52 protein-coding genes and 1 pseudogene (1 of these 53 running past the window's edge) are annotated in these 57671 nt (G+C 48.5%); 33 read left to right on the plus strand and 20 right to left on the minus strand.

Translation table 11 applies throughout. The annotated features are described in order from the left end of the window. Nucleotides 1-190 precede the first annotated feature (190 nt). Complete coding sequence (locus J4G07_15270) at nucleotides 191-1297, plus strand: D-TA family PLP-dependent enzyme (protein ID MCE2415351.1); 1107 nt, start codon at nucleotides 191-193, stop codon at nucleotides 1295-1297. A 132-nt stretch (nucleotides 1298-1429) separates the two neighbouring features. Here the strand turns inward: J4G07_15270 and J4G07_15275 are convergent, their stop codons facing one another. Next, nucleotides 1430-3382, minus strand: a complete 1953-nt coding sequence (locus J4G07_15275; protein ID MCE2415352.1) for a hypothetical protein — start codon at nucleotides 3380-3382, stop codon at nucleotides 1430-1432. Between the two features lie 486 nt (nucleotides 3383-3868). Between J4G07_15275 and maf the strand changes: the two genes are divergently transcribed. Together maf and J4G07_15285 are read left to right on the plus strand one after the other, a co-directional pair. After that, a complete protein-coding gene (maf, locus tag J4G07_15280) occupies nucleotides 3869-4474 on the plus strand; it encodes a septum formation inhibitor Maf (protein ID MCE2415353.1) in 606 nt (201 codons plus the stop codon). Between the two features lie 70 nt (nucleotides 4475-4544). Continuing rightward, nucleotides 4545-5240, plus strand: coding sequence for a 5-deoxy-glucuronate isomerase (locus tag J4G07_15285; protein ID MCE2415354.1), 696 nt, complete (start codon nucleotides 4545-4547; stop codon nucleotides 5238-5240). A gap of 38 nt (nucleotides 5241-5278) precedes the next feature. Here J4G07_15285 and yajC read toward each other — a convergent pair whose 3' ends face one another. The 6 genes from yajC to J4G07_15315 form a co-directional block, all read right to left on the minus strand. After that, nucleotides 5279-5581, minus strand: coding sequence for a preprotein translocase subunit YajC (gene yajC, locus J4G07_15290; protein ID MCE2415355.1), 303 nt, complete (start codon nucleotides 5579-5581; stop codon nucleotides 5279-5281). Between the two features lie 56 nt (nucleotides 5582-5637). Then, on the minus strand, nucleotides 5638-6666 hold the full coding sequence (gene queA / locus J4G07_15295) for a tRNA preQ1(34) S-adenosylmethionine ribosyltransferase-isomerase QueA (GenBank protein ID MCE2415356.1): 1029 nt from the start codon (nucleotides 6664-6666) through the stop codon (nucleotides 5638-5640). Between the two features lie 125 nt (nucleotides 6667-6791). After that, a complete protein-coding gene (gene ruvB, locus J4G07_15300; protein MCE2415357.1) occupies nucleotides 6792-7784 on the minus strand; it encodes a Holliday junction branch migration DNA helicase RuvB in 993 nt (330 codons plus the stop codon). Between the two features lie 170 nt (nucleotides 7785-7954). After that, nucleotides 7955-8557, minus strand: a complete 603-nt coding sequence (locus J4G07_15305) for a Holliday junction branch migration protein RuvA (GenBank protein ID MCE2415358.1) — start codon at nucleotides 8555-8557, stop codon at nucleotides 7955-7957. Nucleotides 8558-8560: 3 nt separating this feature from the next. Continuing rightward, complete coding sequence (gene ruvC, locus J4G07_15310; GenBank protein ID MCE2415359.1) at nucleotides 8561-9106, minus strand: crossover junction endodeoxyribonuclease RuvC; 546 nt, start codon at nucleotides 9104-9106, stop codon at nucleotides 8561-8563. A gap of 3 nt (nucleotides 9107-9109) precedes the next feature. Further along, a complete protein-coding gene (locus tag J4G07_15315) occupies nucleotides 9110-9856 on the minus strand; it encodes a YebC/PmpR family DNA-binding transcriptional regulator (protein MCE2415360.1) in 747 nt (248 codons plus the stop codon). 207 nt (nucleotides 9857-10063) lie between these two features. On the opposite strand from J4G07_15315, the gene J4G07_15320 reads away from it, so the two are divergent. After that, on the plus strand, nucleotides 10064-10846 hold the full coding sequence (locus J4G07_15320) for a hypothetical protein (GenBank protein ID MCE2415361.1): 783 nt from the start codon (nucleotides 10064-10066) through the stop codon (nucleotides 10844-10846). A gap of 100 nt (nucleotides 10847-10946) precedes the next feature. Here the strand turns inward: J4G07_15320 and J4G07_15325 are convergent, their stop codons facing one another. The 6 genes and pseudogenes from J4G07_15325 to J4G07_15350 all read right to left on the minus strand — a co-directional run bounded on the left by J4G07_15325 (nucleotide 10947) and on the right by J4G07_15350 (nucleotide 14556). Continuing rightward, on the minus strand, nucleotides 10947-11561 hold the full coding sequence (locus J4G07_15325; protein MCE2415362.1) for a hypothetical protein: 615 nt from the start codon (nucleotides 11559-11561) through the stop codon (nucleotides 10947-10949). A 3-nt stretch (nucleotides 11562-11564) separates the two neighbouring features. Further along, nucleotides 11565-11882: pseudogene (locus J4G07_15330) on the minus strand (redoxin domain-containing protein). Nucleotides 11883-11888: 6 nt separating this feature from the next. After that, entirely contained in the window at nucleotides 11889-12308 is a 420-nt protein-coding gene (locus J4G07_15335) for a redoxin domain-containing protein (protein ID MCE2415363.1), read from the minus strand. A 30-nt stretch (nucleotides 12309-12338) separates the two neighbouring features. After that, nucleotides 12339-12575, minus strand: coding sequence for a redoxin domain-containing protein (locus J4G07_15340; GenBank protein MCE2415364.1), 237 nt, complete (start codon nucleotides 12573-12575; stop codon nucleotides 12339-12341). Nucleotides 12576-12692: 117 nt separating this feature from the next. Beyond that, nucleotides 12693-13556, minus strand: a complete 864-nt coding sequence (locus tag J4G07_15345) for a phytanoyl-CoA dioxygenase family protein (GenBank protein MCE2415365.1) — start codon at nucleotides 13554-13556, stop codon at nucleotides 12693-12695. 46 nt (nucleotides 13557-13602) lie between these two features. Then, nucleotides 13603-14556, minus strand: a complete 954-nt coding sequence (locus tag J4G07_15350) for a Gfo/Idh/MocA family oxidoreductase (GenBank protein ID MCE2415366.1) — start codon at nucleotides 14554-14556, stop codon at nucleotides 13603-13605. Nucleotides 14557-14829: 273 nt separating this feature from the next. Between J4G07_15350 and J4G07_15355 the strand changes: the two genes are divergently transcribed. From J4G07_15355 to J4G07_15390, 8 genes are all read left to right on the plus strand, one after another. Continuing rightward, the gene (locus J4G07_15355) at nucleotides 14830-15648 is read left to right on the plus strand and encodes a phytanoyl-CoA dioxygenase family protein (GenBank protein MCE2415367.1); all 819 of its coding nucleotides are present in this window, start codon (nucleotides 14830-14832) and stop codon (nucleotides 15646-15648) included. A 154-nt stretch (nucleotides 15649-15802) separates the two neighbouring features. After that, on the plus strand, nucleotides 15803-17092 hold the full coding sequence (locus J4G07_15360; protein MCE2415368.1) for a cytochrome ubiquinol oxidase subunit I: 1290 nt from the start codon (nucleotides 15803-15805) through the stop codon (nucleotides 17090-17092). A 53-nt stretch (nucleotides 17093-17145) separates the two neighbouring features. Next, on the plus strand, nucleotides 17146-18162 hold the full coding sequence (locus tag J4G07_15365; protein MCE2415369.1) for a cytochrome d ubiquinol oxidase subunit II: 1017 nt from the start codon (nucleotides 17146-17148) through the stop codon (nucleotides 18160-18162). Nucleotides 18163-18260: 98 nt separating this feature from the next. Beyond that, nucleotides 18261-18701, plus strand: a complete 441-nt coding sequence (locus tag J4G07_15370; GenBank protein MCE2415370.1) for a GNAT family N-acetyltransferase — start codon at nucleotides 18261-18263, stop codon at nucleotides 18699-18701. 152 nt (nucleotides 18702-18853) lie between these two features. Further along, a complete protein-coding gene (locus tag J4G07_15375) occupies nucleotides 18854-20881 on the plus strand; it encodes a TRAP transporter fused permease subunit (GenBank protein MCE2415371.1) in 2028 nt (675 codons plus the stop codon). Nucleotides 20882-20966: 85 nt separating this feature from the next. Then, nucleotides 20967-21167 (plus strand): hypothetical protein, encoded by a 201-nt coding sequence (locus tag J4G07_15380; GenBank protein ID MCE2415372.1) that lies wholly within the window; start codon nucleotides 20967-20969, stop codon nucleotides 21165-21167. Further along, on the plus strand, nucleotides 21164-22612 hold the full coding sequence (locus J4G07_15385; GenBank protein MCE2415373.1) for a sodium:solute symporter family protein: 1449 nt from the start codon (nucleotides 21164-21166) through the stop codon (nucleotides 22610-22612). Before J4G07_15380 ends, J4G07_15385 begins: the two co-directional genes overlap by 4 nt. Nucleotides 22613-22703: 91 nt before the next feature. After that, nucleotides 22704-23483: a hypothetical protein gene (locus J4G07_15390; protein ID MCE2415374.1), complete on the plus strand. Its 780-nt coding sequence runs from the start codon at nucleotides 22704-22706 to the stop codon at nucleotides 23481-23483. 154 nt (nucleotides 23484-23637) lie between these two features. Here J4G07_15390 and rsmA read toward each other — a convergent pair whose 3' ends face one another. The 5 genes from rsmA to J4G07_15415 form a co-directional block, all read right to left on the minus strand. Continuing rightward, nucleotides 23638-24558 (minus strand): ribosomal RNA small subunit methyltransferase A, encoded by a 921-nt coding sequence (rsmA, locus tag J4G07_15395; GenBank protein ID MCE2415375.1) that lies wholly within the window; start codon nucleotides 24556-24558, stop codon nucleotides 23638-23640. 41 nt (nucleotides 24559-24599) lie between these two features. After that, on the minus strand, nucleotides 24600-25835 hold the full coding sequence (gene coaBC / locus J4G07_15400; GenBank protein ID MCE2415376.1) for a bifunctional phosphopantothenoylcysteine decarboxylase/phosphopantothenate--cysteine ligase CoaBC: 1236 nt from the start codon (nucleotides 25833-25835) through the stop codon (nucleotides 24600-24602). 4 nt (nucleotides 25836-25839) lie between these two features. Next, nucleotides 25840-26622: a Uma2 family endonuclease gene (locus J4G07_15405; GenBank protein MCE2415377.1), complete on the minus strand. Its 783-nt coding sequence runs from the start codon at nucleotides 26620-26622 to the stop codon at nucleotides 25840-25842. 39 nt (nucleotides 26623-26661) lie between these two features. Next, nucleotides 26662-27321: a guanylate kinase gene (gene gmk, locus J4G07_15410; protein ID MCE2415378.1), complete on the minus strand. Its 660-nt coding sequence runs from the start codon at nucleotides 27319-27321 to the stop codon at nucleotides 26662-26664. 212 nt (nucleotides 27322-27533) lie between these two features. After that, the gene (locus J4G07_15415) at nucleotides 27534-27992 is read right to left on the minus strand and encodes a 4Fe-4S binding protein (protein MCE2415379.1); all 459 of its coding nucleotides are present in this window, start codon (nucleotides 27990-27992) and stop codon (nucleotides 27534-27536) included. A 386-nt stretch (nucleotides 27993-28378) separates the two neighbouring features. On the opposite strand from J4G07_15415, the gene J4G07_15420 reads away from it, so the two are divergent. Then, on the plus strand, nucleotides 28379-29149 hold the full coding sequence (locus tag J4G07_15420; GenBank protein ID MCE2415380.1) for an SDR family oxidoreductase: 771 nt from the start codon (nucleotides 28379-28381) through the stop codon (nucleotides 29147-29149). 96 nt (nucleotides 29150-29245) lie between these two features. Here J4G07_15420 and J4G07_15425 read toward each other — a convergent pair whose 3' ends face one another. After that, entirely contained in the window at nucleotides 29246-30790 is a 1545-nt protein-coding gene (locus tag J4G07_15425) for a PQQ-like beta-propeller repeat protein (GenBank protein MCE2415381.1), read from the minus strand. A gap of 313 nt (nucleotides 30791-31103) precedes the next feature. Here J4G07_15425 and J4G07_15430 point away from each other — a divergent pair, with 313 nt between their 5' ends. The 5 genes from J4G07_15430 to J4G07_15450 all read left to right on the plus strand — a co-directional run bounded on the left by J4G07_15430 (nucleotide 31104) and on the right by J4G07_15450 (nucleotide 37523). Further along, nucleotides 31104-32414, plus strand: a complete 1311-nt coding sequence (locus J4G07_15430) for a DUF1501 domain-containing protein (GenBank protein MCE2415382.1) — start codon at nucleotides 31104-31106, stop codon at nucleotides 32412-32414. A gap of 245 nt (nucleotides 32415-32659) precedes the next feature. Next, nucleotides 32660-33247, plus strand: coding sequence for a 16S rRNA (guanine(966)-N(2))-methyltransferase RsmD (gene rsmD, locus J4G07_15435; GenBank protein ID MCE2415383.1), 588 nt, complete (start codon nucleotides 32660-32662; stop codon nucleotides 33245-33247). A 48-nt stretch (nucleotides 33248-33295) separates the two neighbouring features. Continuing rightward, nucleotides 33296-34033, plus strand: a complete 738-nt coding sequence (locus tag J4G07_15440) for a cupin domain-containing protein (GenBank protein ID MCE2415384.1) — start codon at nucleotides 33296-33298, stop codon at nucleotides 34031-34033. Nucleotides 34034-34172: 139 nt separating this feature from the next. After that, a complete protein-coding gene (locus tag J4G07_15445; GenBank protein MCE2415385.1) occupies nucleotides 34173-36722 on the plus strand; it encodes an alpha-galactosidase in 2550 nt (849 codons plus the stop codon). A 168-nt stretch (nucleotides 36723-36890) separates the two neighbouring features. Then, nucleotides 36891-37523 (plus strand): uracil-DNA glycosylase, encoded by a 633-nt coding sequence (locus J4G07_15450; protein MCE2415386.1) that lies wholly within the window; start codon nucleotides 36891-36893, stop codon nucleotides 37521-37523. A 93-nt stretch (nucleotides 37524-37616) separates the two neighbouring features. Here the strand turns inward: J4G07_15450 and J4G07_15455 are convergent, their stop codons facing one another. Further along, nucleotides 37617-38405 carry a LamG domain-containing protein gene (locus J4G07_15455; protein MCE2415387.1) on the minus strand — a complete coding sequence of 263 codons (789 nt, stop codon included), beginning with the start codon at nucleotides 38403-38405 and terminating at the stop codon, nucleotides 37617-37619. 500 nt (nucleotides 38406-38905) lie between these two features. Between J4G07_15455 and J4G07_15460 the strand changes: the two genes are divergently transcribed. The 15 genes from J4G07_15460 to J4G07_15530 all read left to right on the plus strand — a co-directional run. Continuing rightward, the gene (locus tag J4G07_15460; protein ID MCE2415388.1) at nucleotides 38906-39394 is read left to right on the plus strand and encodes a Rieske 2Fe-2S domain-containing protein; all 489 of its coding nucleotides are present in this window, start codon (nucleotides 38906-38908) and stop codon (nucleotides 39392-39394) included. 113 nt (nucleotides 39395-39507) lie between these two features. Further along, nucleotides 39508-40278, plus strand: coding sequence for a cytochrome b N-terminal domain-containing protein (locus tag J4G07_15465; GenBank protein MCE2415389.1), 771 nt, complete (start codon nucleotides 39508-39510; stop codon nucleotides 40276-40278). 306 nt (nucleotides 40279-40584) lie between these two features. Then, nucleotides 40585-41244 (plus strand): cytochrome C, encoded by a 660-nt coding sequence (locus tag J4G07_15470; protein MCE2415390.1) that lies wholly within the window; start codon nucleotides 40585-40587, stop codon nucleotides 41242-41244. A gap of 240 nt (nucleotides 41245-41484) precedes the next feature. After that, nucleotides 41485-44595: a c-type cytochrome gene (locus J4G07_15475; GenBank protein ID MCE2415391.1), complete on the plus strand. Its 3111-nt coding sequence runs from the start codon at nucleotides 41485-41487 to the stop codon at nucleotides 44593-44595. Nucleotides 44596-44807: 212 nt separating this feature from the next. Beyond that, nucleotides 44808-45164: a cytochrome c gene (locus tag J4G07_15480; protein ID MCE2415392.1), complete on the plus strand. Its 357-nt coding sequence runs from the start codon at nucleotides 44808-44810 to the stop codon at nucleotides 45162-45164. 122 nt (nucleotides 45165-45286) lie between these two features. Next, complete coding sequence (locus J4G07_15485) at nucleotides 45287-46036, plus strand: hypothetical protein (protein ID MCE2415393.1); 750 nt, start codon at nucleotides 45287-45289, stop codon at nucleotides 46034-46036. Nucleotides 46037-46213: 177 nt separating this feature from the next. Continuing rightward, nucleotides 46214-48115 carry a cytochrome ubiquinol oxidase subunit I gene (locus tag J4G07_15490; protein MCE2415394.1) on the plus strand — a complete coding sequence of 634 codons (1902 nt, stop codon included), beginning with the start codon at nucleotides 46214-46216 and terminating at the stop codon, nucleotides 48113-48115. Nucleotides 48116-48547: 432 nt separating this feature from the next. Further along, nucleotides 48548-50062, plus strand: a complete 1515-nt coding sequence (locus J4G07_15495) for a hypothetical protein (protein ID MCE2415395.1) — start codon at nucleotides 48548-48550, stop codon at nucleotides 50060-50062. 125 nt (nucleotides 50063-50187) lie between these two features. Further along, entirely contained in the window at nucleotides 50188-50964 is a 777-nt protein-coding gene (locus J4G07_15500; GenBank protein MCE2415396.1) for a cytochrome c, read from the plus strand. A gap of 1 nt (nucleotide 50965) precedes the next feature. Continuing rightward, nucleotides 50966-52678 (plus strand): c-type cytochrome, encoded by a 1713-nt coding sequence (locus J4G07_15505; GenBank protein ID MCE2415397.1) that lies wholly within the window; start codon nucleotides 50966-50968, stop codon nucleotides 52676-52678. A 104-nt stretch (nucleotides 52679-52782) separates the two neighbouring features. Further along, nucleotides 52783-53562 (plus strand): hypothetical protein, encoded by a 780-nt coding sequence (locus tag J4G07_15510; protein MCE2415398.1) that lies wholly within the window; start codon nucleotides 52783-52785, stop codon nucleotides 53560-53562. Next, nucleotides 53559-54467 carry an ATP-binding cassette domain-containing protein gene (locus tag J4G07_15515; GenBank protein ID MCE2415399.1) on the plus strand — a complete coding sequence of 303 codons (909 nt, stop codon included), beginning with the start codon at nucleotides 53559-53561 and terminating at the stop codon, nucleotides 54465-54467. Before J4G07_15510 ends, J4G07_15515 begins: the two co-directional genes overlap by 4 nt. Nucleotides 54468-54572: 105 nt before the next feature. Then, on the plus strand, nucleotides 54573-55337 hold the full coding sequence (locus tag J4G07_15520) for an ABC transporter permease (protein MCE2415400.1): 765 nt from the start codon (nucleotides 54573-54575) through the stop codon (nucleotides 55335-55337). A gap of 70 nt (nucleotides 55338-55407) precedes the next feature. Further along, entirely contained in the window at nucleotides 55408-56073 is a 666-nt protein-coding gene (gene coxB, locus J4G07_15525) for a cytochrome c oxidase subunit II (protein MCE2415401.1), read from the plus strand. Between the two features lie 20 nt (nucleotides 56074-56093). Continuing rightward, nucleotides 56094-57671, plus strand: the 5' portion of a protein-coding gene (locus J4G07_15530; protein MCE2415402.1) for a cbb3-type cytochrome c oxidase subunit I. The gene runs 291 nt beyond the window's last position; only the first 1578 of its 1869 coding nucleotides appear in the window; the start codon lies at nucleotides 56094-56096; its stop codon lies off the right edge, out of view.

Genomic DNA, 57671 nt, shown 5'->3' on the forward strand with positions numbered 1-57671 from the left:
TGAAGGGATTTTCCCTGTAGGGGCAGTCCCTTGTGGCTGCCCACATCCATCATTTTAGGAGTGACACAGCACTAGTAGAAGGCGCGGTTAGAAAACCGTTCCTACTTGTAAGTTAGTTTCGTTTATAACAGACTTGCCTTCATAGACGCTTGTAATGGGATTTATAAGAATTCACCAAAGGGGTAAAACCGTGGATAAGAAATACCGTATTCAGAACGTTGAGACGATACCGAGTCCATCGCTGGTCGTCTATCTCACACAGGTTCAATATAACATTGACCATGCGATTGCGACCGTCGGTGGAGATGTCTCGAAGCTCAGACCGCATGCGAAGACGCATAAAACCGCAGAGATTATCGCCATGGAGCGGGATGCCGGTATCCTCAAACACAAATGCGCGACCTTGCGGGAAGCGGAAATGTTGGCACAGAATGGTATAGAGGATATTCTGATTGCCTATCAGATGGTAGGACCCAATGTCAACCGTTTTGTTTCCCTGCAGCTACAGTATCCAGATGCCGATTTCAAGGTTATTGTTGACCATCAAGAATCCGTGGCAGCACTCTCATCATCGGCGGCAAAGAACGGTTTGACCGTCAAGGTTATGCTGGACCTAGATGTAGGCATGAACCGCACGGGGATACCGGTTGGTGATGCCGCTGTGGATGTCTATGCACAGATTGAAGCGGCAGAGCGATTGCAACCGTGGGGATTACACGTCTACGATGGGCATATCCACGATGAAGATGTCGCTGATCGGAAAGCATCCTGTGACAAAAGCCTTGTGCAAGTAGAGGAGATGAAGGATAGGCTTGCTGCTAAAGGGCTTGAAGTGCCATTGGTTGTGATGGGTGGCACACCGACCTTCCCTATCTATGCGGAGACGCCGGGTGTGGAGGTGTCCCCTGGCACTTTCGTTTTTCATGATCACGGCTACACGACTCTCTTTCCCGATCTTGGATTTACCCCTGCCGCACTGCTCCTAAGCCGTGTGATTAGTATTCCGACGCCGCATAGGATTACGCTCGATTTGGGACATAAAGCCATCGCCGCGGATCCTGATGGTGTGCGTGGAATCGTTTTGAATGTTGACGGTGCTGAGGTGGACAAACAGCACGAGGAGCATTGGGCAATTAACGTTCCTGACAGCACACCGATGCACATGGGGCAAGAAATCTACGTCTGTCCGACACATATCTGTCCGTGTGTTGCCTTACATCCTTTTTATTATCTCGTAGATGCCGATGGGTATTGTCGCGGGACATGGGAGGTCACAGCACGCAATCGAACTTTTTAATTTATGGTCTCTTGGACCGCTCTCCATTTCATTACGAGCGGGTTTCTGGTCAGGACGCAGATGAAATAAGGATATGTGCAGCATAGCATTAGAAACCAAATCACTTATCCGCAAGGTATAACTAAAAAACCCTCAGGGCCAAGGGAAGAAGGGTGCGGGGACATTCGCGCCCCAACTGATGAGCGTCCATAGAACCGCCATGCCGAATTCCCCGAAGACCATACCTAAAAAGAAGGGTCGGAGTCGCTGATATTGTCGGATGCCGCTGTAACGGAGGAGCGGCGTTTTAATACCCCACGCGATGAAAACGGGAAACCAGAACACAATCAGGGTCCACGAAGCCGAGAGTGCATATCCAAGCGGATGGAGGGGCCACCACCAATATAGCATCCTCAAGATGACTAAGCCTGTTGTTACGAACGCGCCAATGCCAAAAAAGAATCCGCCTGTTGTGCGGAGGTCGGTTCCTAATCCTTCCATCGCTGCGACATTGTCCTGAAATGCCCAGAGCGGATTGCCGCGATACGTGTAGCTATACATGTAATTTGCACCGTGGGTATAGGGAAGCCATAAATGGATGACTGCTGCACACAGAAATGCGAGTGTGCTTCCTAACACAAATACGCCGACTAACGAACGGTAAGACATTCCCACCCGATCCCTAATTTTCAATCCGTCTAAAAAACCTGTGAGGATGAGTCCGCGCTGATCGCGTGTGAAAATTGCATCGAGGAATGACAACGCAGTGAGACTCTGCGCGCCCAGTACCGCTTTGGTTGAGATGAGTTGATAAAGGTCCAGGGGTCGGAACGATGTTTCTGTCATGAGCAGTCCACCTTCCGCTGTGCTACGTGCCATCACCACAGCAACAATGCAGATGTAAACCAGTATCTCGAACGCCGCGAAGCCTAAATTCAGTCCTGCCGTATAGCACCACCCGATCGCGAGAATCAAACTGATAATGAGTCCCCAAACTGCCGTGCGGTAAGGCAAAAGTTCCGTCGTGTCATCTGGCTTCGTTGCAGTAAAGGCGCGACGAAACACCTGCCGAAAGTGTGGAAATCCCATATAAATAAACGAAATTACGAGTACAATATAGGCTCCAGCAACTTGGTAACCGATATAGAGTCGGGTAGGGTAGAGTGGCATCGTGCTGACTCGCCAACCGAACATTGCGGCGACAACATCTTGGAACCGCGTGAGTAGAAAGAAGAACCATAAACTGAAAAGGAGTTGGGTCGGGAGGAGATAAAAGAACCCGACCGCCGCGAAGGACAGAAAGATGGGTGTGTACACCATAGCGTTGAAGGGGCGTTCTGTGAAGTATTGGTTGAGGATGTACCTTAGCGGTAAGTTCGGGATTTGGGGCCAGATTTCATGAAGTCCGTTCAACGTAAAGATGAGAGCGGGCACCGCGAACCCCAGCCACATCAGGCGATTCCGAAGAAAGCCGCGTCCCTCGTGTACAAACTCAAGCGGCAATGAGACTAACGGAAATGTGAGTTTCTCGTTTTCAATCCACTGTTTCCGGAGGATTGCTGCTAAGCAGAGAAACGCCGTGAACACCAAAAAGACGAGCACACCCCAGACACATAGCGGTTCTATCCATGCGCGCCACGGAATACTATCGCCTGTTTGTATGCCCTCATAGAAACTGATAGCGATAGGGGCTTGTCCTTTTTGTTCGGGTGAAAACGGAATCAACCAAGGCTTGATGTGTGGAAAAAAGAGGGTGTCCCAACTGTTGGTTTCGTTGGTAAAGTAGTTGATGGCAATGAGGGCGGGGATGAGTTTTTCCATGACACCGCGCGATGAAATCATCGATGCGACGAGCATCATGCAGTAAATGCACATCAATTCGCGCGGGGACAACCCAAATCGGTTATTCAGTCTTTCAAGCAACCGATTCCCTAATACCAGAAAAAAGAAAAGTCCAATAACCGCAGGGGGCAGCTGCAGAAACCCGATTTGGATGTAGGTAATTACTAATTCGGCATAGGAGACGATGCAACATATAACGATAACGAAGCAGGTACCGAGCAGGAAAGAACGTCCTGAGAGACGATTTTCGTTTATAGGAAGCAATATTGCACTGTCCCCTGTGAAATTTGATAGAGTTTATCACGATGTCCTGAATTTGTCAAATGCAACTTAACAAGATTGCTGCATCATAATAGGCTACAATACTTGTGTCTTTAAGAAAAAATGCCATAAGTTTATTTTTTTGTAACCAGTTCATGAATAGAAACGTTGTTAAAAACATGACTAATTCTATTTCTTTATGGACTGAAGCAATGCGGAATGGATCACTTCAATCCTTTGCTAAAATTAATCCCCTTGTTGGGTTACCTCCGAAAACTTTGCGTTTGTATAGTGTGTTAGGGGTTATGAAAAAGGAATATTGTTCTGGTGAAGAACCGGGATGGTTCCGTGTCCCAGCATCCGACCAGCGTCTTAAGAATATTGGGTTCTCTAAGCGAGGTCTTAGGAACGCGTTGCAGGAGCTGGTCGAGGTGGATTTGTTACAAATCCGCACAGAACAAGGTAAACGGTTATACCACCTGAAGTAGCATGCAAACGCGCGAATCTGCTTTAAAAATCCCGCGATTGGTTCTTGCATCTGCGTCACCTCGCCGTTCTGCTTTATTATCCCAGATTGGCATCACGTTTGAGGTGCGTCCGAGTGATATTGTGGAACCACCCCCCAACGTCCATTTGAATAATCCAGCCAGTGAAGTAACACAGAAACTTGCCTTGCTGAAGGCAATAGATGTTGCACAGCACTTTAATAACACTCTAATTATCGGCGCGGATACTTTGGTATCGTTGGAGGGGAAACTGCTCGGTAAACCGACCGACGATACAGACGCTTTCGAGATGTTGACACACCTGAGTGGCACATGCCATGAGGTTGTTACAGGTGTAGCCTTGGTGGACGCGCGGACAGGACGCGAAACCGTCTGGGCAGAAACAACACAGGTTTACTTTCGGGAGTTGCATAGTACCGAAATAAACGCCTATATTGCGAGCGGGGAAACATCAGATAAAGCGGGCGCGTATGGAATCCAAGGACGGGGCGCAGCGTTCGTTCGACGCATTGAGGGATGCTACTTTAATGTCGTTGGACTTCCATTAGCGAGCCTCGTTGAACACCTATCCACTTTTCAATTTTTCTAATTATTAGGTTTTTGCCCTACTGCGAGACCGTAATGAAATGGAGGGCGGATTTAAGAAACGCAGGTGAAAGATTCAGATTCATGTTGTTTCTCCGCAAGGTATAATTAAAAAACATTATACGCCTGCTGAGGGCTACACTGAAGTTGTAACCCCCGGCGAAATAGGCATCACGAAACTCCATTTCGGAATTCTTAATCTCACCCCCGAAGCGACCTTTTTTGACCATTCTGATGATACTGAAGTCGCATTGATTGCGTTAGGCGGGCATTGCACCTTGCTGGTCGGACATAACGGAAACAAAGCGTATGGGGTTTTGGGCGAGCGTCCGGACGTTTTTCACGGTGAGGCGTGTGTAGCGCATATTCCGCATCACACCACTTATGAGGTTCTCGCAGGCGAAGCGGGAATAGAAGTCGCAGTTTGCAAAGTTCTATCATACGCCGAATCCGCTGCGATTATTTTGGAGGCAGGGGAGACCGTAGATGAAAGTGAGACGCACCTCAGGATATGGGAAACCGACTTATCGGGGGAGGTAGATGTAGAGACATGGGATGCGAACGTGATGCTTTCGGGAGAGGAAGCAATCTGTCTGCACAGGTTCCGAGATGCCGATGGCGTTGCGACTTTCGATATCACGCGCACCGTAGAGACGGTACGCGTGCGATTGTATCACAATGATATATTAGCGGTTCCAGAGCAGGATACCATTGCGGCATTAGATTCCGAAGGGGTTGGCTACCAGTTGTGGGTGCAGCCAGATTTCTAAGGAGCGCAAATACCTACAGTGCTAAAATAGACGCAGTGCTACTCACCTTCGATGAGTTCACCGCCCTTCTTCAGGAAAGCGACAGCACTCCGTGAGATTTGGACCTTTACCTCTTGGCTATTCATTTCACCAACCGAGATGAGAATAATATTCTTATCATTGCTAAGGCCAAGAATTTTGCCGTGTAACCCGCCATTCGTTACGATTTCATCGCCTTTGGTCAGATTCTCCAGCATATTCTGATGTTTTTTACGTTTGGCTTGTTCCGGACGCCATAACAAAAAGTACATGATAGCACCCATCGCGATGAACGGAACAAGCAAACCTGTTATTTGATCCATGAAGTTTCTCCTTTTCTTTTGACGTAGTTTGCACGTCAAAACTTGCTGTTAAAAAATCAAAGAATTAGCATGGCATCGCCATAGCTATAAAAACGGTAGTTATGTTGGAGTGCCTCTTGGTAAGCCTGCTGAATCAGTTCCGTTCCAGCAAAGGCACTCACGAGCATAAGTAAAGTTGATTTGGGTAGATGGAAGTTCGTGACCAACGCATCTACCGCATTAAATCGGTGCCCGGGATAAATAAAAAGTTCACTGTGTCCGCTATAAGGATGAATGGTGCCTGTCGTGGCTGCGGTTTCCAAGGACCGCACGACTGTGGTGCCGATAGCAACGATTTTCCTTCCCGCCTCCCGCGCTGTGCGGATCCGGTTCGCTTCTATTTCGGAGAGGTGGATATATTCGGCATGCATCTTATGGGTTTGAATATTTTCCACTTTCACCGGTTGGAACGTTCCAGGTCCAACATGTAGCGTTAGCATTGCTGTTTCTATCCCGCTTTTTTTTAATTCCTCCAATAATTCTTGTGTAAAGTGTAAACCTGCCGTAGGAGCTGCGATTGCGCCTTCGGTGGCGGCGTAGACTGACTGATAGCGAACCTTATCTTCAGGAGTCGGTGGACGGCGAATATAAGGTGGCAAAGGCATCATACCCACATCTGTCAGAATAGTCGAGAACTCGCCGATATAGTCGAAACGGACGATACAGTGTCCGTCATCCGGTTTCGCGAGCACCTCTGCTGTTAGGGCAGCGTTACCAAAGACGACCTGTGTGCCGATTCGGAGACTCCGCCGCGGTTTGGCGAGTGCCTCCCATGTGTCCGACTCTTTTTCGCGGATGAGAAGGAGTTCTATCTTTCCGCCGGTTCCGCTTTTTCTACCGATTAACCGTGCCGGAATGACCTTCGTGTCGTTTAGGACTAACAACGCATCGTTGGGTAAGTATTTCCCAATCTGTGAAAACCGAGTATGGTAAAAAGCACAAGTGTTGCGGTCAACTACCAAGAGTCGTGACCCATCCCGCTGTTGAAGTGGACTTTGCGCGATCCGATCAGGCGGTAGATGGTAGTCGAAATCTGTGAGTTTCATATTGCGAATTATGAGTTTCTGGACATCGTTCTGCTCCGTTGAAAAAGCCATCAGCGGTCAGCAATAGGTGCTAACTTCGACAGAAATCTCTTTACTGACGGCTGACAGCTGAAAGCCGATTGCCATTAATAGAACAGTGAGGGTTGGGATGCTACGGGATAGTTGAAATATTCATGAGCGGTATCGGTTGCGATGCGTCCGCCCGGCGTTAGCATCAAAAATCCCTCTTTAATGTAGTAAGGTTCGTAAACCTCTGCGATAGTGCGTTCGTCTTCACTCAGAGCCACAGCGAGTGCCTTCAGTCCCGCACGTCCATTGAATTTTTCAATGAGCGTTTGAAAATAAGCGTAGTCTTGTCTGTTTAATCCGCGTTCATCGATGTCAAAGAATTTGAGTGCCTCTTCCACAACCTCAAGCGACAGAGAGCCGTCTGCTTCGACTTGGGCATAGTCCCTGACGTTAGCAAGCAGTTTATTTGCGATTCGCATCGTGCCACGCGAGCGGCACGCTAATGTGTATTCCGCATTTTCGTCGATATTGATGTTGAGTTTTGCGCTGTTAATCCGAATCGCTTGTTGGATGTCTTCTGGTTCGTAGTAATCGAGATGGATACGGATGCCGAATCTATCGCGAAAGGGTCCCGTCAGCAAGCCTTCACGTGTGGTCGCACCAACGAGTGTGAATTGCTTAAGCGGCATCTGCACGACATCCGATGCGGGACCTTGACCGATGGCTAAATCCAAGTGATAATCTTCCATCGCAGGGTAGAGCAGTTCTTGAACATACCCTTTCATCCGGTGGATTTCATCAATAAACAGAATATCGCCTTGATCAAGGTTCATCAAGGTTGAGGCGAGGTCGAGTTTCTCCATGACGGGACCGATCGCCTGTTTATAGTGAGTCTGAATTTCATTGGCGATGATCCGCGCAAGTGTGGTCTTCCCAAGTCCCGGTGGACCCACAAGCAACACATGCTCAAGTGCGTCCCCGCGCTTTTTGGCGGCTTCAATATGGATACGGAGCTGCTCTTTCGCTTTTTCCTGTCCGATGAACTCGCTGAGTGTTTCCGGACGGAGGCTGTATCCAAAATCGTCGTCTTCTTCTGCCAAATCTTGCATCCGGTCGAAATCTGGTATTTCGTGGTTATCCATTTTTGGGTCCTAACACGGGAGTTTCAATATAAGTAACAATCAACTTTCAGTACAAGGGCGTGAAGGTTGTAAAACAAACGTCCCTACTATAAGATCTACTGACTGCCGACTGCCGACGACTGATAGCCATTAAAAGACTAATTTCGAATATATCGAAGTGCTTGCGCGATGAGATTTTCTCGTTGCGCAGACTCGCCGAGAACTTGTTGTGCCTTCTCGATGGCTTGTTCTGCTTCAAGTTCCGATGCACCAAGGGTATTGACGAGGATTTGGAGTGCCTCTGCCGCTGGAGCACCCACGGGTTTTCCGGGGTCACTATCACCTTCGAGTTTCAATTTCATAATGTTCTTTCTGAGTTTACTGATGATGACTTGGGCGAGGTCTTTGCCTAAACGTGGAACCCGCATGAGGGTCGTCGCATCGCCACGGTGGACGGCGCGTTGGAATTGTGAAGGTGATAGCCGAGCGACGATGTTTTGTGCAAGGGCGGGTCCTACACCGGAGACCGTCAGTGCCAATTCAAAGACTTTGAGCCCGTCCTTTGAGGTGAACCCGAAGAGCGTAATTTTGTTGTCCCGGTTTTGATGATAGTAGGTATAGAGCGTAACAGTATCGCCTATAGGGGGTAAATCCGTTACAATTCTCGCTGGCACATCGATCATATATCCAATGCCGTTTACATCTACAATAACCTGTGTTGTTTCCTTATCTACGAGAACCCCTTTGATATAAGAAATCATATTTTAATTTGCCCTTTGCATATATTTTTCACGGAGTTGAAGGACTTTATAGGAACGGGCATGGCAGAGTGCAAGCGCGAGGGCATCTGCTGCGTGATCAGGACGAGGCGGTTCCTTGAGTTTCAGCAGTGCTTGTGTCATCTTCTCCATCTGCGATTTTGTGGCTTTTCCGTAACCCACAACCGCCTGTTTAACTTGCGTCGGTGTATATACAGTAACGGGGCAGTCCGCGTTCGCGGCTGCGAGTTTCACGATACCTTTAACTTCACCGACGACGAACGCACTGCTTACATTTTTGCTAAAAAAGATATCCTCAAGCACTATACTCTCGATAGCGAATTTGGCAATCAGATCGGTTACGGTATCATAAATTTGTTTCAACCGTAACTCCGATGCTGTTTTTGGGCTGGTGCTAATGTTTCCGAAACCCCGAGAAATTAAACGATTCGCGTGTGCTTCAACCACGCCGTATCCAGTATTCGCAATGCCTGGGTCAATGCCAAGAATTTTTTTAATTTTCCTTTCGGTTCGGTGAGGTGGGTTTTGCATGGGTTATGCTGCAGCTTCTAAAAGGTTATCGGGGATATCGAAATTGGCGTAGACTTTCTGGACATCATCGAGTTCGTCGAGAGCATCCATGAGACGTAGCATCCGTTCCGCTTCTTTTCCATCAAGTTTCACGGTGTTTTGTGGAATCATACTAATTTCAGCGAGTTGAATTTCAGCAGATGTTTCTTGAACTGCCGTTAAAACGCTATCGAACATCTCAAAGGGTGTGACAATTTCCATACCTGTTTCGGAGGCGGTTACATCTTCGGCACCGGCTTCAACCGAGATAAGGAACAGTTCTTCTTCATCAATACTCTCAGGCGTAACAACGATCAATCCACATTTATCAAAGCCCCATGCGACACATCCCCGCTCTCCGATTCTTCCTTCATGTTTGCTGAAAGCGTGTCGAATGTCTGCGACCGCCCGATTGCGGTTGTCGGTCAAGACTTCTATCATGATTGCGACACCCCCGGGTCCGTAACCTTCATAAAGGATTTCCTCGTAGGTTTCACCCTCCAATTCACCGGTGCCTCGAAGGACGGCTTTCTCAATGTTATCGTTAGGGACGTTGCTTGATTTTGCTGCTGCAATTGCGGTGCGGAGCCGTGGATTCATGTCCACATCCCCGCCACCAACGCGCGCTGCTGCGGTAATTTCTTTCACCGACTTTGAGAAGAGTTTGCCGCGTCTGGAATCGTTTGCTGCTTTTTTATGTTTGATTGTTGACCATTTAGAATGTCCTGACATAGCCTATGTCCTTTCTGTTTCTGATTGAATTAGCATAACATAAAATGAAAAAAGATGAAACTAAAATCTGCACTGCGCAAGGCGTTAAAATCGCATCGAACCTACCACGTGATTTAACGCCTTGCGAATCATTAAAAAATTGGACAAAACTCGAAACCTGTGCTAAACTTGTTACATCCTTCGTTTAAGGAGTTTATATAGGTTGCTATGTTACCTTTTATTTTGAAAATCGCGGACCAACCGGTAGAGCGTTTGCAGCGTATCAATGATGAAAACCAGTCTATTGATGTTGATGTGCAAGCCGAGCTTTACTCGCGGGAAATAGACCGTGCCGATAGGGAGCAGACAGCACAACCTCGGCGGTTAAGCCAGTTAATCTTGGACGAAGCCACTGAGAACGCTTATGCAGCGTTTACCGGATTCCTCCGGGATAGTGCGGAGTCGGCAGCGTTTCTGCCGTTTGAACGTCTTTCTCAACATCCGTGTCGGCAATATGCCTTGATTCTTTCCGCGTCCTCTTCTCATGAACTCTTTGAAATCTGCCAGATGCAACCTGATACAAGTCCTTCTATCCTGCACTACGGAGGCTATGAGATAGCAATCAAACCGCGCAGATACATTTTGGATACCGCTGCTTATTTGGTAGCACCGGATAAATATACACTTTTTATTCGACAGGTACGGGAAGACGACACAATTCGGGTCTACCGTAGCGATTTTATCAATCTCACTCGCAATTCACCACCACCGTTTAAACTGGATACCCGCGATATAATTGAAAATGTACAATTGGAACTCGTGGGAGAACAGGGACAGGCTTTGCCGATAGAGCAATTGCTCATGTTTCCACCGAGTACCGAAGAGGCAGACGCTCTGAGCCTTAGAAAGTGTCCAGAATGTGGGGGGCGTGTGCGCCAACTCGGCAGAGAAGGCATTTTTTGCCTTGAGTGTGATTGGGATAACCTACCGCCCCTGAAACATCCACGGTAATGGGACACCGGAGCGTGGACTCAAATTTGCTGGATTTATCGAGGGTAGAGTGGCGCGCCTACCCATTCGCTTCTGCAGTAAAGATGGACGTTCCTGTTTTCTAACTTTGCCCCCCAAGTTTCGCCATATACAAAATGAATACCGTGTTCCCAACAGCGAGCACTGCGCCGACGACGGTTTGGAGAAGTGTGTGTCGTTTTCGGTAAACCCGCGCCCAGGCAATCAGCGGAGTCAACAGAAATAGCCAGCCGAATTGTGGGTGCACGAGCATGACGAGAACAGTAACACATCCCGTAGCAACACTGCTGTGAAAGCTTATTTTCCACATCGGGGTAATTGCGGAAAAAATAAGACTGTTTACAATATAAGCAACGCCTGCCCAGACGATTTCCCGTGCCGCACCGAGCTGATGCAGGAGGACAGTCCCTACAACCATACTCATAACTGTGCAGCATAAAGGGAGGAGTCGTTCTTCCCTGTTATGCAAGTGTAGATTGCTTACTTTAGCATACCGAGCCATCACGGCGATTGATAATACCGGTAGCACGGTAACAAATAGGACAACAATTGCCAACCAGCGGAGTGCGTTTTGGGGAGCCGCATGTTTTTGGATAACACCAACAGCAGTTGCAATTGGAACCAAAAATGGGCTGAAGAGAACAGAAGTACCCCACGCGATGCGCGCCGGAATTGTTGATAAATCGCTACGCTCCATCAATTAATTTGACGTTTCCAAATTTTTGAAGAAATCAATTAAGTCCGCACCGTGTGTGCTTGCGTTGACCTCTTTATCAATTTCAAGAATCTTCCCTGTTTTATCAATGATAACAGCCAACCGTTGAATCTTTCCATCTGGGGCATCCGTCGCACCAAAGAGGAGGGCGAGGTTACGTTCGGTGTCTACCAAAAGTGGGAAATTCAGCTGATTTTCTTCCGAAAATTTTTGGTGGGAATCCGCATCGTTCGACGTAATCCCAAAAATCTGTGCATCGTATTTCTCAAAATGACTCGACTCATCACGGAGTGAGCAAACTTGAGCCGTTCAGCCACGTCCAAAATCGCGTGGATAGAAGGCTAATACGACATTCTTTTCCTGATGCAATTCGCTGAGTTGGTGCGTTTTACCGGTCCCATCGGTTGCAATAAAGTCTGGAGCACGTTGCCCAACCTCTATGCTTGGTAAGACTTCCTTAAGCAGTGCGGCGACATCTGCCCCGTGCGTTTTGACATTGACATCTGTATCAATCGCTCGAATGTATCCCGCTTTATCAATGATGAAAGTTGCCCGTTTTGAGGCATTGAAACTTTCAATGATACCACTATACTGGTTGCTTACCTCAAATTCGGTATCGGCTAAAAGTGAAAATCCGAATTTCTGTTCTGCCCGAAACCGCTTGTGCGATTCAACAGAATCAACACTGACGCCGAAAAGGACACTTCCTGTCGCTTCTATCTCGCTCAAATTATCCCGGAGCGAGCAAAGTTCAGTCGTTCATCCACCTGTAAAATCTTTTGGATAGAAAGCGAGGACGATATTCTTTTTTCCTAAATAGTCGCTGAGACTCCGCTCAACGCCTTCCTCATCTTTCAGTGTGAAATCGGGGGCGACCATGCCCACTTTTAGTGTGTTTGGCGTTGTCACTGCTTCCTCCCCTGAAGCTGCTGGAATTAAAATCGCTGTTATAAGAATAACAGCCCAGACGCTTGCATTCAGCCGCGTGTGAAACATCGCGTTATGCCTCCGTTAAATACATTAGTTAATGAAATTATACGCTATTTTGCTATAGATGTCAAGTAAATTTGCGTTTAGCATGCCACTGATTTTGGCTTCGAGGATGGCTTGATTTCAGTCGGAAATGATACCTTTTTCTTCAAGCCATGTCTTCAGGGGCACGTCCGCATCTTTGGGGGAAAAATGCCCATTTGCGGTGGTGCCACCGCCAAGTAACTGCTGTCGGATCGGATCGTTCCGCTCAAACATTTCTGCAGGTATGGTCATATCGTCCTTACTCCGTAGCCACCGGTAGCCGTATCCGTAAAAGAGTCCCTTTCGGGTGATGTCTGAATCGTTTTCGCTGCGGGCATGCCATATCCGTCGATCGAAGAAAACCGCGTCCCCAGGCTTGCAGCAGACTGGCGTTGCACCGTCCGGCATCGAACCGTCCTCTGGTCGATTGAGTTTATCCCAGAGGTGGCTTCCGGGGATGACATAGAAATTTCCGCGCCCGATTTCGGAGCAGTCCGATAGCCAGTAGACAACCTTTATGGAAAGGCGAGGTCGCGGTGAACTTTCGATCTCAAAGTTGACGCGTCCACTGTCCTGATGCCAACCGAGTGGAGCAGATTTACCACGAACTTTATCGGGACGCGGCGGTGTGATGATGAAATGGCTGTGATAGGAGTAAATATTCCATCCCAAGATTCCCCAGACCTTCGGAAACGTTTTATACCAATCCAAAATATTCACGAAAGCTTGGTCTGTGCCGAGAAAATTCGGGTAGAAGAAGTTGTTATGTGCAGTAAGTTGGCTCTTGCTGTATGGATCGTAACCAGTGTCGAGATGGTTCTGGTAGATGTTGTCTACCTTTGTTTCAAGCCGTTCGACAAGATCCGGTGGAAGCGCGTCTGCAACAGTAAAATATCCGTTTTCGTTCAGTTCGCGAAGTTGCTCGTCAGTAATCTGATGTTGTAGATGGCGTTCGTCAAGCATAGGTTAAGTCTCCAATGTGTGATGTTTATCCAAGGGCACGAATCGGTTAATCCGGTAGGGGACCCTCTATCTGGTCAACAAAACGAATAGAATTTATAACATCACGGAGGTCTGTGAGCGGGACTTGCCGGTTGCGGACGCTATCGACGAAATGGCGATGCATCGTCAACACGCCTTCGTAGTTGGGGGTGTCACGCTCGTCCACACCGTCAACTTCCCAACCTCCCATCACACTTCTATTGTTGTCCTCATAAATTTCGATTTCTTCTGGGATTTTCATGTAACAGCCGATGCCGACGCCGTGCAATTCGGAGCGCAGCACGCGTCCACCGGAGGCACGACTTCCAAAGAGCACACCTGTAACGTTGTTATCGAAACGGACGAAGGCGGTGTAGAAGTTGCGTTGTTCCGCATCAAATGTGTCACGATGTGCCGTAACTTCCACCGGCTCACCACCTGCCATATAACGGAGTAGATCGACGACGTGGCAGACATCGTTCCAAAGTGTTGTCGTGAATTCTCGGTTTCCCCCGAGCATTTGCTTGTTAAAGGTGGTGACGGCTAAGGTAACAGGTCCCTTTTCTGCGACGCGTCGCATCGCTTCGCGCGTAACAGCCGCAAATCTACGCTGGAACCCTACCATGCAGTAGACATCGTTAGCAACTGCCGCCTCAAGAAGTTGTTGCGTTTCATCGCTATTCGCACCCGGTGGTTTCTCAATGAACAAATGCTTGCCGGCATTGAGGCAATCCAGAGCGGGTTGCAAAATCCACTTCTCGTTCATCACGCAATAAACGACATCTAAGTCTAAGGTGTCCAGCATCTTCCGGTGGTCTGTGAAGGTGTGTGGAAACTCATATTTCTGGGCGACCTGTGCGAGTTTCTCCTCGTCCAGTTCACAGGCTCCGAGCATCTCGACATCATCTTCCAACCGATTTACGTTTGGATAATGTGCGCCTTGACTGCGGCCCCCTGCCCCGATAAATCCTGCTTTAAGCATTATGACTACTCCTTCGTCTCCGTGTTCGCTAAATTTTGTATGTGGGAGTATTCGTACTTTAGCACAAGGTTCAATTGATTGCAAGAAAATTTTTTAGACCTGTGCCCCTCAATTGTAAACACAAAATGTGCCGTCTGCGTTTGTAATTCTAACTGGAAATTGCTCATGTATCAATCGAAAAGTTTGATTCTCTCGAGCTTTTGTGGTATTCTTAAACTACATTTCTCTGTTTGCAGAGTAGTTTGAGATGAATCAATTGATAAGGAGAGACTCATGCCAGTTTTTGACGCAGAAGCCTTAGAATTTTGGGAAGAGAATGGTTACGTCGTTGTCCCTAAGGCGGTGCCGCTTGAGAATTGCCGCTCAGCCGAACAAGCCGTCTGGGATTTTCTTGAAATGGACCGCGAGGATCCCGAGAGTTGGTATCCCGATCCACCGCGGCGGAGTATCATGGTGGAAATTTATCAGCACCAAGCGTTGTGGGACAATCGCCAATACCCTCGCGTGCATCAGGCGTTCTCTGAAATTTGGGAAACGGAGAAACTCTGGGTGAGTTTTGATCGGGCGAGTATGAACCCACCTGAACGTCCAGATTATAAGTTCACCGGTCCGTATTTGCATTGGGATATGTCGTTGGACGATATGCCGGTGCGCTTAAAGGTACAAGGCGTTTTGTATCTGGCGGATACTCCTGGAAATCAAGGGGCATTCACCTGTATTCCGGGTTTTCATCGGAAATTAGAAAAATGGTTGAACGACTTACCTGATGACGCGAACCCACGGGAAGTTGTGCGAGACTATCAAGCGGAGGCGGTTCCAATCGCAGGGAAAGCCGGAGATCTGGTGATCTGGCATAGCGCATTGCCGCACGGCAGTAGTCCGAACTCCGCTACGCGTCCCCGAATGGCGCAATACATCACGATGTCCCCGGCACCAACGAACGGTAATCCTGAATCCCGGATTACCGGATGGCGTGAACGTTTAACGGGACTCGGAAGAGAGACAAAAGAGAAGGAGCACTATCACGGTAAAACAGCCGAGTTGACCCCTTTAGGGGAAAAGCTGCTTGGGCTTGAATCGTGGGGGGCTTAAATACAGTAGCGGCCTCTTGCTTCGCTGGCGAGGTTTCCTAACCTCGCCAACTGTAAATGTGTATAGGTAATTAGGGGCTTTACGATAATAGATAGGGTGGGTTTCTGAACCCACCTCACTGGTGTGCAGCTGGTGCATAACGGAGGTTCCGCTCATGACGGATTTGTTAGCAGCACGCGCACAGATGGCGATGTCCCTCGCGTTTCACATTATCTTTGCTGTCATCGGTATAGCGATGCCGTTGCTGATGGTAATTGCCGAGGGGTTCTGGCTCAGAACGCGAGAAGAGGTCTACCTGACGCTTGCGAAGCGGTGGGCAAAGGGTACTGCGATTATGTTCGCTGTTGGAGCAGTCTCTGGCACCGTTTTGTCTTTCGAGCTTGGTTTGTTGTGGCCCAATTTCATGGCTTACGCCGGTCCGATTATCGGCATGCCGTTCTCGTTGGAGGGATTTGCATTTTTCCTTGAAGCAATCTTCTTGGGGCTTTATCTCTACGGTTGGGACCGTATCCCAAAATATGCACACTGGTTTGCCGGTGTGATGGTGCTACTCGGTGGCACCTTGTCCGGTATCTTCGTTGTCACCGCGAACGCATGGATGAACACGCCTACCGGATTTTCGGTTGTCAATGGTGAGGTAACGAATGTCGATCCGATTGCGGCAATGTTGAATCCTTCGTCATTCAGCCAAGCACTTCACATGACCATCGCTGCCTTTCTGGCGGTTGGGTTCGCTGTGGCTGGCATCCACGCCCATTTTCTGCAGCGCGATCCTGACAACCTTTTCCATCGCCGAGCGTTCGCTATTGCCTTGAGTGTTGGCGGTGTATTCGCACTTCTCCAACCGATTTCGGGTGACATCAGTGCCAAGAAACTTGCGAAATACCAACCTGTCAAACTCGCGGCGATGGAAGCGCAGTGGGAAACCGAACGCGGCGCGCCCTTACGCATCGGGGGTATTCCGAACGAAGACACTGAAGAAACTCGGTATGCCATTGAAATCCCAAAGGCACTCAGTTTTCTTGCGCATTCCGACTTCAATGCTGAGATTATGGGACTCAAAGCAGTGCCACGCGAAGATCGTCCGCCAGTGGCAATCGTCCATTTTGCATTTCAGATTATGGTTGCGTGTGGAATCGTTCTGATTATCGTTGGTGTTCTCGGTGGCTGGCTCGCGTGGAAACACAAAAGCCTGCCGGACCAACGCTGGTATCTGCGGTTGGTCACGCTCTGCACACCGCTTGGATTTATTGCGATCGAAGCCGGATGGACGGTCACGGAAGTCGGGCGACAACCGTGGATTATCTATAATTACATGCGCACAGCAGAGGCGGTAACCCCAATGCCGAACCTTGTTGTGCCTTTTATCGCTTTTACAGTACTTTACATTTTCCTCTCAATTATTGTTGTTATCCTATTACGTCGTCAGATATTTTTAAACTAACGCTAAGCGTTAAATAATGTGTTACTGATAGTTGACAGCCGATAGTCAGTACTATGTTAACTCTTGAATTTTGCATCGCATGCGTGATGCTTATCTCCCTGATTATCTATATGCTGACGGGTGGTGCTGACTTTGGCGGTGGCATCTGGGACCTATTTGCGACAGGTCGCCGTGCGAAGGCGCAACGGTCGCTTATCGCACAGGCTATTGCACCGATCTGGGAAGCAAACCACGTCTGGTTGATTGTGATTGTCGTTCTGCTTTTCGTGGCGTTCCCTGTCGCATTCGCAGCAATTAGCACGGCTTTGCATATTCCGCTGACGTTAATGCTTATCGGTATTGTGCTTCGCGGCACGGCGTTTGTGTTTCGCACCTATGATGTTCAATCGGATACAACACATCGCCGTTGGAGTCGGGTATTTGCCGTTGCGAGTGTCATCACTCCTGTGATGTTAGGGGTTACGTTAGGCGCGGTTGCGTCCGGCACGATTCACGTTGATGTGGAAAGTGGACAGGTAGAGACCGATTTCATCTCGGCGTGGTTTGCGCCCTTCCCCTTTGCGATCGGTTTTTTCGCCTTGACGCTGTGTGCTTTGCTTGCATCGGTGTATCTCACCCTTGAGACCGAAGATCCGGCGTTACGGGAAGATTTTCGGCGACGCGCCCTCATCGCGGCAGTGAGTGTTGGCGCGATGGCCGGACTAAGTTTTCTCTTATCTGCTGACGGAGCACCCGCCATTCGACGTGGACTCGGTAGCGCGCCATGGTCAATCCCTTTTCAAATTTTGACGGGCGCGGTTGCATTGTGGGCGATCTGGACAATTTGGAAACGTCAATTTCGACGTGCGTGTATCCTCGTTCCGATACAGGTTACACTCATCGTTTCCGGTTGGGGATTGGCACAGTATCCGTATCTCGTCACGCCGGACTTAACCTTTTCAAATACAGCCGCTCCGGATGCCGTGCTGCGTCCATTGCTGATTGTGCTGGTTGCAGGTGGGGTCTTGTTGGTGCCTGCGTTCTGGTATCTCTACGCCGTATTTAAGGGCACTACGCGGAAGACAACATGAGGGCAACGCAGGTTGATACCTCTCCAAAAACCTAAGATCAGTAGTAGATTCATGCAAAGGGACTCTGGTTCATCTCCTCTCTTGCGAAAGGAGAGCTTATGCACAATACAATCATTTATAGGTACTGGCAACCCGGCGATGATGACGCGATCTTGGCGTTTCGACCGAATATCAACGAAAATTGGTTCCGGCATAAGTTTGACGATGAGGACCTTGAACCTGAAGGGATTCGTTTGGCATTTCTCGGTGAAAGACTTGTTGGACATGTAATGGGTGAACGCACGACACTCTGTATAGAAGGAAAGGTCCAGAAATTCGGAGAGGTTACGGATGTCTTTGTTGCTCCAGACATGCGCCGACAAGGTATTGCAACCCGCCTGATGCAAGAGGGGCACGCCTACTTTGAAAGGAAAGGTTATCGCGGAAGTATCCTTGACCCAGATACGGAGGCCTCTCGTCAGTTATATCAAAAACTCGGATATCAGGAGGTTACCGGAAGCGACTTACTTTTCCTTGACTTCTCCCTTATTTCCTGCTAAACTTAAAGCAATTATGGGATGTTCGTTATTGCCTATATAACTCAGGTTGCCATCTTTGTAGCATAACCTGTTAGGTTGTGCCTTTAAGCGCGCAGACTCTCACTGCGAAGCAAGTCTACGCTACTAAATCCACGCAGATTTCGATCGATGCATTGAAACAACACTCAAAAAATTATATCTTTCTTACAGTTTCGGTGCTGTTGTGCCTCTTTATCTTAGCCGAGGTCAACTATCCGCAGCTGACACCGCAATCAGAGTTAGCACTCTTTGCGATGCTGGGGTTAATAGTGGTATTTCTGAGATACCCTGTTCATCCACGTTTTGCGAACAATCGTGCTTTCCGGCTTTTGGATGTGGTGTTAATAGGCAGTGTGATTGTCTGTTTCGGCTACGTTCTGGGTCAGACAGAACCGATTTTTCAGGCGTTCTGGTTAGACGGCAAGTCCCTCGGGGACCGGGCGGGAGCAGAATTGACACTGGATTACATCATCGGCGGGCTCGGACTTCTCTTAATCTTAGAGGCGACCCGCCGTTCTATTGGGATAACGCTTCCACTCCTCTCTCTCGCATTTCTTCTCTATGCCGGCTTTGGACAGTTTATGCCGGATTGGCTGTTCCCGCATCGCGGATACTCTGTGCAGCGCATCGTCAGCCAGACATTTTTACACAGTCAAGGCGCGTTTGGCATCGCACTTCGGGTGATGTTCACCTATGTTTTTCTGTTTGTGTTGTTTGGTGCATTGTTGGAGCGAACAGGAGCAATTAATTATGTCTTGGATTTGGCAAGACGCGTATTCGGTTCGAGTACGGGGGCACCAGCGAAGGTCGCTGTCCTGAGTAGCGGCATGATGGGATCACTATCGGGTTCGGCTGTAGCGAACACGGCAACGACCGGCACATTCACGATTCCGTTGATGCAGCGCGCTGGGTTTCAACCCGCGATAGCAGGCGGAATTGAAGCCGCGGCGAGTTCTGGGGGCGCGTTGGTTCCGCCTATTATGGGTGCAGCGGCGTATATGATGCTGGAAATCGTAGAGCCTGCTGTTACGTATCTGGAGATTATTAAGGCGGCACTCCTCCCAGCGGTTCTTTACTATACCGGAATGCTGTGTATGGTACACTTCGCCGCGAAAAGTCGTAGGTATGCGCCGGGTGCAGTTCACAGTTCTGAAGAAGCGTTTTCGGGGTTGGAAACCACTCCTACGCAGGAAGAGAAGCACGGGAAATTTCTGACACTACAAGGGGGTATCTTTCTCGCTGCGTTTATTACGCTCATCGGGGTGCTGCTGATGGGGGCTACGGCGTTCCGCGCAGTGAGTTGGAGCCTGTTGATAGTTACCGCGATAAGCCTATTGGATTTCTTAGTCCGCCGGATTCGTGGACAGGACGCTGTCGCTGAAACTGGCGTTTCGGATTTATTGAAAGGGGTAAACTTCTTAATATCGCCGTGTGAGCGAGCAGCGCAGAGCGGTGTGTCGTTGATTGCGGCTGCAGCATGCGTTGGTATCATCTTAGGTGTGGTGACGCTAACGGGTATCGGTGGCAAGTTGCCGTCGGTCCTCTTGCCGCTTGCATCTACAAACCTGATGTTGGCACTGTTCTTTCTCATGATTTCAACGATTATTCTGGGAATGGGGTTGCCTTCATCGGTCTGTTATCTGCTCATGGCGATCTTAGTGGGTCCCGTGCTTCTGGACTTGGGAGTCGTGCCACTTGCGGCGCACTTTTTCATTTTCTATTTCGGGATGATGTCGATGGTGACCCCACCTGTCGCATTAGCGGCGTATGCAGCATCTGCCATCGCGGGTTCAGGAATCATGGCGACGGGGTTCGCGGCGTTCAGGTTCGCGCTCGTCGGTTTCGCGCTGCCTTACGCCTTTGTTTTGAGACCCGCACTGCTCTGGCTCAGTGAGAGTGGTGGGACACCAGATGTATGGACGGTTTTCGTGAATTTTTCGCTGACACTCATCGGGACAGTTATCTTGGCAACTGCTATCGCGGGTTATATTTTTAACAAATTATCAGTTTGGGCGCGCTGCGTCCTATTTGTTTCGGCATTCATTCTCTTTTTTGCGCCGACGGGTATGCAATTTGTATGGATCCATGCGATTGTAGTACTTGCGAGTGTTGCCATTTTCTACTTTAATAGCCGTCAGCCATCAGCGGTCAGCAGTCAGTAGGCGTGTGGCACACAGAGTGCCGTAATATCCAACTACTGAAAACCGATGTTTGAAAGTTGATAAACACAAAAAAGGGAGGGACATCGTGAAGCGTCCGATTAGATGGCTGTTATACTGTTTACTCGTGCTATTGTTCCTACTTCACAACGATTTTTGGCTCTGGGAAAACCCGCAGCTTGTTTTAGGGATACCGGTAGGGTTGCTCTATCATATAGGGTTTTGCGTTGTAGCGACGTTGCTGATGGCGGCTTTCGTTAAAGCGCAAGGAGATTGGGGGGAACGATGAGCCTTGCCGTCATTTTTATATACCTCGTGATGGTCTTGGTTCTCGGTGCGCTGAGCCATAAGCTTTTCCGAAATACCGGAGAAGATTATTTTGTCGCGAGTCGGACGATTAATTGGTTTATCCTATTGATGACGCTGTTCGGCACGAACATGACGGCGTTCTCAATCCTCGGCGCGTCGGGTGAAGCCTATCATAGAGGTATCGGTGTTTTTGCGCTGATGGCTTCTTCCTCGGCGATAGTCGTGCCGTGTGTGTTCCTCTTTATTGGGACGCGTCTCTGGCGACTTGGAAAGCGGTTTGGCTACGTAACACAGGTGCAGTACTTCCGAGATCGGTGGGAGTCCGATGGTTTAGGACTGCTCCTCTTCATCGTGTTTGTATTGCTGCTTATCCCGTATCTGCTGATCGGTGTGATGGGCGGTGGGGGGACATTGGCGACACTCACGGATGGTCAAATTCCACAATGGCTCGGTGGTTTACTCATTTGTGCTGTCGTTCTTTGTTACGTTACCTACAGCGGTATGCGAGGGACTGCCTGGGTCAACACATTCCAAACACTCGTTTTCATGACCCTCGGAGGTATCACTTTTTTTGTTATCACCAGTCGGATGGGTGGGTTTTCAAATGCTATTTCTAAGGTGGACATGGGTTTACTGATGCAGGCAGAGCATATTAAGCCTTTGGAACTCTTGACGTATCTCTGTGTTCCGCTCTGTGTCGGTATGTTTCCACATATCTTTTCGCATTTCCTAACGGCGAGAGATGTCCAAACGTTCCGGTATGCGATTATTTTGTATCCGTTGTGTATTGCGATTGTATGGATTCCGAGTGTGTTACTGGGCATACTCGGAAACGTAGATGTCCCAGGTTTGCAGGGGGCACAGGCGAACAATGTGCTGATTCAGATGATTCACATACACGCCCCTGGCGTTTTAGCCGGATTTTTAGGCGCAGGGGTCTTCGCGGCGATTATGTCATCGTTGGATTCGCAATCACTGGCTATTGGAAGTATGTTCACGCACGATATTGTAGGACATTATCGTCAGAAGGCGTTTTCAGAGAGACAACGGGTGTGGGTAGGACGACTGTTTGTGAGCGGTGTACTTTGCGTTACCTATCTCATCTCGCTCATCGCGACACCGAGTATTTTTAGACTGGCTGTTTGGTCGTTCACCGGGTTTGCGGGTCTCTTTCCGATTGTCGTTGCAGCGTTGTTCTGGCAGTGGAGCACGAAGCACGGTGTGTTCGCCGCAATCATCAGTGTAATTTTGTTATGGCTCTATTTTTTTCTCCAAAACTGGCAGACACCAGGATATAGTGTCGGCGGTATCGGGATTATGCCTGCTGCGATTCTGGTCGCTATTTCGTCTGCCTCATTGATAATTGTTTCTTTGCTCACAAAACCTCCTAAATTACAGACGCTTGAAAAGTTTTTTGATGAATGAAGGTCTCACGAATGAGACGCGAAGACTTTGCACCACAAATGCAACTTAAAGTAGATGTAGAAAATATAACAAAAAGGATGGTAAATAAACTGTGACACTGAAAAAAAATATCTCGCTTTTCCTACTGATGGCTTGCCTTTTCGCATGCGGGGAAGCCGAAGAGACCACTGAACCCGAATCTGAAAAACCGGCAATGCTCGAATACGGCACAGTCTCTGGAGCCATCATCGATGCTGACACCGGAAATCGTATTCCTGGGTCGACTGTGACGCTACTCGGACAATCCTTTGAAACTGGCGTAGATGGCAATTACACGTTTCAAGGTGTTCTTTACGACGATGTTCATACCTTGACGGTTATCGATCCGGATTACAAACCGTATAGCCAGCCCGTTGTTCTTAAACAAGAGCGGTTGGTTATAGATATTATGTTGGCACCGCTGAAGGATCCGATGGTGGAATTACAGGGGTTTTTTGACAATTTTGCAGCCCTGCTTGAGTCGGTAGATTTGGAAAACATTGAGGCAATTGAAGCACTCTTCTCAGAAACTTACGTCGCCGCGGACGATCCAGCCACACTTTTCGGGGTGGCATCAGGAATTGTTCCTGAAAATTATGCAGATATTATTCCGGCGATGACGCAGCTTTTTGAGGAGTACGTCTCGCTTCAATTCCTTTTCCAAGATATAGAGATGGATATAACGCATGCCCGGAAAGCGGCAGCAGTCCTTCAACTCGATGTTAACGCAGAAAAAGGGGAAGAACGGGACTTAAGGGAGCTCAAAGCCAGCTGCAGATTTGAATTCCGTCGTGAAGAACGGGATTGGAAAATTGTGTATTGGCAGCTTTTTGAGTTAGATATCCGTCTTTAATTTTACCTTGGGGGTAAGTATCGGTTACTTGTATTTTAACCGTTGCTGTGTTCGAGTTGAAGAAACACCCCAGCAAATACGCAGAAATACCCAAGCAAAAACACCCTGCGCCGTTGTGGCAGGCTTGGTTTTTGATGCTATACCCTACATATCCTTATTGATTAAAAAACAAAAAATTTGCGAGGGCGGCAAATTCTGTGATGTGCAACGTTTCAGCACGCCGCTCTGGAGCAATGCCGAGTTCTTCAAAAGCAGTCCCTAATACCTCCGCCGATGTCAGTCTACTCCTAACTAACGTGTTTTTTAGCATCTTCCGCCGCGTCCGAAACGCTGTTCGGACGACTTTAAAGAAGAATTCCTCATTTTCAACCGTAACCTTTGGGTTTTCGCGCATTGTCAATTTTAGGAGTGCCGAATCCACTTTCGGTGCCGGATAAAAGCTTTCTGGCGGCAGCGTGGCGATGAGGGTCGCGTCGGTCCTATAAGCGACACCGATTGTCAAGGCACCGTAGTCCTTTCCTCCCGGTTCAGCAACAATCCTTTCTGCGACTTCCTTTTGCATCATCAAGACGCAACTGTGAATCTGTTTGTAATGATCGAGCAGTTTCCACAAGATTGGGGTCGTAATGCTATAAGGCAGGTTCGCTATAACTTTGTAAGTGAACGATGGACTGGCGGGTTCAAATAATCGGTGGAGTTCCAGTTTGAGGATGTCGGCGTTAAGGAGTTGAACACGCGAATCTGTTGATTTTTGTATAGCAAGTTTTGGCTTGCAAGCTACACCACTTTCAACAGCAAGTTTTGGCTTGCAAGCTACGCCAAAACGCGCTGCTAACGCCTCGTATAACAATTCATCTACTTCAACAGCGATTACACGGTTGGCACGTCGCACCAAAACGTCCGTGAGGCACCCTAAACCGGCACCGATTTCTATGACTGTGTCGGTCTCCGTGAGTTCTCCGGCTTCGAGAATAATTTCGAGGGCTTCTGGGTTAACGAGGAAGTTTTGTCCTAATTGTTTTTTGGGACGGGTGTGATTTAGGGCAAAAAAGTCGCGAACCTGTTGATAGTTCATCTTGTTGGCGGAAACCTTGTCATCCGGATTTCCTGAATAGTCTATTGAGGACTGTTTCGTATGGAAACAACCTTTGTCAGAATGGCGTCTGCTACGTCGCGTTTCGAGGAACGCGGAAGTTGTTCGCAGGTGCCGTCTCGGTCCAGCAAGGTTACAATATTCGTATCGACTCCGAATCCAGCACCCTCCGCAAGAATGTCATTCGCGACAATGAGATCACAGTTTTTGCGTACCAACTTCTTTTCAGCGTTCTCAAGGAGGTCGTTCGTTTCGGCGGCAAAGCAAACGAGGGTTTGGTTCGTTTTCTGTTCGCCAAGTGTCTGCGCGATGTCCGGATTCCTTTCGAGTGGAAGTGTCAAAGTTTCGGTAGTTTTTTTTATTTTTTGGGGCGTAAATTCGCTGGGTCGGTAATCGGCAGGCGCGCCCGCCATAATAACAATGTCTGTTTCTTTGAAAGCTTGCAGGACTGCATCGTGCATATCAAGCGTCGTCTCGACGTACTCGGTCTCAATGCCGACAGGGGCAGGGACAGTCGCAGTGCCGCTGATGAGGTGCACCTCTGCCCCGCGCTGTGTCGCCGCTTCAGCGATGGCGTATCCCATCTTGCCGCTCGAACGATTGGTGATAAATCGGACCGGATCGATATATTCGCGCGTTGCCCCTGCTGTGACGAGAACACGTGTCCCTCGTAAATCGTCCGTTTCGACCTTGGGTAAGGCGTTCGATCTGGCATCAGAAAGCATATCACTGACCCCTTGCAGGATCGCCTCTACTGTATTCAACCGTCCCGTCCCTTCATAGCCGCATGCCAAGTCGCCACTGGCTGGTTCAATGAAATGGATCCCGTGTGTTTTCAAGGTGTCGATATTCCGTCGCACAAACGGATTGTGGTACATGTGTCCGTTCATCGCCGGTGCAAGGAGGATGGGGCAGTGAACAGAAACCGCAACAGTGGACAGCGCGTCATCAGCGATGCCGTTTGCCATTTTACCGATGATGTTCGCTGTCGTGGGGACAATCACGAGGAGATCCGCACGGTCGGCGAGGTCGATGTGAGGCGGTTTCCAGTCTGTTCCAGCGTCAAATAGGTTCAGGAGGACAGGATTCCTCGAGATGACTTGGAATTGCAGTGGCTGCACAAGACGCGTGGCGTTTTCTGTCATGACAACGTGAACGGATGCACCGCCTTTGACGAGTTGGCTTGCCACGTCAATCGCTTTGTGAATGGCTATGCCGCCTGTAACACCTAAGATAATCGTCCGCTCTTTAAGTTCCATTGATTCATGAAATATCGTTGTCTTGGCGATGAGCGAGTTGCTGACGGAGCCGTTCTATCTCGGCTTCCATTTCCTGTGCGTGTGTTTCTGCTGCTGCTGTGCGCGTTTCTGCTGCTATCCGAAGGTCATGCTCCTCCATAGAAGTCGTAATCGGCGTGCCATCCGGTAGATACGGACGTAGCAGCCGCACATGCGTATCCTGTTGATCCTCCCACTGAAAATAGAGATTCAAGGTTTCACTGAACAGACCTCCTTGGGCATCAGGCATAATTTCAACGATATCCCCCGTTAGGTCTCGCTGCCAACCCCGAAACTCAGGTGGCTTTTCCATTTCGGGTTGATGGATGAAATACGCGTCTACCCCCATGTCATTTAGATAGATGTGAACCTTTTCATGTCGATCCTGATCGGCTGTTGCGTCGGAAAGGAATTCAAAGATAGCCGTAGGAACAGCACCTTCTGACCATGTATAAAAACTGCGCCGTTGTGGAAACTTAGAAACCCCAAAGACGACGTAAACGTCGGGCGCGACGAATTTCGTGATATCGCCTTCACGATAATAAATGAAACTGTCAACACCGATGTAAACGTATGGGTTGATCGCAAAGTATCGCATGAGTTGGTCAGAAAAAATTCCAATCTGGTCGGCATGAAATCCAGTTGCGGCCGTAGGTTCATCATCCTCATAGGGGTATCCTTCTATGTAAATTGTCGGTTTTCCGCTCGCTTTTGGAAAGACCGGCATATATTTTTTCTGTTTGAATGCAAAGGTGTCGAGGGACCCCATAATTTCCTCCTTATCCGTTTACCCTAAATCGAATCCACGCTAATCTACACTGTCAATACCGAGTAAGGGATTGAGTGTCTCTATCAGTTTTGAATCAACGCGAGATCGCTCAGCACTAATGATCGTCTGAATCTGTTGAACTGCCTGTTGGATTTTGCCTTGTGAGTTGCTCACCCAATAGTCGTAGTGCTGAATCTCAAGAACTTCGGATTTTGCTATATCCAATCGCTGTTTCAGTTCCGACTCCGATTCTGTGTCTCTGCGGCGGAGCCGTTTCTCCAAGGTAGCGAATGATGGCGGGACAATAAAGATGAGGATACTTCTTGCCGGTGTGAGATCTTGTTGTCGCTTTCGGATTTCCAGAGAACCCTTTACCTCAATCTCCAAAATAGCATCTTTCCCGGTTTCACGGGCATCCGCAATTTCAGATTTGAGCGTTCCATAGAGGTTGTCGCCATATTCTGCCCATTCTAAGAATTTGTCCTGCTGAATAGACTTTTCAAATTCCGCCTTTGACAGAAAGTGGTAATCAACGCCATCTACTTCACCGGGACGTGGTTTACGCGTTGTTGCAGAGACAGATAATTGTAAAGTTTCATCTGCTTTGCAGAGGGAATCAATGACGGTGCTTTTCCCTGAGCCGGACGGTCCAGAGATGACGATGACGAGGTTCGGTTTATAAAGGTGTGTATTCGCCATTGGAAGCGTTTTAATTTATGGAGTTTAGGTGCAAGCCTATAGAGATTTGCAGGACAATGCCCTCCGCTGCGCTTACGGGCAGGTTTCTGGTGGTACTCAGACGTAGCCTGCAACATCGGCACAGGGTTTTTGCTTGGGCGTTTCCCCTAGATATACGGAGAGGCACTTCAATATTCAAACTCACCTCATCGAACCGCAAGGTAAAATTAAAATTAGTCTGCGGCTTCAGCCAGTTCCACAAGCACGGGGGATTCAACGCGGATAGCGTCTTTGATACAAACCTCTTCGCACAGTTTGCAGCCGACACAGTCTTTGGGTTTAACCAATTCGCAGATGCCGAAGAAACTTTCGGCGTGTTCGCCGGTCTCTGGGTCCTTGAGTTCAAGACAATCCCAAGGGCAAATATGGACACAGAAGTCGCATCCCGAACAAAGTTCTTCGTAGATAACGGCGATGGGTCGGTGTGTGGGACGACGAATGAATTTGCACACCTCTCCGAATTGATCACGGATCGCCTCGACTGGACAGACCATCCCGCATGCGCTGCAATCAATGCAGATATTCGGATCAATGATGTGTAGCATGTTCCGATCACCCGTTATTGCATCAACCGGACAGTTCGTCAAACACGCCATGCACCCGATACATTCGTCAGTGATATAGTATGCCATGAATCATTTTCCTATCTTTCGGCAGAATCTTACTAATACACTCAATACATATATTTTAACACAATGTTCGTAAATTGTCAAGGGTGTTTTTATTTTTATCAAGGGCATTCAGTTCCCTTGTAGGACGGAACTCCCATTCCCGACCATATTGGCAATTGGTAACTGGTTGTCCACTAATCTTGGTAAAAACTGATAATTATCTTCCTGACGGTTGACACCTACAAGAATCCTGCAAATCCTTTAATCCTGTGAATCCTGATTCAGACAATGCCTGACGACTGAAACTATCCCGTTGATATTTTTCGAGAGTATCGGCTATAATAGCGACATAGAAATGTTAGGGCTTGCTTGGTAAGCCCATACTACAAAAGGAAATGGGAGATCTAATGGACTTAGGATTAAAGAACAAAGTAGTAGTTGTAACAGGGGCGAGCCGCGGCATTGGACGTGCTATTGCACACGGATTCGCTGAAGAAGGCGCACGATTGAGCATCTGTGGCAGAACCCAAGATACACTCCAAGAGGTTAAGGATAAACTCACGGCAAAAGGCGCGGAAGTCTTTGCCAAACTCACGGATGTTACGGAGGGCGAGCAGGTTGACGCGTTCGTAGCAGAAACCGTGGGAACGTATGGCGGGATTGATGTCGTTGTGAACAACGTCGGTGGCAGTCGATGGACCCCTCTGGAAGAAATTTCGGATACCGAATGGCACGAAATCCTCGACCTGAATCTCGTATCTGGGGCACGGATAAACCGACGCGCAATCCCTGAAATGAAAAAGCAAGGGAGCGGTGTAATTCTGATGATAACCTCTATCTATGGTAGAGAAGGCGGTGGACACATCACCTATAACGCCGCGAAAGCCGCCGAGATCAGTATGACAAAGTCGTTGGCAAGGGAGTTGGCACCAGACAATATCCGCGTAAATAGTGTTGCACCGGGTTCCATTCTCTTTCCCGGTGGTGGTTGGGCTCGCCGCATCGCAGCGGATCCGGCAGCGATGGAAGACTTTGTGAAAAGCGATATGCCGCTGGGTAGGTTCGGGAAGCCCGAAGAAATTGCGAATGTGGTTGTCTTTCTCGCATCGGAACGCGCAAGCCTTGTAACGGGTGCCTGTGTGAACGTGGATGGGTGCCAATCGCATTCAAACATTTAACAGAGTCGGAGTATCACAAATATGGGTAAGTCTGCGTGAGGTTTTTGGCGAGCCGACGCGTTAGACTTGCTCTTATAATATTTTTTAAGGAGCGAATCAGTCCGTTCCAATATCAGTTTTTGTGTCGATTATTGGTAATTGATAACACGCTGCCTCGCGGTCATTACGCACCAATAAGTAGGGACCCGCAAGTGCCGGCGTGTTCCATGTTTTACCCTTTATCGCTGAAAAACGCGCATGTTCAATATGACGCTCAGGGTCTGGTTCAATGAGGGCAACTTCGCCTGATTCAGTGGTTACCAACAGGACATCTGAAATTAGGAGTGTTTGTCCGTGTCCGTATCTACCGCTTTTCCATTGACGTACGCCGTCGACTGGGTTTATACAAGCCAAGATTCCGTCATCAAGTCCGTACAAATAGCCTTCGTAATGAATGATATTGGTGAATTTTGCTTTGAGGTATATGGTTTCCCATATAATTGAAACGTCGAATTCACCGGTGGAATTCTGCGAGAGTTGATAAAGTTTAGCACCGACACCGTAGCCGGTTGAGAAGAGAAGTTTGTCATCAGAAATCGGCACCGGCTGCGCGACACATTCTGCGTATGTTTGCACCCACGGTTGCTTCCACAAAAGTTTTCCAGTTGAAGGTTCATGAGCGGTAATTAAACCTTGGTTAAAGAGAACAACTTGCTCGGTGCCTGCTAAAGTTGTAAGGAGTGGTGAGCTATAACCACTTTGTGTTCGGTAACCTGTCCACACAATTTCGCCTGTATCTTTGTGGTATGCGACTGCACCACCGGCACTGACGATAACAAGTTCATCGAAAACGAGCGGTGAAATACTCACACCCCAAGGCGGTAGATCCGCTTTGTTCTCTTCAAAGGTATGGGTTGTCCAAAGCGACTTACCTGTTTCAAGGTCCAAACAGTTGAGGATCCCTGTTGAACCGACGGTGTAAACCCTGTTCCCTGAAATTGTGGGTGTGGCACGTGGCCCGAGCCCAGCAGGCGGCATATTATAGCGCGCTTGGTCTTTATGACTCCACTTTACTTCGCCGGTGTGTAATTCATAGCAGACCACTTTTTCCCAGTCATCTTCCTGTTCTTGTGTGATTGCTGAATTTCCAACGACTGCAAAGCCTGACCAACCCGCGCCGATAGGTTGTCGCCAAACGAGTTTCGGTGGATGTGTGTCCCAATCAAGGTTTAACTTGATGCCTGTCACTACGCCGTTCCGATGTTGACCGAGGAATTGTGGGTAATCAGCAATGGAGATTTGGGTGTTGGATGTATTGCCTGGATCTTGTCGGAAAGCCGTCGGTTCATCCCGCCATCGCCATTCGAATATCGGGATGAGGTCGCCACTGAATCCTTTGAACTGGAATAGATTCGCACCGAGAAAGACTCCCAAGATGGCTATGGCAAGCGTGATTAACTTAGTCCGCCAACCCAGACGCGAGAAACCTAATAGCCACAAGGCACTCAGAACGGCTGTAAGGACGATAACTGTAGCTGTCCAGAATACTTTGCTTTGACGGTGATCCATGTCCAATATTTGGATTATCAGAATGCTTAAAATGGCAACAACAATAACAATAGACAGGAGCCACCAGCGGATCGGTTTTTGCGTGCGTGACATTATAGAAAATTGCTCCTTTGATTGTGAAACCCGAAGCTGAAGCATAGATTTCGATTTTTTACCTACCTCACTAATTATAATACCTCTTTTCACAAAGGCGCGTCAAATCAAAGTACATAGATGCCTACTAATCGAGACGACTACTGTAAATCATAAGTCTTTTTCGTTTTTTATCGTGAAATATGTAAGGTATGTAGATTTGTTAGAGATGGCAGATATATCCTTCTCTCCAGGTTATTATATTAAAATTGCTTTGTTTAAAAGGGGAAGAGATGCTAAAATAGTATAGTTGAACGTAACGAGGAGAGTAGATATGGACGCGGAATTGTGGGTTCCAGAATACGACACGCCAGAGTTATGGCATAAAGAAATCTCACGCCGCTGTTTTGTAAAAGGCGGTATCAGCAGTTTTCTGGGACTCGTCGCGATGCAGCACTTCAGTTTGAATAGCCTTGCGCAGCTTGAGGGTGTTCTGCCGCGTGCTAAGCACTGTATCGTGCTGTTCATGAGTGGAGGCGCAAGTCAATTAGACACTTTTGATCCGAAACCCGGCACCAAAAATGGGGGGCCTTTTGCGGCAATCCCAACAAGTGTTGAAGGCATAGAGGTTTCCGAACACCTCCCGCGGGTGGCAGAGCAGGCGCACCATCTCTCTATTATCCGATCGATGGTTTCACGTGAAGGTAATCATGAACGCGCACGCTATTTGCTTCATACGGGTTATGCCCCTGGTGGAGCAGTCAGACACCCTACCCTCGGTTCACTTACCTCTTACTACCTTGAGGAGACTCTCTCCGATCTTCCGGGTTGTGTTAATATTAATTCGCCGACCTACGCCGGCAGTTTCCTTGGGGCAACGCACGATCCGTTTGTTGTCAAAGATCCGATGAAACCTGTCGATGATCTCTCTTACCCTTCGCAGATGGATACACACCGTTTTCGAGAACGCCTAAAAATGCTTAAGGCGATTGAGGAAGACTTTATCTCGAAACGGACGGGACGCAGCACAGAGGCGCATGAAGCGATTTACAAAAAGGCGGATCAACTCATTAACTCTCCGAAAATAGATGCGTTTCATCTCAACGAAGAACCGATGGCTGTCCGCGAGGCTTATGGGATGAATAAATTCGGTCAAGGCTGCTTGATGGCGCGTCGGCTTATAGAGGCTGGGGTCAAATTTGTTGAGGTATCACTGGACGGATGGGATACGCATGAAAACAACTTTGGGCGGGCGAAAGAACTCCTTGCTCTGGTAGATCCGGCGTTCGCAATGCTCCTGAAGGACTTGGCTGAACGGGATCTCCTTGAAGAGACGATTGTGCTATGGCTCGGTGAATTTGGTCGCACCCCAAAGATTAACAATAGAGATGGACGTGACCATCATACCACGGGGTGGTCGGCTGTCGTCGCCGGAGGGGGGACCCGCGGTGGGCAGGTAATCGGAATGACAAATGAAGATGGAACTCAGGTTGCCAGCGGTGCAGTCAGGGTCCCAGATTTATTCGCATCGCTCTGCTTCGCGCTGGGGATCGATGCTGATAGAGAAAATTATTCTCGCTCCGGACGACCAATCCGAGTCGTTGATGATGGTTCGGTAATAGAGGAGTTGTTCAAAGTTTTGTAGTGCTGTGTCAAGTTGAGTTTGATAGTATTGTCAGTTGGGTTGAAGGGATTTTCCCTGTAGGGGCAGTCCCTTGTGACACAGCAGTAGCTTAGTAGTTGTGAGTGGCGATGTGCCGCGCAATAAGTGTTGAGTCGGCAGAATATTAGAGGCGAAACCCAAGCCCGTAATGTAATGGAGGGCGACTCGAGAGAAAAGCACATCCAAGTCTGAGTTCACGTCTTTTAGCCGCAAGGAATAATTAAAAGATGAGAGTGATTGCTGGCACATTCAGAGGTAGACGCTTGGCGACTCCGAAAGGAAATTGTCTCGTCCGTCCTACTGCTGATCGGGTTAAAGAATCGGTTTTTAGTATTCTGCAGGAACAAATAGTAGATGCAAATTTCCTGGACCTGTGTGCCGGTACCGGGAATATGGGAATTGAGGCGTTGAGCCGCGGTGCGAAACATGTCACGTTTTTGGAGCGCGACCGGCGGTGCATCGAGATTATCGAACGAAACCTCCACACATGTGGTCTGCTGACTGAATCCCATGCGCGGTATCATCTGCTCCGTCGCGATGTTATGAAAGGGATTGCATACCTCTGTAAGCGATCCACGACGTTTGAAATTATCTATTTTGATCCCCCGTATGGTGCTGATTTAGCAGGGGGATTGCAATTGTATAAGACCTGTTTACCACTGCTTGCCGAAAGTTCGCTGCTCTGTATTGATGGCATTCTGCTTGTTGAGCATGCAAAGCAGTGTGTTGTGCCAGATGGCGTCGGGAATTTGAGGCGGAGTCGGCACGCGCGTTACGGGGATACAGTTGTATCGTTTTATGAAAAGAATCTTTAGGTATTAAGCAATATAAGGCATCTTATGCTTTAGAGACTGGTGAGAAATATGAAAATTTTGAATCTTCAGTCCGGAACGCCCTTTCAAATGGGTAAAGGTAAGAACTGGCGTGTTGTCCATCCGGATATGGGGTCCAAACAATTGACCTTAAATCATGGGGTTCACGCCCCCGGTCAAGAGTTTACGCAGCATTATCACGATGCATCGGAAGACGCGATTGTCGTTTTAGAAGGTGGTGGTGCTATCCGTCAAGGAGCGGTCTACACACCAATCACTGCGGGCGATGTTATCTTTGTGCCGGCAGGCGAGGTACATGGAACGGTGAATACGACACCGAACATGGCGCGTTTAATTAGTTTCCAAGCTCCGCCAGATATGGCACTCTACCGGGGTGAACGAGATACGCCGGATGCTGCCCCCACACCTCAAGCTGGGCATCGAAGTAACGTCCAAGTCATTAATATGACGCGCAGTGGTCCTGTTTTTGGAAAATCCACCGACTGGCGAAATGTGGTCTCCCCGCAAAAAGGTTCTGTACATCTTTCCTTAGATTATATCTATCTCAACAAAGGGGAAAACTTTGTGCATGAACCGATAGACAGCGAGTCAATTTATGTGTTGCGCGATGGATGTGCTGAAGTGACAACAGATACGGGAGAGACGAATGCTTTGGAACAGCATGATGTCCTTTTCCTCGCCCCTGGAGACACGTTTTCACTTTCTCAAGTGGGGGATGAACCCTCAGCGATCATATCTTGTTGGGCAGTTGCCGCTTCCGGAAGTTAATGGCTTTCAACAGAATAGCCATCGGCTGTCGGCTTTCAGTAAAGACGCAAGCGTTTCTTTCTTTGCCGACTGCTGCAAGGATTTTCGCAGGAAATCCGGCCTGACGACTGACAGCCACTATAAAAAAGGAAATTGATGGATGAGATCAGATGAGATAACAGTATCACGGCAGGGTAACCTTGCCGTGATAAACCACGCGCAATTTGAGATTAAGTTTAACCTTTCAAAAGGAACATGGGATTATGTTGATGGAAACGACGACACAATTATCCGAGATGGTTGTACGCAGATAACCCTTGACGATGGGAGTGTCGTCAAGACTGAGGACGCTGGTACTCGCGAATTTATCACGGAACTTCCGAAAACCGACGCTTTCGGTACTTATCACCAAATTCGCTTCTCACATGAGGCGACAGGTAAGGGAGTGCGGATAAACACCTACCTCAATTGTTATACCGCACACCCCGCGATACACCTTAAGGTTGGTATTGAAAACCTAAAATCGGAACCGCTTCGACTCGATAGTGTAACAGTGCTCGGGATTTCATCTAACCGTGGTGGTGTGTTACTGGGTGGGCTTCCAGCGGATTGCCATCTCTTTATTAACACGCCACCTGTTTCTCCCGGTGTCAGTAGAAAACTTTATGAGGGGTTTTTACTCAATGAAACCGACGCTATGCATCCGAGCAATGATGGTGTGCTTTGCGATACAAAAGGCGGAAAAGCAATTGTCTTCGGTTTCCTGACAACTGAGAAGTGGTGGCCCCGAATTCAAGTGGGTTGTCATAGAAATGGTGGGCGCGGCTCGCGCGGGCAGGGCAAGGGGTCATCCGCGTCCGGTGTTAATCCGTGGGCACTTTATCATGAGTGTCGGCAGCAGTGCAATTCCGGTGAAGAAATCACCTCCGAAACTGCTTACGTTAACTTTGCAGATGAGGCATCTGCAGCCTATAAACATTATACGTCGCTGATAGCCGCACAGAGCATCGCGTATGAGGACGATCGTGTTCAAAAGCAGACACCCTTCGAATACAGCGCACCCGCTACTGTGTGGACACTTTTCGATACAGAAGGATCAATTGATGCAAATGCTATCTTAACCCAAATAGACGCTCTTGCCGAGAGTCCGATGTTTCAGCCGAACTGTCCGGGCGGCATTGATACTATTCAATTGAATGCAGTCTCGGAATCAGAATTGGAGATTTTTCCGCGAGGTTCAGGGACCTCGGTATCGCAATATCGTGAGGAAATGAAACGGATTACCCGTCATATCCGAGCAAAGGGTTTCAAAGCGGGTATCCGGTTCAATCCGTTCTGTGCAGTCCTTGATTCGGCACTTGTCCGAAACCATCCAGACTATTGTATACGAGAGCAGACGACATCCCGTCGTGGAAAAAAATATTCGCGTAGTCATTCTTCGCGTAACGGCTACAAACCTGCCTCCGTTCATCTACCAGAGAATGGTAAAGAGGTCGCACTCTTGGATGTTTCGCACCCAGAGGTGCAGTCCCGTATTCGTGAACAGATGAAACAGATCGTTGGCGAATGTGGATATTCCTTCATCTACGCTGACTTTACAGCTTATACGATGGGACTTACGAACGCTTCACACAACATGCGCTGGCATGATCGCAGCCTGACCTCACTCGAGCTGTATCGTCTCGCTGGGAAATTGCTCAGGGAGGCGATTGATGAAGCACAGTCGGAGAGCGTACTTCTAAAGGATGATGTTCTGCTGGCAGGATACAATACTGTCCCCGGTTCGTGCATTGGTAGTATTGATGTTAATACCCCACTCCTCAGTCCTACCCTGTCTACAACGGGTGGGGCTTCCAATCGTCCAAGTGACGCGTGGCATCATCAACGTGGTACAAAGCATCGTTTGAGCAGATATGCAGCGCATCTGAGGGAACATAACGTTCTCTGGGGACACATCTTTGGTGAGATTGCCATTAATGAACCGCGTCCGATCAACGAGGCAATTGTGGAAATGACAGCCGCTGCATTGAGTGGTGGGACAGTCTTGTGCGCAGACCAATTTCCGACACTGACTCCGTTACGTGCGGGTTACTTGGCAAAAATCTTTCCACTCATAGGTAAGGCTGCTACGCCTGTAGACCTTTACGATGAACCTTTCCCCAAAATATGGTATCTACCCGTGTCAACACCTCGTGAATCCTGGCATCTCGCCGCAGTTTTCAACTGGGACGACACCGAGGACGACGCCTATTTTGAACTGGAGACACTTGGGTTACCCAAATCTAAGGAATTCCTCGTCCACGACTTCTGGATGCGCCAATATCTTGGAAAGGTTTCGGACAGTGTAACCTTGTTGAATATTCCACCCCGTTCTGCTAAACTGCTCTGTTTCCGTGAAGAACAGGACGTGCCACAGTTCCTCGCCACGGATATGCACTATACACAAGGTGGTGTTGAGATTCTATCTGCTGGTTGGGATAGGCACAGCCAAAGTTATATGATCGTCTGCAAACCGCTTAGACAAGCTGAAGGCACCTGCTTTATTCATGTGCCGGATGGTTATCTACCGGTAAGTGTGGCAACCTATGGTGGCGATTATCAATATAATTGGGACAAACCGATTTGTAAACTAACGTTTACTGGAACGCAACCGGATCAGTTAGTGCAAGCCAGTGTCCACTTCGCGAAAACTTCCGGAGGCAATCTGTAGTTTCGTGAATTTCGCTGGCGAGGTTTGTAGCCTCGCTTCTTTTATGGATTCCGCTGGCGAGGTTTGTAACCTCGCTTATGGATTCCGCTGGCGAGGTTTGTAACCTCGCATGGATTCCGCTGGCGAGGTTTGTAACCTCGCTTCTTTTAGAGAAATTGGTGTGAAATGATGAGTAACGTTCAGACACAGATGCAAGCTCTCAAAACTCGAGCAAGTGTTTGTACGGCTTGTGATTTAGCGAAAACCCGTGCGAATGTTGTTTTCGGTAGCGGCGATGCTACCGAAAAGTTAGCGATTGTTGCGGAGGGACCATCTGCCGCTGATAATCGGACAGCACTGCCGTTTTCAGGTCCCGCTGGGGATATGCTTGATGATGTTTTGACCGCAAATGGGTTAACGCGTAGCGACATCTGGCTCACAAACATCATTAAGTGTCGTGCGGCAAGTTTTAAGGGCGATGTGTTGAAGAACCGTCCACCGAAGGCATCAGAGATTAAGGCGTGTTCCAAATGGCTCGACGGTGAGTTGACTTTGATGCAACCTTCCGTGATTTTGTGTATGGGTGCGCCTGCGGCGAAAGTGCTTATCCATCGTAGTTTTCGCATTACAGAGGAACGTGGTGTATGGTTTACAGATACCACCTATGCTCCCTTCGCTATGGCAACGTTTAACCCTGCTTATGTGCTACGACAAGAGGGTGAGAATTTTACGGCACTCCGACAGACCGTTGTTAACGATGTCGCTGAGGCGGTACGAAAGTTACAAGAAGCGGTCGAAATTCCAAAACTGACGCTTTTTTAATAGAACTTACGCAGATGGACGATAATGTAGACCCATCCTCACCTCCGGGCGCGCATGGAAGCGCGCCTATCGGAGATTCTCCATCGTTTCTGCCTATCTGTTTAGCGTTCGTCCTAACTTAAGTTCCCCCCAATTTGTTGTAAGTTTACCCGCCGGTTCGACAGCAAGCGTGGCTTCTAACCCGTTATCCATGAGCATCTGGATGTCATCTTCCTCCAGTGCGACATCGAAAAGTATCATTTCGTCGAACAGACCCTCCCATTCTCTTCCACCGCCATCCCATGAGCCGATCCGTCCGGGGCCAAATTCTCCTGGCAAAGGTCCCCATTTACCCTCTGCGTCAAGTTCGCCATCAAAGTAGACGCGGACCTCTTCATCGTTACTGCTGTAGGCAACTGCGAGGTGAAACCATTCATCCAAGATGTCTTTGTCCGCCGTGAAATCCGAATCGGGCCACCCCGGATGTCGGACTGGGGCGTTGGAATGGATAGCCATCTCCATCTTGTTGTCCGGACGGAATTGATAATGGACATATCCGGCAGCCCAACCGTCACGATTGAAGAAGCATCTCCACAATCCAACCCTGCCTGTCGAATTGAACCATTTCATGAGTGTAAAGTCCTCAAGCGGTCCAATCTCTGGCACAGTGACCCAAGCGTCCTTGCCGTTGAGTTCAATGGCGTTACCAAATTTACCCTTTGCCCATTTAGCACCACCAACAAGGTCGCCGTCGTTGCCATTGTCGGATGAATCTTTGGCGACTTTTCCACCTGTTTCATCAAACAACCACGCGCCCACAATAGATCCCGGATCGATTTCAGCGTTGCTGACGTGTGCAAACATGCAACCAGCAATGATTAAACTGATTATAAAGCGAATCATCTCTGCTCTCCTTTGTTCATACGTTCATAGATTATTGATTTCTGAAAACTGGGAAATTTCTGGATTAGATTTTATCATGAATCGTTAGGAAATTGAACAAAATTTTGCTTACTTCGTATTGGAGGGCATAAGGTATGATGGACGGCTTGATCCGGAGGTGAGATAGAAGTTACGAATGGGTTTCCCGTCCTACTATTTTCTATTAATTTGAGTTTGTCATATCGGTAATGTGAAAATTAAAAAATTGGTTGACAAACATTTGAAGATATGTTATAATATTTAACGCTCATTGCGCAAAATTGTTTCCGATGAACTTTGTATGGTTCTAATGAACCCATCTGGAATCAATGCGCCTGTCTTGTTTGTGTGGGATAGTCTTGGAATGCGGAAAGATTTTGGTGACATTTATTTCAAATTAGGTTATAATCTTTTGCGGTTTACCTTACAGTTAATTCGTGGGTGTTGCGCGTAAGCGTTACCCTACAAGATCGGGGGTATAAGTGGTATCTCGACGTAAATTTTTTAAATTTCTCGGCTGGGGGAATTTCGTTGCAGCATTAGGCTTGACCTTCGGACCGGGATTGGTTCGGTATTTATATCCACGCGTGCTGTTTGAACCCTCCTCTGTTTTTAAAGCAGGATTTCCAGCAGAATATCCACCGGGCAGTGTGAGTGAAAAGTTCAAAAAAGAGCCATTTGGTGTTTGGATTGTCCGGAAGCAAGACGGTGAATTCTACGCGCTCTTAACCATTTGCACACACCTCGGGTGCACACCGCGCTGGCTCGGTTCTGAAAACAAGTTCAAATGCCCATGTCACGGTAGTGGTTTTGACCGGGAGGGCATTAACTACGAAGGTCCTGCGCCGCGACCGCTCGAACGTGTTAAAATTACATTGGCAGAAGATGGTCAGATCGAAATCGACAAGGCTGTGAAGTTTTTAGGTGAGAAGGGGCAGTGGACCGACCCAGGCTCCTTTTTGAAGGTTTGAAGAAAGGAGAGCATTTGTGCCTGGCTCCCGTCAGGTAGAAAAGGCGTTTCGGCGTTATAAGGACTTCAAAATCCATATTGCTAACGTCCACGTCGAAACTTGCTAAAAAACGTATGAACGAAGAACGTAAAGGGCTCAAAGAAAAGATTACGAATTCCGACATTTGGCGTTCTATGTTCCGCCACGGATATGAAGACACGGGACGCCGTTATACCTTACAGGTCCTCCAAAACGTCTGGCTGCATCTCCATCCTCCCCGGATTTCTCGGCACGCGCTGAACTTCCGATTCACATGGTGCATGGGTGGTATCACTTTCCTTATGTTTCTCGTGACGGCCGTCACCGGCGTGCTCCTGATGTTCTACTACCGACCCACAGCTGAATACGCGTTTCACGATGTCCAGTACCTTGAATTTGACATTCCGTTCGGGATGCTCCTGCGGAACATGCACCGCTGGGCAGCTCACGGGATGGTTATCTCGGTGATGCTCCACATGTTCAGGGTTTTCTTGACCGGTTCTTATAAGAAGCCTCGAGAATTCAACTGGGCAGTTGGGGTCATCTTGTTACTCGTGACATTTTTCCTGAGTTTCACGGGATACCTGTTGCCGTGGGATCAATTGGCGTTTTGGGCGGTGACTGTCGGGACGAACATGGCACGTGCAACACCCGTTTTGGGACATGAGGGTCCATTTGCCCCGCAAGACATCACACAATCGAACGATGTCCGATTCGCACTGCTGGCGGGTACCATTGTAGGTCCCTCCACGTTGTTGAGGTTCTATATTTTGCACTGCGTTGCGGTACCATTGTTGGCAAGCGTCTTGATGGCTTTGCATTTCTGGCGTGTCCGTAAAGACGGCGGTATCTCTGGACCTCTATAGAGAGTTGTAGAAGCGGGTTTTTTGTATAGATCGGAGCAGCAAGGGCGAGGAATCTAATCTTCGGCGGAAGCACGCCAGCACAATGATCGTGATCGCGTGACTTCCGAAAAGGAGCAGAAGAATATGGAGCATTTTATAGCACTGGTGACGAAGCCGGATAATGTCCCCATTGTTGCTATTCTCTTTTTGATACCTTATTTCATCTGGCTTTCATAAACAGGGGTCCCTTCGGATGCCGATCTTAACGATAAGGTTTACGTGTGGCCGTATTTGTGCCGGAATGAGTTTATCTGTGCTATTATCGTGATGCTCGTGCTCGGTGTATGGTCGATTATGATTGATGCCCCGCTTGAGGAACCCAGCGATCCGACGAAGACACCCAACCCTTCTAAAGCACCATGGTATTTCCTCGCACTACAGGAGATGCTCGTCTACTTCGATCCATGGATTGCAGGTGTCGTGCTCCCAGGGTTGATCATCGCCGGCTTGATTGCTATCCCCTACATTGACATTAATCCCAAGGGCAAAGGGTATTACACAATAAAAGAGCGCCCCTTCGCACTCGCGGTATTCTCCTTCGGATTTATCATTTTATGGATCGTTCTGATGGTCGTCGGGACGTTCCTGAGGGGTCCCGGATGGAACTTCTTCGCGCCATGGGAAGCATGGGATCCACATCTCGTCGTTCCACTAACGAACGTGAATTTGTCATATCTTTTTGGCATCCGCGACGCGGATACTGCGAACTTTTTCGGGTTCGTAGTGGTGGCAGGCTATTTCGCAATCGGTCCCGTTTTCTACTTGTGGAAACGTAATAGTAGTCGTTTCTTACAGGAACTCGGTCTTGTCCGGTATGTCATCGTCTCATTTCTGTTCTTAACGATGCTCGCACTGCCGATAAAAATGATACTGCGCGTGGTTTTAAATGTAAAATATATCTGGGTGTCCCCGTGGTTCAACATCTAAGAATAGCAGTCAGTCGTCAGCAATTAGCAGTTTGAAACGGCGGGGCAGGGACTTTGTAGGACCAAGTTGTGTTCGCGATTCTTTATCAAAAACGGTAGCCCGTAATGAAATGGAGGGGTGTTTTTGCTTGGGCATTTCTTCAGATTTAAGAAAGGCACGTCAAACATGGAACCGACTCCATTCCTCCGCAAGGTACAATTAAAAATCCGCAAGGAAAATTAGAAAAAGGGAGAAAATTTCGTGAGGAGCAAAAAGGAAATTCCTGCTGAGAGTAAGTCGTATTCTGCTTTGTTCTTTATTCTATCCGGATTGTTAGGACTGGTGACGATATGGGGATTCTGGGATGAGATGATTACTCGGCGTCCTTGGAAGCAGATCCAGCAGCAATTTTATCAATATGAGTATGAAAAAACACACGCGGAATTAGAGAACGCAAAATTGGCTTTGCCTGAACTGCCGACACCTCAAGAGCCTGATGCTAAGGAGCTCGCAAGGTTAACGAAGGAGGTCAGGAACGCCCAGGTTTCCTTAGAAGAAGCCTTACAGGAACGCAAATTCCGACAGAGCGAATCCGATGCCATTAACTATAAATATCAGCACAGCCTCCACGAAGCCAAGGGTAAACACAATGAGACTGTTGACAAGTGGCAGAAGAAGTTAGCAGATTTTGAGTCCCAAATTGAAGGCGAACTCACCGAAGCCGTTTTGGGAGCGGAAGCTGCTTTTGCAAACACAAATATAGCTCTGGCGCAGTTTTATCAAGCCAATGGAGACGCACAAAGTGCCCTGAGCACCTACCTCATCGCCCTGAAATATAGTCCTACAGATACGGAAATTGCTACGGGTATCACCGCCGCACAAGCATCCCTTCAATCACTGCAAGCAGACAAAGCAAAACACGACGACGTTGCACGTCTTGAAGAAAAACTGCATTCGGTGGGTGGTATCAAGCGAACCTTTTTGGGGAGTCTATTAGAGAATCCTTTCCGTGAAACACGGACCATCGTTCAATATTATCTTGAAGACTTCAGTCATACCGCAGACAGGTGTGCTACATGTCACTTCTCCGCAGACACGGAGGGTTACGAACAATCCGCACAAGAGGTGTTTGAAGTAGAAGGTGATGGCGAAAATCCTGTTGCCCATCGTCTCAAGCACGCAAGCGTCAAGGTCGGTAGTGAAAATGTTATAATTGATGGATTTGAGGCGGAAGCCGATGAATATACATTAGTGGAAAACGGTACACTTACCTTCAGTGACGTGGATGTCTTCGGTGAAGTTGAAATCTCTTATGAGACCGGTTATCGTTCCGTCCTTCAAACGCATCCTCACCGAGATGTCCTTCTCGCCAAACATCCCGTTGATAGATTTGGGTGTACGCTGTGCCACGGTGGGCAGGGGCAGGCGCTCACGGCGAAAGCCGCCCACGCTTTGACACATGCTGAATACTGGCTCACGCCTGTACTCGGATTAGATGAGCATACCGGTAGAACATCCGAAGAGACGAAAGGCTATATGGAATCTAACTGTCGTCGCTGCCACGATGGCGTGATGATGTTAGATTACGGTGTGAACCCAGAAACGGATGAACCGCAGGATTATGCACCGAATTTGACGAACGGATTGGCCCTCTTTGAAGACCTTGGATGTCACGGATGTCACGCTGTTGAAGGGTATAGTGCCCTTGATAATATCGCCAAAGTCGCTCCATCACTTGCGAAAGTCGGCAGTAAGGTGAAAGATACAGCGTGGCTTGAAAGTTGGATTAAGAACCCTGAAGCTTATCTATCAGATGCGAAAATGCCCAATTTCTTCCCAGCCGACGGTATGACGCAGATTGTCTACCTTAAAAATGGTGGGATGCGCACCGGGGTTGTTACCAAAACAGCCAATGGCATTGTCATTAAAACAGACGATAGCACAGAATATCCTTACCCTGATAGTTATGTCCTCCGCATTGTTGATGAGGTGAAATCTATCTCGGCTTACCTTGCTGCGATGAATGATGCGGCATTGGATGCATCCAATGCCAAGTATTCCACGTCCGAAAGTGCTATTAAAGCAGGCGAGGAAACCGTCAAAACTGTTGGTTGCCTCACATGTCATGCTGTCGATGGTTTAGGGAGTGATTTTGCCCCGGCACTTGACAGTGTTGGCACAAAGGTTACGGCGAGCTACCTCCATCAGTGGATTAGCGATCCAAAAGCATACGACCCGGATACGAGTATGCCGAGTTTACGGTTAAGCACCAGCGAGATTGACAACGTCGTCGCCTATCTGATGAGTTTGCAAAAAGCAACGACCAACGCAGTTACCGAATCCATCGGCGAAGTAGATGTAGCCGAAGGTGAAGCACTCGTCAGAACTTATGGATGTTTCGGTTGTCACGAGATTCCCGGTTTTGAAAATGAGTCGAAGGTCGGTGCGGATCTCGGCGAATTCGGTGCGAAATTAGCTGATGAACTTGACTTCGGCGACACGGTGGGCATTGAACACAGTTGGACGGGGTGGACGCTCGGTAAAGTTACCAATCCACGACGTTATCAAACCCGCCGGATTGTTTCTCGGATGCCAGTCTTCCAGATTAGCGATGAAGACGCGAGAGCGATCGCCGTGCTTTTGAAGAGTTTTCAACCGGAGCAGTATCCGCTGAGTTATATCCATAACCGATCCGAGAAATTGAACGACATTGATGCGGGTAGACGATTGGTCAAGAAATATAACTGCACCGGATGCCACGAGATTGAAGGCGCGGGCGGTGATTATCAGGATGTTATCATTGCACATGAAGGGTTGAGCGAGATGGTTGCCAAGCAAGTGGCACCGCCACCCTTGAAAGCGGAAGGCGCAAGAGTGTATCCAGATTGGTTATTTACATTCCTCAAAGAACCCTCAGACATCCGATACGGACTCAAAGTCCGGATGCCGACATTCGGATTATCTGATGACGAGGCGACAACGCTGGTTAAATACTTCTCCGCGCTTGATAATGAACCATTCCCTTATGAAACGCTTGAAACGCCAACACCGACGAGTGCTGAATTACGAGTCGGGAAGCAGATTTTTGACGTGCTTCAGTGTATTTCCTGCCATCCAGCAAAAGGTGAGACTATTCCTGAAGGAAGTGACAAGGCAGGACGACCAGATCTCGCACTGGCGAAAGAGCGACTCAAGGCGGATTGGCTCATTGATTGGATGAAAGATCCGCAGTCCTTCCAGCCCGGAACAGCGATGCCGCAAGCATGGCCCCTCGTTGGTGGACAACACATGCCACTCGATGGTTATGCTGACAATGATGCTGAAAAACAGATTCGACTCGTCCGAGATTACCTCATCTCCTTGGAACGCTAATTTTACCTTGCGGAGAAATTGCACGTGTTAAGACTTTTGCGTGTTTTTGCTTGGGTATTTCTGCGTATTGTTGTAGGCTGCTGTCTTGGGGAAACTCAAACCTGTAGTCCGTAATGAAATGGAGGTGTTTTTGCTTGGGTATTTCTTCAGATAGATGGAACGCATCCGACATTTCAAACGCCCTTTATTACTCCGCAAGGAATAATTAAAAAATGAGACACCTTGTGGTCATTATCGTCATGATTATGGTATGGCTCAACGGCTTAATCTGGTTGGCTAAGCAGGTTGACCCGAGTACGAAGTATCAGTCAGAGGTTGAATACAAGTACGCTCGGTATTGCGCTGGATGCCATGGCAACAACGGAGAGGGCAACGGACGCATCGGACGTTTCAAAAGGTTGGATCCCGCAGACCTGACAGACAGCGATCTCTGGGATATGCACAGTGATGAACAATTGCTGGATAGCATCAATGCTGGAAAGGACGATATGCCGGCGTTCTACTATTACCTCAGTGATGAGGAACAACGGGAGATTCTCGCCTATATTAAGGAGATGTTTCGTCCGTAATTTGAAAGTGAGTCTTTAGAAAAAATTAATTTGAATTTTATAGGTCTATTTATTTGCATCCTAAAACTTTGGGGTGTTAATATATTGCAGGAAATTTAAAACATATAAGGAGAAGCCAAATTATGAAAATTTTCGTCTCCCTGCTTGTTAGCACGATGCTTGCAAGTGCTGCGTTCGCAGGGACCATCACCGGCACCGTAATGTATGAAGGCGACGCCCCGGCGCGTCCTGCCTTAACGGCTACCAAAGATCAACATTGCATTGACGCTGTAACAGGCACGAAATCTGAAGCTCTCGTTGTCTCAAAGGGCAAGGGTATTAAAAACGTCGTTATTTACGCTCGCGTCCGTGGCGCAAAACCTGTCGTTCCGGATAAGAACCCAGTGATGGACCAGAAGGCATGCGCTTACTACCCGCACGTCCTCGCAATTGTTGCTGGCTCTACTGTTGATATTACCTCCAGTGATCCGGTCGCACACAACGTCCACTCTCACGCGAAAAAGAACGACGCGATAAACTATCAGATTCCACAACCCGGCAAAATCATCCCGCACAAAGTCGAAAAAGCTGAGGAAATTAAGTTCACATGCGATATCCACGCATGGATGACCGGTTACATTGTTGCTGTTCCTAACAACTTTTTCACGGTTACGGGTTACAAAAATGCTGACGGCGCATGGATCAGTTCTGATGACTATGAAAAATCCACCGATACGGGTAGTTATTCGATCGCTGATGTACCAGCCGGTAGAGCCCGTGTTGTCGCATGGCATGAGGAACTCGGTTCAGCAAACAAAACCGTTGAAGTGCCAGCAAGTGGTGATATTGCTGTGAGCTTCACAAGTGCTGACTTCAAGAAACGCACAAAATAAATAGCATTGTCCCGCAAGCCCACACGCGGCTTGCGTCGCAATCAGTTTTCGGCGGTCAGTAAGCAATTCTTTTTGCTGACGGGAACCGAAAACCTATGGCTGATAGCCTGTTTGATTTGATAGTTTCGGAAAACCGAAAGGGGGCCGCTGACAGCCGACAGCTGACTGCCGAAAGCCATGAAAATATCTAAAAAGAGAATCTATCTTATACTTGGCTGTGTACTCTTCGCTTATGCCGTGATGGCTGTTGCGCCGGTATTTGCACAGGACGCAACCGAGGCAGAATATCGCGCCTTCCCGAAGATTGGTAGCCGAAATGCAGCATGGATCGCTGCCCAACTCCACCTGTTGTTCGGATCTTTTATTCTCGGGGTCCCAATGTTTGCCGTTATCATTGAATTTATCGGCTGGAAGACAAAGGACATGCGATATGACCGGATGGCGCAGGAGTTTATCAAGCTCTGTATGGGCGCGTTTTCAACGACAGCCTTGCTCGGTGGTGTGCTCGTCTTCATCCTCATCTGGTGTTATCCCAAGGTCATGACGAAACTCAGTGGGATATTCGGACCGACGATGATTTTTTACGTCATCCTATTCTTCGGCGAAACCTTTACGCTTTACCTTTACTCCTACGGATGGGATAAGATGCAGGGACGTCATAAGGGATGGCATCTCTTCCTCGGCGTGCTTCTGAATGTATTCGGCACTGCGATTATGTTCGTTTCTAACTCGTGGTTGAGTTACCAAACCAGTCCGGCAACCCAATACGGCGTACTCTCCGAAGGAAGACGGAAATCTTGGATTGAGGAGAAATTGGCTGCAGATCCAGCACTCACGCCTGAAACCGCTATGGAAGGTGTCACAAGCCATACAATGGTGCCGCTCCACAATGAGACAACAGGCGAGTTCATGGGAACCGTTTGGGATGCTGTCAACAATTTTACATGGATGCCTGTTAATATCCATCGTCTCGTCGGTAACATTGCCTTCGGGGGCTCGATTGTGGCGGCTTATGCAGCGTTCCGATTCCTCGTCGCGAAGACGAAAGAGGACAAAGCCCACTACGATTGGATGGGCTATACCGGAAACTTCATCGCGCTCTGTGGATTGATACCCCTGCCTTTCCTCGGTTATTGGCTCGGTAGAGAAATCTACATGTTCAATAACACAATGGGCATTAACATGATGGGTAGCCTCTTCTCTTGGTTATTTATTATTCAGGCAGTGATGATTGGTGTCCTGTTTATTGGCGCGAACTACTACCTCTGGTCAGGCATGGGACGGATCGAAGGGGCGGAGATCTATGCACGATACCGTCCGTATATGATTACCGTTATCGTTATTTGTGTCGCAATCTGGATGACCCCGCGGACGCTCTCTAAAATTTCAACTGCCAGTGAACTGAGCGCGATGGGCGGTGCAAACCACCCACACCTCGGATTGTTCGGCTTGATGACTGCCAAAAATACGGCAGTTAACATCATCATTCTCACGACTTTCTTGAGTTTCCTATTTTATCGGCGTTCCGGTAAGACACCTACGGCAAGTTGGAAAAAGGTTGGCAACATCGCTATTTCTTCGATCTTTTTCCTCGCGACCATCTCAATCGTGGTTATCGGCATCGTTGGGTTTACCGTTCCGACAGATTTGCGGGTCAATATCCTTACGCCTTATCAGGTCTTGGTTGCGCTCGCGGTGATGGCAGTTGTCACAATCCTTGATATTTTCATGTACCGCAAGGCGACAACGTCCGGCACTATCAAATGGGGCGAAATGACAGACCGCTCCCAATATGTGTTAATTCTCGTTGCCATTACGTTCACGTCCTTGATGGGACTGATGGGATACGCACGCTCAGGGCTTCGAGAGGCGTGGCATATCTTCGGAGTCATGCAGGATACCTCTGCTGATGCCTTTACACCGCTTCTCAGCGAGGCAGTGAACATGGTAGCAATTATCATGGTGATTTTCTTCGCACTCGTTGGGTTTATTTTCTGGCTCGGTTTGTGGGGCGAAAAGAAGAAGCAAGAAGCAGCAACTACCGCCGAAGCAGCGGTTCCTGCTGAAGGTGATGACTAACACGGGTTAGAAACGTAACTTTTGTGACGGGGCGTACGGAAACGTTAAAGTTCAAACCCACGTCATTTAACCGCAAGGAATAATTAGAGAGCGGTAGAACAAAGTGCCTAGTGCTGTGTCAAGTTGAGTTTGATAGTATTGTCAGTTGGGTTGAAGGGATTTTCCCTGTAGGGGCAGTCCCTGACACAGCACTAGCTCGTAATGAAAATTTTTAATAGTTCGCAAGGCGTTAAATGAAGGGGTTAGTTTCATAACGATTTTTGGGTGTCTCCGCCTGCGCCATTGTTGCAGGCTGCTGTCTTAAGCTAATTTTACATAACCGTAGTCTGTAGCGGAGTGGAAGACGGGTCTACGGAGAGGAACTTGAAGGTCTCCAACCCACCTCATCGAACCGCAAGGAATAATTAAAAATCCGCAAGGAATAATTAAAAAATGTCAAGGAATATGCTCGTAAAAATTGCGAGTCTCATCTTAATGGTGGTAAGTTTCATCGCCTATATTGCGGGGGCATCCGCGTTTCCGATCGCCTCGGAGAATTTATTGCCGTGGTCGGTCTGGTTTTTGGTTTCGGTAATCATAAACATCATTTTGTGGTCCAGCGTCATGAAGCTGTTGACGTTTTCACTGGCTGTGATCTGGTTTTATGCTTTTGTCGCGGGACTTGTCCCGGAAAGTTCGACAGCCGTGAGCGCAACTGAAGTTGATAGGACCGATCCGGAGGGAGCGGCTGAGCAGGGTGCCTTGATTTTTAATGGCAAAGGACAGTGTAGCGCGTGTCATACAGTGGATACTTCTGCGCCGAAAGGGAGATGTCCAGATTTGACGGACATTGGTATTAACGCTGCGAATCGCATACCCGGTATGGACGCGAAAACATATTTGATTGAATCGCTATATTTCCCGTGGAACCATCTTGTCCCCGGCTACGGCAAGATTATGCCAGAGATATGGAAAGCTCCGATTGCGCTCACCCAAGCCGAAATTGAATTCGTTATCGCTTACCTTCAGAGTCTCGGTGGTGAGATTGATCTCACGCCGTTTGATGAACCTATAATAAGACCCAAAGAAGGAACAGTTATTGAAGTACTTCCACCCATACTTACCGGTGATCCAGAACTCGGCAAAAAGGTTTTTGTGACGGCGGCGTGTATCTCGTGCCACGCTGTGATAGGTATAGAAAGTCCAGCTGCAGGTGAGACGAGCACAGAAGATTTTGAAATCGTCACTGCGCCGGACCTCTCTGAAATAGCCGCCTTTAACGACATGCGGTATCTTGAGGAGTCAATCCTGAAACCGAGTGCTCAGATTGTGAGCGGTTACGGTGCCGTTATCGTCCGTGCTAACGGAACGACCTATCAAGGAACGCTTGTCTCGCAGGATACGGAACAGATTGTCGTCCGAACCAAAACGGCAGACGGCGTTGAAGAGGAGCATACCCTCTTATTGAGCGAACTTGATGATGAACCGATTGAAGAACTTAGCAATCTACAAGCAAGAGGTTATTTTACGTTGACGCTAACGCCTACGGATTCGGATGCTCCGGTAAGCGGTGAAATCGTTTCGGAAACCGATGACACTGTGACACTTAAGATCGGTGGCGAAGACCGGTCGTTTTCCAAAACAGACGTGAAAAGCCAGATGACTGTTATCACTTTTGATGGTGATGAAATTGTTGGCGACTACGTTTCAGGCTCGATGGACGACGACGAAATTGTTCTAATCGTTGACGGAAGCGAAGAAATATTTGATACATTTGATCTTGAGGAAGCTACCTTCACCCGTGCCTCCGGCAAGAAGTTACTGGTCACATCGCCGATGCCCGAAAACTTCCCGCTACTGTTATCGGTATCAGATATGAGCAATTTGCTCTCCTTCTTGAGCACGCTTACGGGCGCAGCCGCGGAAGCAGTTTCTGACGGGGCAGCGGAGGCAATTCCGGCAGAATAGAAAACCGACGACTGACAACTGATAACCCTCTAAACCATAGTCCGTAATGTAATGGAGGACGGATATACGTAAAGGCACTTTATTTATGAAACCTGCCTAACCGAACCGCAAGGTAATATTAAAAGATGAAAAGACTGTCGCTCTTCACAATATGTCTCATAATTCTGATTGGTTCTTGGGCCGTACTACGATTTGCCGTTGGCGGTATCGTCTCAGTACCGATACCAGGCAGCGTAATTGCGATGTATATGGGGTTAGTTATAATCGCTATCTTGGTGCATATCTCCGTTGAGGATTCACTCTTTCGGGAATTTCTACGCCCCATCCGTGAAACACTCGTCGAGGACAAACGTCGAGTTCGCCGACGCATTATCGCGGTGTTAATCCCGTTGTTCCTGCTCGGCTATACCTATTCGATTATCGCCCAGCGCGCAAATCCTCCTGGAAGCCCACGTGACGCACACCCATCGCCGCCGCTTGAATTAACCTACAAAGATGAGGTTATCGGCACGATGCAAGATGTTGTGAACCCCTTCCGGCATTATGAAAAAGATGATCCAGAGGCGTTCAAGGCGCATGTTGAGAACGGCAGGCGTGTGTATTATCAGAACTGCTTTTACTGCCATGGGGATCACCTTGATGGACAGGGACACTTTGCGTCTCACCTCCAACCGCTGCCTGCTAATTTCCAAGATCCGGGGATTATTCCTAACTTCCAAGAGTCTTTCTTTTTTTGGCGGATAGCAAAGGGCGGACCGGGGTTACCTGCCGCTGGCACGCCTTGGGACTCGGCGATGCCTATCTGGGAAGACTACTTGACAAAAGACGAAATTTGGGACGTAATTCTCTTTCTATCCGAATACACCGGCTATCAGCCACGAACCTTTGGGGAGGGACACTAAGATGAGAACCAGAAATGTAACTCTCCTGATACTGGTCCTGGGACTGCTGTGTGCTGTTATGTCAACGCACGCCCAGAATGCTCCGGAAGCTTCTGAAAAAGGAAAAGAGGTATATGAACAGAGCTGCGCGCACTGCCACGGAACTGAAGGGAGAGGCGACGGTTCTGCCGCTGAGAATCTCCTTCCGAGACCGAGGGATTTCACACGCGGTTTGTATAAAATTCGGTCTACAGAGAGCGGGCAACTTCCGACCGATCAAGACCTCTTTGACATTATTACCATAGGGATGCCCGGATCGTCAATGCCCGGTTGGGAAACCTCCCTAAGTGCCAACGATCGTTGGGAAGTCGTGGCATATATTAAAACCTTTTACGATGGGTTCAAAGAAGATGAAGCACCACGGGAAATCAGTCTGGAAGATAAAATTCCTTATTCCGAGCAGAGTGTGGAAACCGGGAAGGAACTTTATGTTGAACTCGGTTGTGTTGAATGCCACGGGAACGTTGGTCGTGGTGACGGCACGTCCGCACCTACACTGACCGATGAATGGGGGTTCCAGACGTGGCCCGCGAATCTAACCCAAAGTTGGAATTTCCGGGGAGGGGCTGATACCGAAGCCATTTTCAAACGATTCATCGGCGGGATCGCAGGCTCACCTATGCCCGCATTTGAAGGCGATAGTTTCCTGCATTTCGGATTGACGGTGGAAGAATCCAAGCGTCTCACTGAATTGGAAAACAAAGACGAAATGACGGAAGCAGAGGAAGAGGAATCCGGGCAGTTTTACGAAAAAATGGATGAGGCTGTTAACATCGCACTCAATCGCGTGGAAGGCATAGAGTTGAGCGCGGCTGAGCAGCAGACGTATGATGACGCGATGAAGGTCGTCTATAAAAAGAGTTGGCATTTAGCGAACTACGTTAAATCTCTCGCGCCTGAAGAACGTCCGGAACCTGCGATCGGAAAAAACGTCCTCCGCTCACAATACGTGCAAGATGCGCTGCCGGGGATAGAGGATGCCGCATGGGAAACGCTTCAAGCCAGGCACTTCCCTCTTGTTGGACAAGTCGTCATTGAACCGCGACAGTTCAATCCAACAATTGATTCTGTGGACATCAAATCGTTCTACAATGACACGGAGGTCGCGTTCCTCTTCACGTGGGACGATCGGACACACACGACCGGTGACGAAACCGACGAGACGACAGGGAAACCCCTTGAGGACGCGTTGGCGATTCAATTTCCGGTGAAGGTGCCACAAGGTCCGACCGCACCGAAGCCTTATTTCTTAGGGGGCGGTAGGTTGGCGGTCTATCTCTGGCACTGGAAAGCCTCCACCCCTGAGCAGGTGACCGAACTCACCGCGAAGGGAATCAACAATGCCCAAGTTCAGGAAGCACAAGGCGCATTACAAGCGCAAGGTGTTTACACAGATGGGCAATACAAATTATGGGTAAAACGTGCCTTGAAGACCGATGACAAGAAGGACTTACAACTTGAGCCCGGTGTCTTTGTGCCTATCGCCTTCTCTGCATGGGACGGCGCGAACGGTGATGTTGACACAAAACGGGTCATGTCCAGTTGGTATACTTTTGTCCTTGAACCCGTTCCGTCTTCAAGACGGTTCGTTTATCCGCCTTTGATTGCGATTCTCTCTCTTGGCTTGCTCTTCGGTCTACGAGCAGTCGTGCAACGGAGAAATTCGGAAGTCTAAAATATGTGGATACCTCCTGTTTGTGCGCTTTAGAAGCGCGCCGATCGGTGGTATATCCTTAATTATAAAATCTAAAACTGATAACTACTCATAAAGGAGAAAAAATGAAAACCTATTTCTTGGCAAGTCTCGCTATGCTTCTCGCGTGTTGTTATGTCAGTGGGGCTTTTGCGGCTGACAGCGATGCAGAAGTGGAAATGTTAGTATTTCCTGATTCCTATGCTGCTGGAAGCGTTAGCGGTGGCGGCACAATTAGTGGCATCGTAACGTTTGAAGGCGACATGCCTGAGATGAAAGCACTGGAAATCACCAAAGACCAAGCTGTTTGTGGTGCTACCGAAAAGTATGATGAATCGCTTGTCGTTGGTGAAGGCAACGCTTTAAAAAATACGATTGTCTATCTCATCGACATTTCAAAAGGCAAAGATTTTGACAAAGCAGTTAAACTCGAAATCGACCAAGCAGGCTGCAAATTCAGTCCGCATGTCCAGATTGTTCCGGTCGGTGCTCGGGTGACGATGCTCAATACCGATAAAGTGAATCACAACGTCCATATCTTCAGTAGTATCAATAAGCCGGTTAACAAACTGCAGACGAAAAACCGCAGGAAAATGCCGCTTGCTGGTGTAAAAAAGGCGGAAGGTCCTGTCTCCGTCAAATGTGACATTCACGGGTGGATGTCCGCTTGGATCGCTTACGTTCCGCATCCCTATTTTGCTGTGACGAATGAAAAGGGCGAATTCACGCTCGAAGATGTGCCAGCAGGCACCTATAAACTCGGTTATTGGCATGAGGCATGTGGCACGAACAGTGATTCTCCGGCTGCTGTTACCGTAGAAGCCGGCGGTAGCGTAACACAAGATTTCACACTGAAACTGAAGTGATTGACGTAGAAAATCTCTCGCATTCATATCAGAAACGGCGCGCGCTTGACAATGTCAGCTTCAGCGTCTCATGCGGCGAGGTTTTCGGGCTTCTCGGACCGAACGGGAGTGGAAAAACCACTCTTTTTAGAATCCTGTCTACACTGATGCCGGTCACCTCTGGAACTGTTCGTGTTCTCGGATACGACTTAACCACCGAGGTGAAGGCAGTTCGGAAACTCTTGGGAGTTGTTTTCCAACACCCAGGGCTGGATGGCAAACTCACCGTTGTCGAGAATTTGCGGCACCACGGACACCTCTATGGACTTGCTGGCAAATCCCTGCACTACCGAATTTCCGAACTCCTCGAGCATTTCGGGGTCGCGGATAGAGCGAAAGAATCTGTTGAACGCTTATCCGGTGGTTTACAAAGACGCGTTGAAATCGCAAAAGCGATGCTCCATTCCCCCCGGGTTCTACTCCTTGACGAACCGACGAGTGGATTGGATGTCGCTGCACGCCGGCAACTCAATGACTATCTCGGCGCACTCGCGCATACGGAGAATATCCTCGTTCTGCTGACGACGCATCTACTTGATGATGCTGAGGTGTGCAATAGGGTCGGTATTCTGGATGTAGGTAGGCTCGTCGCTCTCGGAGCACCTAATGAACTCAAGGCGCAAATCGGTGGAGATGTTGTCCTCATAGAATGCGTAGACAATGAAGTCCTCCACACCGAGATCGTTGAGAATTTCGGCATTTCGCCGGTGTTGACCGATAATCAGCTTCGGGTTGAATGTGAACGCGGGCATGAGTTCATCCGAGATTTAGTCGCCGCCTTTCCAGATGAGATTCAATCGGTTCGATTTGGGAAACCGACACTGGAGGATGTGTTTATAAAATTGACGGGCAATCCATTCGTGTAGAGGAATGGCTATCGGTTATTAGCCATCAGTTGAAAGAAGTATCTTCAACTTCAAATACCTCTTTGCTGACTGCTGACTGCTGACTGCTGACTGCTAATGAAACCGATTACAACGATATGGTGGCGCGAAGTCATCAGGTTTTATCGCCAACGGAGTCGACTCTTCAGTGCTATCGCACAACCCTTAGTATTTTGGTTGCTCATCGGGAGCGGTTTGAGTGCCTCTTTTCAGCCCTCTGGTGAAACAGACGAGCTCAGTTATATCGAGTACTTTTATCCCGGCATTGTCGTTTTGGTCTTGCTTTTTACGTCCATTTTCGCTACAATCTCTGTCGTGAATGACCGACGTGAAGGCTTCTTGCAAGGTGTACTCGTGGCTCCCGTGCCGAGGTGGCAGATTATACTCGCACAAGCATTAGGCGGCACGACGTTAGCAGTCTTGCAAGGCGTTCTGCTACTACTCCTTGCACCCATGACCGGTATCCGATTCGGTGCAGCGTCGCTCTTTGCCACGCTCGGTGTAATGGCACTTTTGGCGTTTGGTTTGACAAACCTCGGACTGCTCATCGCATGGCGGATGGAATCAACGCAAGGGTTTCATGCGATTATGAACCTCCTGCTGATTCCGATATGGCTCCTCTCTGGCGCGTTTTTTCCGAGTACGGGCGTGCCTGGTTGGTTAGAATGGACAATGAAATTCAATCCGTTAACGTATGGGCTTGCCGCTTTTCGGCAGAGCCTTTACCTTGACACCGCCGCGAAGGCAATTGGAGAGGGACCGGCGTGGACACTCTCTCTGCTGATTACCGGTCTGTTTTGTGTTTTGACGTATTTAGGGGCAACGCTTACCGCGTCTGCACAAACGAATTAGACTTGTTAGAAACAAAAATTTGACGCGTTTTCACTTTTCAATAAGTGAGACGTCCTGTTAAGGAGAACCTATGCTGCAATGGCTCCCAGAGAACGTATCAACGTTCGGGCAAAGCGTTGATAGCCTCTTTTACGCTATCTATTATCTTACCCTCGTTGTGTTCATCCTTGTGATGGGAACCCTTATCGTTTTCCTGATTAAGTATCGTCATCAGGAGGGGAAGAGGGCGGACTACATTGAAGGTAGCACAACGCTGGAAATTGTCTGGACCGCCGCTACAACGGTAATTGTCTTCGGACTCGCGATGCTCAGTTACCCGCAGTGGAATAATATTAAATCGCCAACACAATTTCCTGAGAATCCAGATGTCGTTGTCCAGGTCAGTGGGAAACAGTTTAACTGGGATATGACCTATCCCGGTCCCGATAACGAGTTCGGAACAGATGATGACTTGGTATTAGAAAACGAATTGCATGTGCCGATCAACGCGGTCGTGCATATCCGCTTAACCTCCGTGGATGTCATCCACAGTTTTTTTGTGCCACAATTGCGACTGAAACAGGATAGTTTGCCCAACCGATTTATCAACGTCTGGTTTGAGGCAACAAAGGCAGGTCGTTATGAAATTCCGTGCGCTGAATTGTGTGGATTTGGACACTCCGGAATGCTCGGGTATCTCAATGTGCATACGCAAGAAAACTACGATGCCTGGGTGCAAGAAAGATGGCCTCAGTAGGCTGAAGGAGGACGATAACGATGCACGATAACGAACATGCGTCACATCATCACGAAGAAAGTTTTATTAGAAAATACATCTTTTCGCTCGACCACAAGATGATCGGCAAGCAGTTCCTTGTCTACGGACTGATTATGTTTTTCGTCGGGGGTGGGCTCGCGCTCCTCTTTAGATGGCAACTCGCCTATCCCGAAAGACCTTTACCGATTATCGGTGCTTCACAACAGTACATGGATGAAGGTGAAGTTGTCACCGGGGCTGACAGGATGTGGGAGAATATTTATGAGTCCGAGAAAGAGGAGTGGCTTGAGGTAAACATGCCCAATGGGGTCGTCGAACCGGCATTTTACAACATGCTGTTTACGATGCATGCCACTATTATGGTCTTCTTCGTTGTGGTTCCCATCTTGGTGGGGACTTTCGGAAATTTCCTGATTCCGTTGATGATTGGAACACGCGATATGGCGTTTCCTATCCTCAACATGCTTTCATTTTGGCTCGCGGTTCTCGCTGCAATTATTATGGCAATCGGGTTCTTTGTACCCGGCGGTCACGCCGCTGCTGGATGGACAGGCTACGCACCGCTCTCCGCCGATCCGCAGTGGACGGGGGTCGAGTGGGGACAAAACCTCTGGGCAATTAGTTTACTCATTCAAGGGTTTTCCTCGCTGGTAGGCTCTATTAACTACATCACGACGATCATTAATATGCGCGCACCTGGGATGACGTTCTTCCGACTCCCGTTAGTTATCTGGTCGCTTTTCATCGTCGCGATCCTGTTGCTACTCGCTTTCCCCGTGCTGTCGTCTGCGCTCGCACTTCTCATCTTTGATAGGCTTGCGGGAACGACGTTCTTCTCTGCAACAGTTGAAGGCGGCGGAGACCCGCTCTTATGGCAGCACCTTTTCTGGTTCTTTGGACACCCTGAGGTCTATATTCTCATCTTGCCCGGTATGGGTATCGCTTCTGAATTAATTGCTGTCTTTTCACGGAAACCGATCTTTGGATACCGTTCTATGGTCTACGCAATGATCGCCATTGCGTTTTTGGGATGGATTGTCTGGGGGCATCACATGTTCCAAAGTGGAATGCGACCCGGACTCGGTTCTGTGTTCATGACGACAACCATGCTCATTGCGGTGCCGTCAGCCATCAAGACATTTAACTGGCTCGGCACAATGTTCCGGGGTGCAATCCGATTCACAACACCCATGCTCCACGGGATCGCTTTCGTCTCAATGTTTGTGATTGGTGGATTGAGCGGTATCTACATGGCAAACACACCTGTTGACATCTTCATCCACGATACATACTACATTGTCGCACATATTCACTATGTGGTGTTCGGCGGAAGTCTGTTCGCTATTTTCGGCGGCATCATCTTCTGGTTCCCGAAGATGTATGGGCGTTATATGAACGATGTGCTCTCCAAAATTCATTTTTGGCTGACGTTCGTCGCGTTCAACTGCACCTTCTTCCCGATGCATATTCTCGGCATCGGTGGACACATGCGGCGTATCTCCAACCCGACGCAATATGAATTCCTACAGGAACCAACAACGATTAAGTTTTTAATGTGGCAGTTTGAATTCCAAGGA

The organism is Candidatus Poribacteria bacterium (assembly GCA_021295715.1).
Classification (GTDB): domain Bacteria; phylum Poribacteria; class WGA-4E; order WGA-4E; family WGA-3G; genus WGA-3G.

What these genes read in the sequence shown, in the direction of transcription:
- maf (MCE2415353.1), top strand. Translation starts at nt 3,869, where the DNA reads ATGCAAACGCGCGAATCTGCTTTAAAAATCCCGCGATTGGTTCTTGCA.
- yajC (MCE2415355.1), bottom strand. Translation starts at nt 5,581, where the DNA reads ATGGATCAAATAACAGGTTTGCTTGTTCCGTTCATCGCGATGGGTGCT.
- queA (MCE2415356.1), bottom strand. Translation starts at nt 6,666, where the DNA reads ATGAAACTCACAGATTTCGACTACCATCTACCGCCTGATCGGATCGCG.
- ruvB (MCE2415357.1), bottom strand. Translation starts at nt 7,784, where the DNA reads ATGCAAGATTTGGCAGAAGAAGACGACGATTTTGGATACAGCCTCCGT.
- J4G07_15305 (MCE2415358.1), bottom strand. Translation starts at nt 8,557, where the DNA reads ATGATTTCTTATATCAAAGGGGTTCTCGTAGATAAGGAAACAACACAG.
- ruvC (MCE2415359.1), bottom strand. Translation starts at nt 9,106, where the DNA reads ATGCAAAACCCACCTCACCGAACCGAAAGGAAAATTAAAAAAATTCTT.
- J4G07_15315 (MCE2415360.1), bottom strand. Translation starts at nt 9,856, where the DNA reads ATGTCAGGACATTCTAAATGGTCAACAATCAAACATAAAAAAGCAGCA.
- J4G07_15320 (MCE2415361.1), top strand. Translation starts at nt 10,064, where the DNA reads ATGTTACCTTTTATTTTGAAAATCGCGGACCAACCGGTAGAGCGTTTG.
- J4G07_15325 (MCE2415362.1), bottom strand. Translation starts at nt 11,561, where the DNA reads ATGGAGCGTAGCGATTTATCAACAATTCCGGCGCGCATCGCGTGGGGT.
- J4G07_15340 (MCE2415364.1), bottom strand. Translation starts at nt 12,575, where the DNA reads ATGTTTCACACGCGGCTGAATGCAAGCGTCTGGGCTGTTATTCTTATA.
- J4G07_15345 (MCE2415365.1), bottom strand. Translation starts at nt 13,556, where the DNA reads ATGCTTGACGAACGCCATCTACAACATCAGATTACTGACGAGCAACTT.
- J4G07_15350 (MCE2415366.1), bottom strand. Translation starts at nt 14,556, where the DNA reads ATGCTTAAAGCAGGATTTATCGGGGCAGGGGGCCGCAGTCAAGGCGCA.
- J4G07_15355 (MCE2415367.1), top strand. Translation starts at nt 14,830, where the DNA reads ATGCCAGTTTTTGACGCAGAAGCCTTAGAATTTTGGGAAGAGAATGGT.
- J4G07_15360 (MCE2415368.1), top strand. Translation starts at nt 15,803, where the DNA reads ATGACGGATTTGTTAGCAGCACGCGCACAGATGGCGATGTCCCTCGCG.
- J4G07_15365 (MCE2415369.1), top strand. Translation starts at nt 17,146, where the DNA reads ATGTTAACTCTTGAATTTTGCATCGCATGCGTGATGCTTATCTCCCTG.
- J4G07_15370 (MCE2415370.1), top strand. Translation starts at nt 18,261, where the DNA reads ATGCACAATACAATCATTTATAGGTACTGGCAACCCGGCGATGATGAC.
- J4G07_15385 (MCE2415373.1), top strand. Translation starts at nt 21,164, where the DNA reads ATGAGCCTTGCCGTCATTTTTATATACCTCGTGATGGTCTTGGTTCTC.
- rsmA (MCE2415375.1), bottom strand. Translation starts at nt 24,558, where the DNA reads ATGAACTATCAACAGGTTCGCGACTTTTTTGCCCTAAATCACACCCGT.
- coaBC (MCE2415376.1), bottom strand. Translation starts at nt 25,835, where the DNA reads ATGGAACTTAAAGAGCGGACGATTATCTTAGGTGTTACAGGCGGCATA.
- J4G07_15405 (MCE2415377.1), bottom strand. Translation starts at nt 26,622, where the DNA reads ATGGGGTCCCTCGACACCTTTGCATTCAAACAGAAAAAATATATGCCG.
- gmk (MCE2415378.1), bottom strand. Translation starts at nt 27,321, where the DNA reads ATGGCGAATACACACCTTTATAAACCGAACCTCGTCATCGTCATCTCT.
- J4G07_15415 (MCE2415379.1), bottom strand. Translation starts at nt 27,992, where the DNA reads ATGGCATACTATATCACTGACGAATGTATCGGGTGCATGGCGTGTTTG.
- J4G07_15420 (MCE2415380.1), top strand. Translation starts at nt 28,379, where the DNA reads ATGGACTTAGGATTAAAGAACAAAGTAGTAGTTGTAACAGGGGCGAGC.
- J4G07_15425 (MCE2415381.1), bottom strand. Translation starts at nt 30,790, where the DNA reads ATGTCACGCACGCAAAAACCGATCCGCTGGTGGCTCCTGTCTATTGTT.
- J4G07_15430 (MCE2415382.1), top strand. Translation starts at nt 31,104, where the DNA reads ATGGACGCGGAATTGTGGGTTCCAGAATACGACACGCCAGAGTTATGG.
- rsmD (MCE2415383.1), top strand. Translation starts at nt 32,660, where the DNA reads ATGAGAGTGATTGCTGGCACATTCAGAGGTAGACGCTTGGCGACTCCG.
- J4G07_15440 (MCE2415384.1), top strand. Translation starts at nt 33,296, where the DNA reads ATGAAAATTTTGAATCTTCAGTCCGGAACGCCCTTTCAAATGGGTAAA.
- J4G07_15445 (MCE2415385.1), top strand. Translation starts at nt 34,173, where the DNA reads ATGAGATCAGATGAGATAACAGTATCACGGCAGGGTAACCTTGCCGTG.
- J4G07_15450 (MCE2415386.1), top strand. Translation starts at nt 36,891, where the DNA reads ATGAGTAACGTTCAGACACAGATGCAAGCTCTCAAAACTCGAGCAAGT.
- J4G07_15455 (MCE2415387.1), bottom strand. Translation starts at nt 38,405, where the DNA reads ATGATTCGCTTTATAATCAGTTTAATCATTGCTGGTTGCATGTTTGCA.
- J4G07_15465 (MCE2415389.1), top strand. Translation starts at nt 39,508, where the DNA reads ATGAACGAAGAACGTAAAGGGCTCAAAGAAAAGATTACGAATTCCGAC.
- J4G07_15470 (MCE2415390.1), top strand. Translation starts at nt 40,585, where the DNA reads ATGCTCGTGCTCGGTGTATGGTCGATTATGATTGATGCCCCGCTTGAG.
- J4G07_15480 (MCE2415392.1), top strand. Translation starts at nt 44,808, where the DNA reads ATGAGACACCTTGTGGTCATTATCGTCATGATTATGGTATGGCTCAAC.
- J4G07_15485 (MCE2415393.1), top strand. Translation starts at nt 45,287, where the DNA reads ATGAAAATTTTCGTCTCCCTGCTTGTTAGCACGATGCTTGCAAGTGCT.
- J4G07_15490 (MCE2415394.1), top strand. Translation starts at nt 46,214, where the DNA reads ATGAAAATATCTAAAAAGAGAATCTATCTTATACTTGGCTGTGTACTC.
- J4G07_15495 (MCE2415395.1), top strand. Translation starts at nt 48,548, where the DNA reads ATGTCAAGGAATATGCTCGTAAAAATTGCGAGTCTCATCTTAATGGTG.
- J4G07_15500 (MCE2415396.1), top strand. Translation starts at nt 50,188, where the DNA reads ATGAAAAGACTGTCGCTCTTCACAATATGTCTCATAATTCTGATTGGT.
- J4G07_15505 (MCE2415397.1), top strand. Translation starts at nt 50,966, where the DNA reads ATGAGAACCAGAAATGTAACTCTCCTGATACTGGTCCTGGGACTGCTG.
- J4G07_15510 (MCE2415398.1), top strand. Translation starts at nt 52,783, where the DNA reads ATGAAAACCTATTTCTTGGCAAGTCTCGCTATGCTTCTCGCGTGTTGT.
- coxB (MCE2415401.1), top strand. Translation starts at nt 55,408, where the DNA reads ATGCTGCAATGGCTCCCAGAGAACGTATCAACGTTCGGGCAAAGCGTT.